The 55,051-nt window shown below is 57.6% G+C and carries 58 protein-coding genes and 1 pseudogene; 26 read left to right on the top strand and 33 right to left on the bottom strand.

Features of this window, described 5'->3' with window-relative positions; genetic code table 11:
• Positions 1-114: 114 nt before the first annotated feature.
• The 6 genes from AC1DCP_RS09410 to AC1DCP_RS09385 form a co-directional block, all read right to left on the bottom strand.
• Positions 115-942, bottom strand: coding sequence for a hypothetical protein (locus AC1DCP_RS09410; RefSeq protein ID WP_476774233.1), 828 nt, complete (start codon positions 940-942; stop codon positions 115-117).
• Positions 943-945: 3 nt separating this feature from the next.
• On the bottom strand, positions 946-1,464 hold the full coding sequence (locus tag AC1DCP_RS09405; protein WP_262514314.1) for a hypothetical protein: 519 nt from the start codon (positions 1,462-1,464) through the stop codon (positions 946-948).
• Positions 1,465-1,758: 294 nt separating this feature from the next.
• On the bottom strand, positions 1,759-2,049 hold the full coding sequence (locus AC1DCP_RS09400; RefSeq protein ID WP_262514315.1) for a hypothetical protein: 291 nt from the start codon (positions 2,047-2,049) through the stop codon (positions 1,759-1,761).
• Entirely contained in the window at positions 2,046-4,322 is a 2,277-nt protein-coding gene (locus tag AC1DCP_RS09395) for a tape measure protein (RefSeq protein WP_476774232.1), read from the bottom strand. Before AC1DCP_RS09395 ends, AC1DCP_RS09400 begins: the two co-directional genes overlap by 4 nt.
• On the bottom strand, positions 4,319-4,774 hold the full coding sequence (locus AC1DCP_RS09390; protein WP_112501984.1) for an HK97-gp10 family putative phage morphogenesis protein: 456 nt from the start codon (positions 4,772-4,774) through the stop codon (positions 4,319-4,321). The genes AC1DCP_RS09395 and AC1DCP_RS09390 overlap by 4 nt, the downstream gene beginning before the upstream one ends.
• Positions 4,767-5,144, bottom strand: coding sequence for a gene transfer agent family protein (locus AC1DCP_RS09385; RefSeq protein WP_476774231.1), 378 nt, complete (start codon positions 5,142-5,144; stop codon positions 4,767-4,769). Before AC1DCP_RS09385 ends, AC1DCP_RS09390 begins: the two co-directional genes overlap by 8 nt.
• A gap of 97 nt (positions 5,145-5,241) precedes the next feature.
• On the opposite strand from AC1DCP_RS09385, the pseudogene AC1DCP_RS09380 reads away from it, so the two are divergent.
• Both AC1DCP_RS09380 and AC1DCP_RS09375 read left to right on the top strand, forming a co-directional pair.
• Positions 5,242-5,478: pseudogene (locus AC1DCP_RS09380) on the top strand (hypothetical protein); the annotation flags it as partial.
• Positions 5,479-6,590: 1,112 nt separating this feature from the next.
• Complete coding sequence (locus AC1DCP_RS09375) at positions 6,591-6,920, top strand: hypothetical protein (RefSeq protein WP_476774230.1); 330 nt, start codon at positions 6,591-6,593, stop codon at positions 6,918-6,920.
• Between the two features lie 81 nt (positions 6,921-7,001).
• Here AC1DCP_RS09375 and AC1DCP_RS09370 read toward each other — a convergent pair whose 3' ends face one another.
• From AC1DCP_RS09370 to AC1DCP_RS09355, 4 genes are all read right to left on the bottom strand, one after another.
• Positions 7,002-8,090, bottom strand: coding sequence for a phage major capsid protein (locus AC1DCP_RS09370; protein WP_476774229.1), 1,089 nt, complete (start codon positions 8,088-8,090; stop codon positions 7,002-7,004).
• Positions 8,083-8,388 (bottom strand): hypothetical protein, encoded by a 306-nt coding sequence (locus AC1DCP_RS09365; RefSeq protein ID WP_476774228.1) that lies wholly within the window; start codon positions 8,386-8,388, stop codon positions 8,083-8,085. Before AC1DCP_RS09365 ends, AC1DCP_RS09370 begins: the two co-directional genes overlap by 8 nt.
• Positions 8,388-8,903, bottom strand: a complete 516-nt coding sequence (locus tag AC1DCP_RS09360) for a hypothetical protein (RefSeq protein WP_476774227.1) — start codon at positions 8,901-8,903, stop codon at positions 8,388-8,390. The genes AC1DCP_RS09365 and AC1DCP_RS09360 overlap by 1 nt, the downstream gene beginning before the upstream one ends.
• 282 nt (positions 8,904-9,185) lie before the next feature.
• Complete coding sequence (locus AC1DCP_RS09355) at positions 9,186-9,968, bottom strand: hypothetical protein (RefSeq protein WP_476774226.1); 783 nt, start codon at positions 9,966-9,968, stop codon at positions 9,186-9,188.
• A 286-nt stretch (positions 9,969-10,254) separates the two neighbouring features.
• Between AC1DCP_RS09355 and AC1DCP_RS09350 the strand changes: the two genes are divergently transcribed.
• Positions 10,255-10,533 (top strand): DUF3892 domain-containing protein, encoded by a 279-nt coding sequence (locus AC1DCP_RS09350; protein WP_173614645.1) that lies wholly within the window; start codon positions 10,255-10,257, stop codon positions 10,531-10,533.
• A gap of 183 nt (positions 10,534-10,716) precedes the next feature.
• Positions 10,717-11,178 carry a hypothetical protein gene (locus tag AC1DCP_RS09345; protein WP_234904869.1) on the top strand — a complete coding sequence of 154 codons (462 nt, stop codon included), beginning with the start codon at positions 10,717-10,719 and terminating at the stop codon, positions 11,176-11,178.
• A gap of 136 nt (positions 11,179-11,314) precedes the next feature.
• Here the strand turns inward: AC1DCP_RS09345 and AC1DCP_RS09340 are convergent, their stop codons facing one another.
• From AC1DCP_RS09340 to AC1DCP_RS09320, 5 genes are all read right to left on the bottom strand, one after another.
• Positions 11,315-11,725 (bottom strand): hypothetical protein, encoded by a 411-nt coding sequence (locus AC1DCP_RS09340; RefSeq protein WP_476774225.1) that lies wholly within the window; start codon positions 11,723-11,725, stop codon positions 11,315-11,317.
• On the bottom strand, positions 11,722-12,645 hold the full coding sequence (locus tag AC1DCP_RS09335) for a hypothetical protein (protein WP_476774224.1): 924 nt from the start codon (positions 12,643-12,645) through the stop codon (positions 11,722-11,724). The genes AC1DCP_RS09340 and AC1DCP_RS09335 overlap by 4 nt, the downstream gene beginning before the upstream one ends.
• Positions 12,645-12,968 carry a hypothetical protein gene (locus AC1DCP_RS09330; RefSeq protein ID WP_476774223.1) on the bottom strand — a complete coding sequence of 108 codons (324 nt, stop codon included), beginning with the start codon at positions 12,966-12,968 and terminating at the stop codon, positions 12,645-12,647. The genes AC1DCP_RS09335 and AC1DCP_RS09330 overlap by 1 nt, the downstream gene beginning before the upstream one ends.
• Positions 12,969-13,050: 82 nt before the next feature.
• Positions 13,051-13,263, bottom strand: coding sequence for a helix-turn-helix transcriptional regulator (locus tag AC1DCP_RS09325; RefSeq protein ID WP_476764090.1), 213 nt, complete (start codon positions 13,261-13,263; stop codon positions 13,051-13,053).
• Between the two features lie 214 nt (positions 13,264-13,477).
• Positions 13,478-14,650 carry a tyrosine-type recombinase/integrase gene (locus AC1DCP_RS09320; RefSeq protein ID WP_476764089.1) on the bottom strand — a complete coding sequence of 391 codons (1,173 nt, stop codon included), beginning with the start codon at positions 14,648-14,650 and terminating at the stop codon, positions 13,478-13,480.
• 892 nt (positions 14,651-15,542) lie between these two features.
• On the opposite strand from AC1DCP_RS09320, the gene AC1DCP_RS09315 reads away from it, so the two are divergent.
• The 3 genes from AC1DCP_RS09315 (at position 15,543) to AC1DCP_RS09305 (ending at position 18,246) form a co-directional block, all read left to right on the top strand.
• Positions 15,543-16,607, top strand: coding sequence for a porin (locus AC1DCP_RS09315; RefSeq protein ID WP_065688162.1), 1,065 nt, complete (start codon positions 15,543-15,545; stop codon positions 16,605-16,607).
• 37 nt (positions 16,608-16,644) lie between these two features.
• Entirely contained in the window at positions 16,645-16,935 is a 291-nt protein-coding gene (locus AC1DCP_RS09310; RefSeq protein ID WP_476774222.1) for a hypothetical protein, read from the top strand.
• Positions 16,936-17,199: 264 nt separating this feature from the next.
• Positions 17,200-18,246, top strand: a complete 1,047-nt coding sequence (locus tag AC1DCP_RS09305; protein WP_013635791.1) for a porin — start codon at positions 17,200-17,202, stop codon at positions 18,244-18,246.
• Positions 18,247-18,391: 145 nt separating this feature from the next.
• On the opposite strand, the gene AC1DCP_RS09300 is transcribed toward AC1DCP_RS09305, so the two are convergent.
• Entirely contained in the window at positions 18,392-20,464 is a 2,073-nt protein-coding gene (locus tag AC1DCP_RS09300) for a lytic transglycosylase domain-containing protein (RefSeq protein WP_162696049.1), read from the bottom strand.
• A gap of 387 nt (positions 20,465-20,851) precedes the next feature.
• Here AC1DCP_RS09300 and dapA point away from each other — a divergent pair, with 387 nt between their 5' ends.
• Together dapA and smpB are read left to right on the top strand one after the other, a co-directional pair.
• Entirely contained in the window at positions 20,852-21,736 is an 885-nt protein-coding gene (dapA, locus tag AC1DCP_RS09295) for a 4-hydroxy-tetrahydrodipicolinate synthase (protein WP_065658095.1), read from the top strand.
• Between the two features lie 162 nt (positions 21,737-21,898).
• The gene (gene smpB / locus AC1DCP_RS09290) at positions 21,899-22,381 is read left to right on the top strand and encodes an SsrA-binding protein SmpB (RefSeq protein ID WP_003512228.1); all 483 of its coding nucleotides are present in this window, start codon (positions 21,899-21,901) and stop codon (positions 22,379-22,381) included.
• A gap of 159 nt (positions 22,382-22,540) precedes the next feature.
• On the opposite strand, the gene AC1DCP_RS09285 is transcribed toward smpB, so the two are convergent.
• On the bottom strand, positions 22,541-24,040 hold the full coding sequence (locus AC1DCP_RS09285; RefSeq protein WP_065688164.1) for a globin-coupled sensor protein: 1,500 nt from the start codon (positions 24,038-24,040) through the stop codon (positions 22,541-22,543).
• Between the two features lie 224 nt (positions 24,041-24,264).
• On the bottom strand, positions 24,265-24,834 hold the full coding sequence (locus AC1DCP_RS09280) for a LabA-like NYN domain-containing protein (protein WP_013635795.1): 570 nt from the start codon (positions 24,832-24,834) through the stop codon (positions 24,265-24,267).
• Positions 24,835-25,225: 391 nt separating this feature from the next.
• Here AC1DCP_RS09280 and rpoZ point away from each other — a divergent pair, with 391 nt between their 5' ends.
• The 11 genes from rpoZ (at position 25,226) to recO (ending at position 34,727) form a co-directional block, all read left to right on the top strand.
• On the top strand, positions 25,226-25,618 hold the full coding sequence (rpoZ, locus tag AC1DCP_RS09275) for a DNA-directed RNA polymerase subunit omega (protein WP_003512234.1): 393 nt from the start codon (positions 25,226-25,228) through the stop codon (positions 25,616-25,618).
• A 132-nt stretch (positions 25,619-25,750) separates the two neighbouring features.
• A complete protein-coding gene (locus AC1DCP_RS09270; protein ID WP_003512236.1) occupies positions 25,751-27,985 on the top strand; it encodes a RelA/SpoT family protein in 2,235 nt (744 codons plus the stop codon).
• A 197-nt stretch (positions 27,986-28,182) separates the two neighbouring features.
• Entirely contained in the window at positions 28,183-28,329 is a 147-nt protein-coding gene (locus tag AC1DCP_RS09265; protein ID WP_003496944.1) for a hypothetical protein, read from the top strand.
• Between the two features lie 446 nt (positions 28,330-28,775).
• Positions 28,776-29,354 carry a DUF2062 domain-containing protein gene (locus AC1DCP_RS09260; RefSeq protein ID WP_003512239.1) on the top strand — a complete coding sequence of 193 codons (579 nt, stop codon included), beginning with the start codon at positions 28,776-28,778 and terminating at the stop codon, positions 29,352-29,354.
• Positions 29,351-29,755, top strand: coding sequence for a holo-ACP synthase (gene acpS / locus AC1DCP_RS09255; protein WP_003512241.1), 405 nt, complete (start codon positions 29,351-29,353; stop codon positions 29,753-29,755). The genes AC1DCP_RS09260 and acpS overlap by 4 nt, the downstream gene beginning before the upstream one ends.
• A gap of 211 nt (positions 29,756-29,966) precedes the next feature.
• A complete protein-coding gene (gene lepB / locus AC1DCP_RS09250) occupies positions 29,967-30,713 on the top strand; it encodes a signal peptidase I (protein ID WP_003512243.1) in 747 nt (248 codons plus the stop codon).
• The gene (gene rnc / locus AC1DCP_RS09245) at positions 30,710-31,423 is read left to right on the top strand and encodes a ribonuclease III (RefSeq protein WP_003512245.1); all 714 of its coding nucleotides are present in this window, start codon (positions 30,710-30,712) and stop codon (positions 31,421-31,423) included. The genes lepB and rnc overlap by 4 nt, the downstream gene beginning before the upstream one ends.
• A gap of 83 nt (positions 31,424-31,506) precedes the next feature.
• Positions 31,507-32,457: a GTPase Era gene (era, locus tag AC1DCP_RS09240; protein WP_013635798.1), complete on the top strand. Its 951-nt coding sequence runs from the start codon at positions 31,507-31,509 to the stop codon at positions 32,455-32,457.
• A gap of 182 nt (positions 32,458-32,639) precedes the next feature.
• Entirely contained in the window at positions 32,640-33,392 is a 753-nt protein-coding gene (locus AC1DCP_RS09235) for a Crp/Fnr family transcriptional regulator (protein ID WP_003512249.1), read from the top strand.
• A 136-nt stretch (positions 33,393-33,528) separates the two neighbouring features.
• On the top strand, positions 33,529-33,906 hold the full coding sequence (locus AC1DCP_RS09230) for a response regulator (protein WP_025592901.1): 378 nt from the start codon (positions 33,529-33,531) through the stop codon (positions 33,904-33,906).
• A 56-nt stretch (positions 33,907-33,962) separates the two neighbouring features.
• Positions 33,963-34,727: a DNA repair protein RecO gene (gene recO / locus AC1DCP_RS09225; protein ID WP_025592903.1), complete on the top strand. Its 765-nt coding sequence runs from the start codon at positions 33,963-33,965 to the stop codon at positions 34,725-34,727.
• Positions 34,728-34,729: 2 nt separating this feature from the next.
• Here the strand turns inward: recO and AC1DCP_RS09220 are convergent, their stop codons facing one another.
• Positions 34,730-35,944 carry an MFS transporter gene (locus AC1DCP_RS09220; RefSeq protein WP_065661183.1) on the bottom strand — a complete coding sequence of 405 codons (1,215 nt, stop codon included), beginning with the start codon at positions 35,942-35,944 and terminating at the stop codon, positions 34,730-34,732.
• Positions 35,945-36,120: 176 nt separating this feature from the next.
• On the opposite strand from AC1DCP_RS09220, the gene AC1DCP_RS09215 reads away from it, so the two are divergent.
• The gene (locus tag AC1DCP_RS09215) at positions 36,121-36,855 is read left to right on the top strand and encodes a class I SAM-dependent methyltransferase (RefSeq protein WP_065688165.1); all 735 of its coding nucleotides are present in this window, start codon (positions 36,121-36,123) and stop codon (positions 36,853-36,855) included.
• A gap of 31 nt (positions 36,856-36,886) precedes the next feature.
• Here the strand turns inward: AC1DCP_RS09215 and AC1DCP_RS09210 are convergent, their stop codons facing one another.
• The 4 genes from AC1DCP_RS09210 to AC1DCP_RS09195 form a co-directional block, all read right to left on the bottom strand.
• On the bottom strand, positions 36,887-37,729 hold the full coding sequence (locus AC1DCP_RS09210) for an MOSC domain-containing protein (protein WP_038490464.1): 843 nt from the start codon (positions 37,727-37,729) through the stop codon (positions 36,887-36,889).
• A gap of 10 nt (positions 37,730-37,739) precedes the next feature.
• On the bottom strand, positions 37,740-38,384 hold the full coding sequence (locus AC1DCP_RS09205) for an HD domain-containing protein (RefSeq protein WP_019565360.1): 645 nt from the start codon (positions 38,382-38,384) through the stop codon (positions 37,740-37,742).
• Entirely contained in the window at positions 38,381-41,152 is a 2,772-nt protein-coding gene (locus AC1DCP_RS09200; protein ID WP_065688166.1) for a DUF2339 domain-containing protein, read from the bottom strand. Before AC1DCP_RS09200 ends, AC1DCP_RS09205 begins: the two co-directional genes overlap by 4 nt.
• A 241-nt stretch (positions 41,153-41,393) precedes the next feature.
• The gene (locus tag AC1DCP_RS09195; protein ID WP_476774221.1) at positions 41,394-42,947 is read right to left on the bottom strand and encodes a VOC family protein; all 1,554 of its coding nucleotides are present in this window, start codon (positions 42,945-42,947) and stop codon (positions 41,394-41,396) included.
• A gap of 292 nt (positions 42,948-43,239) precedes the next feature.
• On the opposite strand from AC1DCP_RS09195, the gene AC1DCP_RS09190 reads away from it, so the two are divergent.
• The 3 genes from AC1DCP_RS09190 (at position 43,240) to AC1DCP_RS09180 (ending at position 45,975) form a co-directional block, all read left to right on the top strand.
• Positions 43,240-44,283: an ABC transporter substrate-binding protein gene (locus AC1DCP_RS09190; protein ID WP_065688168.1), complete on the top strand. Its 1,044-nt coding sequence runs from the start codon at positions 43,240-43,242 to the stop codon at positions 44,281-44,283.
• Positions 44,284-44,371: 88 nt separating this feature from the next.
• Positions 44,372-45,160: an ABC transporter ATP-binding protein gene (locus AC1DCP_RS09185; RefSeq protein WP_003512279.1), complete on the top strand. Its 789-nt coding sequence runs from the start codon at positions 44,372-44,374 to the stop codon at positions 45,158-45,160.
• Positions 45,157-45,975 carry an ABC transporter permease gene (locus tag AC1DCP_RS09180; RefSeq protein ID WP_003512280.1) on the top strand — a complete coding sequence of 273 codons (819 nt, stop codon included), beginning with the start codon at positions 45,157-45,159 and terminating at the stop codon, positions 45,973-45,975. Before AC1DCP_RS09185 ends, AC1DCP_RS09180 begins: the two co-directional genes overlap by 4 nt.
• A 117-nt stretch (positions 45,976-46,092) precedes the next feature.
• On the opposite strand, the gene AC1DCP_RS09175 is transcribed toward AC1DCP_RS09180, so the two are convergent.
• The 9 genes from AC1DCP_RS09175 to AC1DCP_RS09135 form a co-directional block, all read right to left on the bottom strand.
• Positions 46,093-46,776 carry a metal-binding protein ZinT gene (locus AC1DCP_RS09175; protein WP_003512283.1) on the bottom strand — a complete coding sequence of 228 codons (684 nt, stop codon included), beginning with the start codon at positions 46,774-46,776 and terminating at the stop codon, positions 46,093-46,095.
• A gap of 200 nt (positions 46,777-46,976) precedes the next feature.
• Complete coding sequence (locus AC1DCP_RS09170; protein ID WP_112152840.1) at positions 46,977-47,798, bottom strand: mechanosensitive ion channel family protein; 822 nt, start codon at positions 47,796-47,798, stop codon at positions 46,977-46,979.
• A 79-nt stretch (positions 47,799-47,877) separates the two neighbouring features.
• Positions 47,878-48,396 carry a tyrosine phosphatase family protein gene (locus AC1DCP_RS09165; RefSeq protein ID WP_003512287.1) on the bottom strand — a complete coding sequence of 173 codons (519 nt, stop codon included), beginning with the start codon at positions 48,394-48,396 and terminating at the stop codon, positions 47,878-47,880.
• Positions 48,393-49,028: an HD domain-containing protein gene (locus AC1DCP_RS09160; protein WP_003512289.1), complete on the bottom strand. Its 636-nt coding sequence runs from the start codon at positions 49,026-49,028 to the stop codon at positions 48,393-48,395. The genes AC1DCP_RS09165 and AC1DCP_RS09160 overlap by 4 nt, the downstream gene beginning before the upstream one ends.
• 2 nt (positions 49,029-49,030) lie before the next feature.
• Positions 49,031-49,879 carry a CAF17-like 4Fe-4S cluster assembly/insertion protein YgfZ gene (ygfZ, locus tag AC1DCP_RS09155; protein ID WP_035251747.1) on the bottom strand — a complete coding sequence of 283 codons (849 nt, stop codon included), beginning with the start codon at positions 49,877-49,879 and terminating at the stop codon, positions 49,031-49,033.
• A 190-nt stretch (positions 49,880-50,069) separates the two neighbouring features.
• Positions 50,070-50,837, bottom strand: coding sequence for a hypothetical protein (locus AC1DCP_RS09150; protein ID WP_026330794.1), 768 nt, complete (start codon positions 50,835-50,837; stop codon positions 50,070-50,072).
• 14 nt (positions 50,838-50,851) lie between these two features.
• Entirely contained in the window at positions 50,852-51,109 is a 258-nt protein-coding gene (locus tag AC1DCP_RS09145) for a hypothetical protein (RefSeq protein WP_003496894.1), read from the bottom strand.
• Positions 51,110-51,214: 105 nt separating this feature from the next.
• The gene (locus AC1DCP_RS09140; RefSeq protein ID WP_003512294.1) at positions 51,215-51,655 is read right to left on the bottom strand and encodes a TIGR02301 family protein; all 441 of its coding nucleotides are present in this window, start codon (positions 51,653-51,655) and stop codon (positions 51,215-51,217) included.
• Positions 51,656-51,833: 178 nt separating this feature from the next.
• Positions 51,834-52,250 carry an NUDIX hydrolase gene (locus AC1DCP_RS09135; RefSeq protein WP_003512297.1) on the bottom strand — a complete coding sequence of 139 codons (417 nt, stop codon included), beginning with the start codon at positions 52,248-52,250 and terminating at the stop codon, positions 51,834-51,836.
• A 106-nt stretch (positions 52,251-52,356) separates the two neighbouring features.
• On the opposite strand from AC1DCP_RS09135, the gene AC1DCP_RS09130 reads away from it, so the two are divergent.
• Positions 52,357-52,680 (top strand): YnfA family protein, encoded by a 324-nt coding sequence (locus AC1DCP_RS09130; RefSeq protein ID WP_026330795.1) that lies wholly within the window; start codon positions 52,357-52,359, stop codon positions 52,678-52,680.
• Between the two features lie 10 nt (positions 52,681-52,690).
• Entirely contained in the window at positions 52,691-53,452 is a 762-nt protein-coding gene (locus tag AC1DCP_RS09125; protein WP_111783192.1) for an SOS response-associated peptidase, read from the top strand.
• A gap of 75 nt (positions 53,453-53,527) precedes the next feature.
• Here the strand turns inward: AC1DCP_RS09125 and AC1DCP_RS09120 are convergent, their stop codons facing one another.
• A complete protein-coding gene (locus AC1DCP_RS09120; RefSeq protein ID WP_013635817.1) occupies positions 53,528-54,820 on the bottom strand; it encodes a GGDEF domain-containing response regulator in 1,293 nt (430 codons plus the stop codon).
• Positions 54,821-55,051: the final 231 nt, after the last annotated feature.

The raw sequence follows: 55,051 nt of genomic DNA, 5'->3' as shown, positions 1-55,051 counted from the left end.
CTCAAAACGTTCCGGAACGGCCTCGATCATATGAAAGTTTCTAGTTCCAGAGATAGGCGCAGACATAGAAGCTCACAGCTGGTGAATAGTCATTACTCAATAGCTGAGCCCGCGCTACTGACGCCAGATGGGGTCAGCTTGCCGCTTACAATGCATTAGACGCTTCACGGAAGCTCTGTCTTGCGGGAATACGATTCTAGAGTCGTGAACCTGAAGATCAAAGCCTTGGGCGACTGCGGCAGCTAGGATGACATCAACGGAATAGGTTCCAAGTACATTCTTTGCTGAAACAGCATTCACCAGCTTCCTAATTGTCTGATCGGCCACGGTTTGTAACGCCATGACGTCGTGTATCGCTACAGAAGAGTGCGATGCGAATAGCTGGATTTTTTGATTAGAGGCTTCCTGATAGAGGTTCGCCAAATCGAAAATCATCTTAATGTTGCTAAAGCTTTTGAACTTGATGCTGGTACTATTTACAATCCCGGCTATCGACGTTCCTAATGTGAACGAAGGGGCGGTCAGACGGGTAAATGTCTCACCGTCCCAAATAAGTGAGATACTTCTGTCGAGAACCTGTCTCGCAGTAAAATTTTGAAGTAGTAACCGTTTGTCGGCATCGTCTCCGACGACAACACCTAATGCCTTGATACCCTGGCCGGCAAAGTTCGTCGGGTTGATTTCCTCCAGCGACATCACATTGCCGCAGGCGGCATTGAACATGGCAGATGTGCCGATATCGGGGCTCGCAACTAGTAGTTCATTTTTGTCCGGCTTCCATCCACCATCGAATGGTATCTCATCATCGACGCCGTCCCAGAACTCGGCTTCCTGCGTGCTAAAGATGCCCTCAATCAGGGACTGAACGTTAGAAGTAATCTTAACACGTTTCACTATGAGGGAGTTGGTTACTCGGCATATGGCAAGTAGATTCACAGGCAAAAATCACTCCGATAGGTCGATCAACATGTAGCCTGTAAGCTGACCTACGTTCTTAATCGAGTCAACGTTCTTGATCTTTTTTCTTGTTAGTAAGACGTAACTTACGCCCTCGGGAGTTCCAACTTTAAAGAAGTGCCAACCCATGAGGCTGAGAAGTGGATTGAAATGGTAAGTGTAGCTGGTCGCAAGCAGAAAAGCATATAGTCCGAGAGTGGGCACAAGGATATTCAGATTAACGGACGATACTTTGTCAAGGAAAAGTGGAGAAAGATAAAGTAGGAGAAACGAAATGTTCTCTTGGTCGACTGGCTCGACAGAGCTGAATCTCAGCTCGAATTTTTCCAAGTTATTGGTCAGCTTGGTTAGTACAAACCAACACGCCACTCCGAGGAACGCGGATGCTATTAGGAGCCAGAAGGGCACCCATGCGTAGCCCTCATTTATGGCGACCCAAGCGTAGACAAGGCATATCGGTGTTAGCGAAGTAAGTATCAGCAAGGTCTTGATAAAAGCACTGAACATTGCTGTCTCCTCTAATTACCACATATAATGAGAACAAATAATGAACAAGTGGTAAAAGAATCCTACATAGGTCTCGTGGCTTTAAGAGTGTACTCGGACCTGCAATGCTGCCGTGCGCGATTTTCTCTTACGTTTCTAACACACGACCCGACATCACGGCGATAAGAACCCCGCTCGCAGCTTGGGCCTGTCAGCAACAGACCGTACATTAGGGGAGGACGAGCGCACGACGCGCAATCTTCTTGTTTCTCTTTCGCGTCAACCTCAAGCCGGCCTCCCCGCTGGCCCAAAGCCTCAATCCTTGCTCTTCCCGCCATCGATCACGGCGAACGGCGGCGCCATGCCGGTATCACCTTTAAGCCCACGCGTTGCCTCGATCGCCGCCTCTAGATAAACGGTTGTTCTCTCATCTGCCGGGAACTCGTTCCGGTAGGAACTGATCGCCTTTTCCAGAAACTCATCGAGTATCGCGCCTTGCTCTGGCAACGTTTCGCGTAAGATCGATGCGATGAAATGTGTAGCGCTCCTGAGCGCAGACATCTCACCCTCAACTGTCAAAAGCCGCCTATTATATTCTTCGATCATAGTTTCACGTTCCTTTTTCTCGCGTCTCTAACTGCTGCTTCAACTCTAACAGGTATTTCTGCTTTGTCCTTCGCGATCTGCGCGCGAAGCTGTGCGATCTCAGGGCCACTACCCTGTACGTTATAGACCGGCGAAAAGTTGACATTAACGGCACTACCTCCATCAACACCCGTGATGGACTTCATGTCCGGAATGCTTGGAGCCGAAAGCGCAGCGGCAAGTCTGTGATTTGGTATAACCTGCTCACCGCCTTTGAACCGGACGAGCTCTGGACCTTTTTCACCGACCAATGCGACGCCAGACTGAGCCGAACTTGTGCCCTTAGCGTACATGGGCAGCGGCGCAGCCGGAAAGAAGCTCTTGCCGCCGCCGCCACCGAACAGGCCGCCGAAAACGTCGAACAATCCTCCACCGCTGCCACCGGCGTTGTTGATTTTGAAGATGTTGTTCAGCACGTCATTGATCAGCGAGTTACCAATCTTCTTGAGGCTGTCGGCCAGAATGTCGGCCGCGCTGGCGCCTTCAATGAAGCCATCTATGATACCCCGCGTGACGTCCTTTACGGTTTCCATCGCCTCTTCGGCGCGCTGGCGTATCTCGTCTTGCTTTTCGGAAAGCCGCTCGGACTCGACGACCGCGTTTGCATAGCCTGCGGCAAGATCCTCTATGCTCGCCGTAAGTTCAGGCGTGATCTTCACGCCAGCTTCTTGTGCCGCGGTAAGCAATTCCTGCTTGGTACGGGCGAACTCGATGGAATGCCCGTAGTCGTTCAGGAGCGGATTCATGCCGGCCTGTGCGGCCGTCTCAGCTTGCAGCGCGGCAGTACGCTTTGTGATCTGCTCAACCTCACGGGCATACTCATCGGCCCGCGTCCTACTGGATTTGCCGTCCTTGCCGGGAGTGACCTGGTACTGCTTGTCCGTGATGTCGATCGGGGTGAATTTCTTGCCGTTGACGGCTTTGGTGTCGCCGCTGCCGCCAATAATAGTGGGTGCACTGGTGGGGTACTTGAGCGGCTTGTCGTTCAGAGTGTCCTGAATGATGCTGGATGCGGTTTTGGTCTGTGCCTCTTGCAAGGCTTTGATTTGCCCCTCAAGCTGCCTGATTTCTGCCTGGCCGAGAACATTGGCCGGATTGGCCTTAATCTCCGCAATCTGTTTTTCGAGGTCGAGCCTCTTCTGGGTGTTGTCGACGAGCTTCTGGCTGCCCTTGATTGTGGATTCAACCCCCAGAGCACCACCGAACGCAGACAGCTTACCGTCGCCATCACTGTCTAGTGCACCGATGACACCTTGCCCGATTTTGTTTAGGCCCAGTGCCTCTCCAAAACGTCTCGCAAAGTTCTGAGCAGCATCAGCACCCGTGTTGAGCTTGTCGATGACGTACTGAATGTCAGACGCAAGACCATCCATATCGACGCTATTGACGAAGTTCGCCATGTTGTCGATCGCGCCGCCGAACGTGTTCGCAGCCTGCGTGGATTCGTTGAACCTGCGGACGGAGTTTGTCAGCGCCGTGCGAAGGTTCTCGAGACGCTGGTCGACCGTTAGTACCGCGCCAGCAACCTTCTGCTCAAGGACCGGTGCGCCGGCATTGATGCCGTCGAAGAATGCCTTTGAGGAAAGCTTGCCTTCCAGCATGATCGCCCGGAGCTTCGCGACCGATCCTTCGGCCTGCTTAATGCCGGCGGCGGCGGCCTGCAGGATGGTAGGCGCGCCTTCAAGGATCGAATTAAATTCCTCAGCGCGAACTACGCCGGCGCCAAGAGCCTGTGACAACTGTAAGAGCGCGCCGGACGCCTCTTGGCTCGACTGGCCAGATGCGCGCAGCGCAAGGGCAACGTTGGTGGAAAGGCTGATGATCTGGTCAGATGAAACGCCAAGCTCTTTTTGAACCAGTGACACGCGGCCATAGAGCTGAACGAGAGTTTCCAACGGCGCCGCGTTCTTCTGGGCAGCCGCAAACAGCTTCTGATACACGCCTTCAAGTTCTTCGCCGGCGAGGCCAGCGACCTTCAAGGAGTTGGTGATGCGCGTTCCGCTATCAGATAGCTGGCGAAAGCCCTGGGCACCGCCGATAAGGGCAAAGGCTTTCGCCGCACTAGCAGCGATCCCCGAATAAGTCGAATTCAGCCGGGCCTGCATTCTGGCGGAAGTGGTTTCGACACGCTTGAAATTGCGTTCGGCATTACGCGTGGCATTGGCGATCTTCTTTTCGAAGTCGCCAACCCGCGCTTCAAGCAACACGGCAAGCCGTTCGTACTCTACACTCATTTTTTCTTGCTCCTGACGGCTTTGGACATCGCGCGTTTGATTTTTGCGGCGGCCTTTTTTTGCATCAGCCGGAACCCCGAGAAGAAGTATGGTTGCGCCCTGCTGCCGGGGTTTTTGGATCCAGCAAACTGACCGCCGTTGATGTGAGCGCGTGTCCCAAATTCAACGAGGTGGGCGTACCTCACCTTGCTATTGCCGGCCGTGATCATTGCGGCATTCTCGGGAACGGTGCTTGCTCCACCTGGTTGACTGTGGGGCGGGGTTCTTTGCCCGCCTGCGGTGACTACAATGCTGTCCTTGAGATCGCCGTCGTCGACGGGTGCCAGAGCCTTCATAACGTCCGCCACATCTTGGGCAGCAGACGTTATGGCTGGCTGGGTTTGCTCGCGCACCGCTTTGGGTATCTTCTCAAGCCGGCGCTTTAGACGGTCCCAGCCTTGGACTTTAGCCATCGATGGCGCCGTCTCTTTCGACGGCCTTTTCTTCCTCCAGATCGGGCACACCCTTGCCGTGGAAAACAGCATCCATCACCCGAACCACCAGCGGGAAACTCTCAGCGGCAGGCCTGTTCTCCACATAGGTCCTAACCAGGCGCAGCGCGTCTGTCGGTGCTAGGCCACCGCCGATGAGGCTGAGGCGCATAATTTCGCGTGCGTCAATGAGGTTTACGATGCCGGTGCGGGCAGTGTGAAGCAACGTCGCGTACATAGAGCGATCTGTTGTTTTTTCCCATTCACTGACCAAATCCCAGGTTAGTGCGAATTTGTAGGTGCCGTCAGCAAAGTCTTCTTCGACGATTGCAAAGGGTTGTGCTGTGGTCATTTCAGTATCCTTTTTGGCTGTTGACGATATGTCGTGACGCTTGAATTAATGAGCGTCATGCAACTACAGTGTGCTGTGGGGTGGGGGCCGTGGGTTTATGGCGGATTTTGAAGCAGTCATTCGCAAGGCCGTGGATGGCTTGATAAACAACTCTCCCGAAAATCGGGCGAAGGTGTACGACAAGGCTCGAAGTGCCGTCATTAGGCAGCTTGAGAACATGAAGCCACGCCCGCCCGAAGAACTGCTTCGCCGTCAGTTGGCGAAGCTAGACGCGGCCATTGCTTCTGCGGAAGAAACCTATCCAGGAAATTTGGTTGAAGCAGAAAGCTTACCCCATCCGTCGCCAGAAATTGTGCCTCCACACATACCCCGACAGCAACCGGGATTGTCGTTTGGTCTAAATCCTCAACTGGGTCTCGTCACAGTTCAGCCGTCCGGTAGGGCGAGCGGTGAAGATCTGGGGGAGATTGGGGATCTACATAAGGTGCTTGTTGAGGCTACTGATGATTTGATCCTGTTAACGAACGGGTCGAACGCATACGGCCAGGTGGATAGGATCGCAAAACGTTATCGTAGATCGCTGCAGAACGACGAAGGCGATATCGAAATCGGATCGCTATACGCTTATGGAATTCGTCTGGAGAATTCCGCTCGGGGCCTTCGTAAGCAGATAGACACTGGCGACTTCCCTTCTTTGTCTCACGATCTCGCTGAAGCTATAGAATCGGTAATAGCGATACACGGTCCGCTTATCCTTTCTACGGCACTTGGTCGGGAGCTCTTGAATAAGAACCGGGCATACGCAGCCACAGAAATCGATGATGAGAGATATCGCGAAACCGCGATATCCCTTTGGCGCGATGCCAAAAGTTCGCAGCGGATTGTTTTCCCTGACGATATGGAACAGGTCATCCAGATTATTGCGGACATGAACGAAAGTGACCATCGGTCAAGAACAAACGACTTGGCGCGAACGACAAACAGTAATTTGTTGGCGACTTTAGCTAAACTAATAATACCTGTGACTACTGTCACCTCCACGATCGTCATCAGCAAGGGTTTTGAAAACTCAACGATCGGCATGGATGCAAGCCAAGGTGTCACTACGCTGATTAATAACGGCACCAATTTCTTCTTTGCCAACAAGGAGAGTCTTAGGTTGCTGGCGGGACTTGCCGGTTCAGAACTATCTTGGATAGACCCATTTTTGCGCTGGCTTTACAAAAAATCGGTGGAAAAAACGTAATGATTTCTCGCGCGCGCGTTTGCGCACGCGCGAGGCAAAAAACTGTGTTTGCGTTAAAAGTGCATTCCCGCGCCGGTCCTGCGGTGGGTCGATCGTCGACTTTGCGACGACCCCCGGTGGATCAACCGACCTTGCAAAAAATTGCAGCTTCGCGAAGGTTAAGTCATTGTCGTCACGCAGCTTCAAGTGGAGGAGAGACTTTGAATCAGAACAGCTATCAACGGGTCGCAGATGCCGATGAAATAGACGATGCGATCGTGGTGCGAATTTGGAATATGGACGGAAAGCTTGTTGGTGAAGCAGACCATCCCACTGTAGAGCAGGCAAGTACCGGCCGCGTTGCAATGGCCGCTTTAGGCAACCCTGTACCCGTTCCTGTAGCTTTGGCTAACGCTCAGCGTCTCAAAGAAAAGATGCCTTTCTTCAAACAGGTTTACGTTGAAATTGCGGACGACAAGCTTTGGGACAGCGCATGGGGTGAGTTGTTGGCAATCAAGCCGTCGGCCCTCACGTCCAAACCGTTCCGATAAAAAGGGGTGGCCAGCCGCAGGGGGCTAATACGGCTGGCCTTTGATAGCGGGGCGGAATCACACCCCACTATCTGGATGGCGTTAGGCTGCGAACGTACCTGTGATCAGGCTCTCAGGACGGTAGACCGCCAAGGCCAGACGTTCTTCAACGCGCGCAGTCGCCATGTTCTTCTCGAAGTCATCAGCGTTTTCGGTGCTGATTTCGAAAGTAACCTGCTGTCGGTCGAAGACCTGCGCGGCAGTAGCGAGAGCACCGACAAGGAACTGGCCGGCGGGCATGGCGGTGGTGTCGACAATCGGCAGGCGCCAGACGCGGTCAAGGCCGCCGTCAATTGGATTGCCGATGATGTAGTTTCCGCCTGCGTCCTTGGTCAGCTCCAAAGCCTCAAGGTCGTCAGGGTGGAGCACAATGCCAGTTGCGCGATACTCGGCGCGCCGCACCTGAAGGATGGCGTGCCTCAGCGTGTCGATGCGCGTGTCGCCTGTCTTACGAAGCGCATTGTCGAACGCCGTAGCCTGTGGAACCAGACCAGCGATATTCTGACCTGTGCCAGAGCCAAAGAGGAGCTGGTTTTCTTCCTTGATCTTGAGGCCGGTTGTGCCGCGCAGATCGAGGTAGGAAATCAGGCCAGGGCCATCAGCGAGCATCTGGATGCTGATCTTGAACAGGTGCGCGATTGTACGAACCGGCGCAGTCTTCATGTCGAACGTCAGATCCGAATACGGCTTGGCGGTTGTCTCGGCCACGGGCGCAGCGTTGTTCGTGTAGCCGGTTTCCTGAACGAATTCGATTGAACCAGCCGTAGTGGTGCCAGGGGCGATGAGATCGCGCACGGTCAGAACACGGTCAGGCTTGGCGATGATGCCAGGGCGGCGGTCAGCAGGTACAAGCGAAGTTGCCGCAGAACGGCCTGTGCCGACCGTGGTGTTGCCTGAGGTGATGGCCGCCATCTCTACCGACGCACTGCCACGCACGCGGCCTTCATTCAGATCCTTGAAGGCTGGGCTGTTCACCAATGAAGCCGCAAGGGAGTTGGTAGCATCGTAGTTGTCGTTGTCTTTTTCGCGGGCGGCTCGTTTTTCGAGCCCAGAAATTCGCTCAGACAGGTCGGCTGCCGAGGCGTCAAATTTGTCGCCAACTTCACGGATAAGTGTTGCCAGATCAGTCATATTTTAGTCCTTGAAAATTGAGGGGGTTTTCTGCGCGAACTCGATCGCGTCGGGCGTTGTCGTCGGCCAATTCTTCGGCCAACGCCTTTTCCGTTGCTGCGACGGCGGCGCGGAATTCTGTGGTGCTTGCGGCCAGCTTTTCGGCTAGTCGCTCTCGTTCGGGGGTGCTGGCGTAGTGCCGCTCCCAAACATGGGCGCGGGCAGCGGCACCATGTTTCACAAGGGCCACCACGTCGGATGCAGGTGATTGCCGGCTGGCCACGTCTGCGGCTGCCATGATGAGGTCTTTGATGGACATCAGTTCTTTCCAATGTTGATGATTGCGGCCAGCGCGTCGGCCTGAGCTGGTGACTGACCTTGGAGTTCAGCAGCTATGGCCGCGAGTGCTTCACCCGGAACTATGCGAGCTGGCGAGGCGCTATCGCGGGATGGCGGGTCGCCGAAAAGCAAGTGCTGGTTATCGACCGTGACGGATACGCCAGCGGGTGACTGGCGAACCATGAGGTGGCGCACCTGCCGTGGTGGCCCGAAGAGGAGTTCGCTTAGGAGCGTATCGAAGCGCTGGCCGTCTGTGGTGGTCAGGGCGCCGAAGGTCTTTGATGCCAGCGGGCCTGTTCCGATTCCCGATTCCCCGAGAAGCGCCAACAGAAGCGTGACGACCTCGGGCTCTGAAATATCAATTGGAAAACGGCGGCTTCCTTCGGTCTTTTGAAGCTTGCAGTCGTCTTGCAGCTTTCCGGCGATAGCCTGGACCCTGCCGACTTTCATGCCGAGCCGGCGCGCGAAAAGGTGCACGCATTCGTACAGGCGCATAGTGCACCTCCTATTTCTTGAGAATTGGGATTACTCGAGCAAAAAATCAGGCCAAGCTCGCACACCCGCCGGGGCGGGGTGCGTTGGCCGGATCACCGCGATACCACTCGAGGGATTTCAAGGTGGCAGTACATCCGTGCGCACCGTGATTGGAAACTGGGGTGAGCTACCGCGCGCGGCAACCCACCATCACGGCAGTGACGGCTGCCGGAAATGATAAAGGCCCGCATCGCTGCGAGCCTCTCTCTCTTATAACCTGTGGCGCGGGGAAATGGGGTACCCCTATGCGGCGAGCCTGTCTTGAGCACGCCAATGGCGATCCACAATCCCGAGGCCGTCGAATATCCTGGCGCGCGCCTCACCTTTGGCTCCTTTGCTCCCTGCGCCGAGCCGCTTGCCGATTTCGTCGAGCGTCATGCCGTCGACGACCGACCACTCGAAAGCTTCAAGGATGGCCGGGACATAAGCCAGCTTGGCGCGAAGGATCGCTAGTTCTCGCTTTGCATCGATCGCCGCCAGGATTGGCCAGTCGCCGTTCCACTTCTTAGGCACCGGTGCCGCAAGCTTGCGGGTGGTTTTCATGGCAGACGTCTTCCTGGTTGGCGCGGTGTCGGCGTTCGCTTTTTTGCCTGTTACGACCTTGGCGCCTTTCGAACGGCCTTCTGCGTCTTGGTTTTCGACGAAGAAGAGGTTTTCGCATTCCTTGCCGATCAACTGCGTCGGCCGCGACGCGGTGTCGTGCAGGTCTCGGTACCGACCCGCAAGCGACAGGAAGTAGTCCTTGCCTTCCGTGCGCAGAAGTTTTTGCAACGGCCAATCCGCGTTGTCGTTGGCCGCTTGGCCGCCGTACCATTGTGAGGAATACCAGGCGCGTCCATTAGCCAGCCACTGGTCAATCTCATCTTTCGCGCTGCTTGCTGTGACACGCGGAGGCGGATCACCTGGCAGCCTCACCTTGATGCCTGGTGCTTTCATGCGCACGCGTCTTGGCGACCATTCGCCAGCATCTAGGTCAATTGCAGTCGGCGTGTCGCGCCGGTCGAAGACCGGGATTTCTGTTTCCATTAGGCCGTCACCTTATGAAAGAGGGGTGTTTAGGGCTGCATACCGACGAGGCGCCGGATGCATATACTTTCCGAGAACGGTCCGAAAACGGGTAGTCGATTTTGAAATTTTTTTTGATGTCTACCGCAGGTGTATAAATTGAAATATATCCAGTAAAATTATACATCATAACGAATTATATAATAAGTTATATTATTATCTGTGAGTAAATACCTCGAGATCTGAATTTTCGTTGCTTTGCAAAAATCTTAAGAAGATAATTCACTTGGTATAAGGGAGATTCGACATGGCAGATGTGCTTGTTACATGTATCAATAAAAAAGATCGGAACAGCAGCCACGAGGGTATTACTCATCTCGGCAATCCGAACGCTGATGGTGGTGGTTGGAAGTGGACGAGGGCTGACGTCATTGCTTCAATCGAAGCAAAGACAAATACGTTCTACACGTATGTAAACGGAAACCGCGGCAACATTGGTGTCGTTAACGGTCCAAACGGGAAGTATGTAAGGACTTATGCGGACGGACAATGGAATGACAACCTGCTGTCTCTTTCCGAATGCTGAGCAAGCCACGTTTGAAAGATAGAGATGACAGAAAAAAAGGTAGTTAAGTCGACTGGGTCCAGGCGTACCGCTGATGGCAAAACGCTCAACGACGGCAGTAAAAATATTAAGGTTCAGAAGTCTTTCACGACGACGCACATACCAAATAAGCTCGGGAAACCGAAGCCAAAGTAGGGTGACGCATTGTCTCTGATAGATTTCGAATGGTGGGCACAATTAATAGCCAACCTAATCACAATTTTCGGTCTGCCGCTCGCTTTGGCGAGTATATGGTTTGTTGTCCGGCAAATGAGGAACGACAAGCTAGCTGTGTCTGCGGGGGCAGTCGGTGCTATGCGCATCGGCATAATGGATCGCATTGACCGGGTTCATAACGCTGGCTCAGGCGGTGACACTGAAGCTTGGGGTGAGCAGGTCAGGGAACTCTTTAACGATCTAGAGCTTGCGTGCGCGATTTTCCTTGATGGGCAGCTGTCCGGCCGAACCGGTGTTCTTGCTGAGTCCTTGTTACGCGACCTCCTACTAATCATACAGAACGATGATGATCTAAAGATTGAATTGGAAAAAGCTGTTCATGCCCCCCACACGTTCGTTAACATCAAGGACTTCGTAAAAAGGAAAAGTGACAGTGCACCGGACAAGTAACCTATCAGTGAAGCAAACTGCAGACCTGGTGAGTGGCGAACTCGTACGCATAAGTTTTGGCGCGTCAGCATCGATTGCTGTTTTCATGAAGCACCTAGATCGTGGTCGGTCTCTTATCGGCGTTCTAAAATCTGAATCATTTACCAATCCAATGACTTGGTACGCGGGAGACCTGCAGGATCACGTTCTGTCTTACGGCGTGGAATGGGTAGTCGATGAGATCCATGGGCCGGAGACGGCTTGGCGAGGTCGTTATGGACAACAGTCTGCTACATTTTATGTGACCAAAGATGGGCCCGTCATGAGCTTTCGAGCTCCTGAACATACGGGCCGGTACCAGTTTGTCCACTTCCGCTTGAGCGATAATGTGGAGGTGGATTTCGATGCGGGAAGCGCTCCTGTAGATAATTGGCGCATATGGGAAAGCTTGGATCATGTGAACGCTGGCGGAGAGCCGATATTGGAGATGATCAAAACTGACAGCTAGGCTCGACGCGAGACGCGCCATCAGGTCTGCCAGCGCGTGAAGGTCGTCGGCGATGGTCATGCGGCATTCCTCTCACCATCATCTGCGGGCAGATACTGCAAAGCTTCGCAACCGGGCGCTGGGCAGATCCGAGCCGTCAGTTTTCGCCCTAGAAGCTCATCAGCGTCTTTGATTTCATCCATTCCGATCGCCCGCATCAATGAAGCCAGTTGCTGCTGGCCTTCCTCCTGCTTTTTCTGATCGTCGCTCTGCGTGAATATGCAGTCGTCCTGTTCAAACTCGCCATCGTCAGTGACCATTGAGATATAGATGAAATCAGAACCGTCATCTTCTGACTTGTCGACTGACACGTAATCGATAGTGAATTCCGCAATATCAAAATCAGCCCGGACCGGCGCCTGCCGCAAGGCAGAGGCGCCCGGTTCCGGCGCTGATTTATTACCTACGTAGTCACCCCCCGTAGGGGTGACGTAGGTTTGGGGGGCGGAATCCTGCCCGACTAAACCATCTAGTGGGGCGGTCGGCTGCCCCACTAGTTCCCGCAGTGGGGCAGAATTCCGCCCCACTAGATTTGGGGCGCTAGTAGGGCGGTTTTCCGCCCCACTACGGCGACGTTTCTTTTTTGCTTCAGCACGGTCTTTTACTTCGGCCTTGATCGCTGACGCGACACGGTGGGCCCATTCAAAGTTAGGCAGGTACTCTGTACCGCGCGTCCCCGATCCAATTTTGGCAACCGAAATGTACTGCCATTCGACTAGGCGACGCAGGCTCTCCTTGACCGAACCGTTGGAGCGTCCCGTTTCTCGCTCAAGGTGCGTCTTGCCAGTAGGGCGCGTAACGCCATCATCTTTTAGGAAACGGTCGACAATTTCGAAAAGGCACGCCAAATCGCAGGCTGATAAGCGCTTGTCCTTCGAGGCGTACAAGGCGATCTGAAACTGGTTTAGCGAACCTATGCGTATTGCGGGTTCATTTGTCATCAACGCACCTCGCGCGCAGCACGGTATTCTTCTCCCCGCTCAAGGCAAGGAACGTACATCGCCTTGCCGTCTTCGGTGCGACCAACTTCCTTGATAAACCCAGCTTTGACGGCGCTCTGAATGGTCTTCCACATCGTCTTTCGCCCAACGCCGTAGTACCGCGCAAGCGTGTTTGTGCGCAGTACTGCGAAACCCTGCTTGTGCCATTGATCGAGAACGAGGGCGGGAATTCGAAAGCCGTGGCGGCCGCGGATCTGGCGATTGCCAGCCATCATGTAGTCGGTATAGAGGCGGTACGTTTCCTCGGTCAGTTCTTCTGACATCTCGATCCTTTCGTGGAGAGAAGGCGCACGAATGCGCGCCTGCCGGCAGGCGTCGGCAGGTTGTTGGTGATTGTGAACGTGCTTAGGCGGTCACCCGCGCACCAATCGCACCTTCAATCCAGTCCTCAACTTCGGACCGGACGTAAGCGATACGCTTCAAGCCTATCTGCACGGGCTGGGGGAATCGGTTTTCTTTAGACATGCGGGCAAGCAGCACGCGCGACATGGTTGTTGCGGCGGCCGCTTCTTTCGGCGTCATCAGACGCGGCTTGTTGTCATTCGCTGGAATGGTCATGGTGTCTCCTCGAAGCCAAGACAGAGTCATGGCGTGAAATGGAACGAAGATTTTTGAGAAGGTTCTGTTGTCGGCTGATACCGGTGAAGGCTAGGGGCGCTGGGCGCCAATGAGCCGGTTTTCCCGGCGCTGCTTTTTGGCGGGCACCACCCCGCCGATTGCCGCAACCACCACAATTGCGACGCTCATTTAATAGACCGATTTTACAAATTTGTCAAGATTTGGAAACTGTTGAAACCTTGCTTTCGCAGTATTCGGTCCAGTCCTCCATCATGGCGCGCCGCTTCGCAAGCGCGTCACTCCGGCGATATGCTTGCTCAACGACATCACCCACGGCGTGGGCAAGGGCAGCTTCCGCAACCTCGCGGGGGTGGCCGGTGGTATCGCCTGCCCAGTCGCGGAAGGATGAGCGCAGACCGTGCAGCGTAATGGACTTGTCCTCTGACGCGGCCCGCAGACTTTTCACCATGGCCGTGTCTGAAATCGCTGTGCCTTCCTTGCCGCCTTCAAATACCAAGTCACCGGTTGCCACCTGCTTACGCGCCTCAAGGATAGCCAGCATTCGGCCGGTGAGGGGAACGCGGTGCTCGCGGCCAGCCTTCATACGCTCGGCCGGCACAATCCAGACTGCCTCGGCGAAATCAATCTCAGACCAGACGGCGCCGCGGACTTCGCCAGAACGTGAAGCGGTGAGGGCGGTAAATTCAACGGCTCGAGCAGAAACGGCGCCGCTGGCCCTCAGCTTCGCCATGATTGCAGGCATGTCTTTGTATGCCGCCGCTGCATGGTGGCCGCGCGTCAGTTTGCTGCGTGCGGGCAGGAGCTCTTTCAGGCCACCGCGCCAACTGGCCGGGTTATCACCGGTGAATAGCCCGCGTGCCCGCGCGTGATCCATTACCGCCGCGATTCGCATTCTGGTTCGATCTGCGGTCTCAGGAATGGTAGTCCAGATAGGTTTCAGGGCTTCAACCACGTCGTCGCGGGTGATGTCGCCGACCGCCTTCTTGTGAAGCGGCTTTGCGTACTCATCGAGCGTCATGCGCCACTGCGCCTTATGCTTCTCATTTTTGAAGCTGGCTTCCTTTACCGCAATGACGTCTTCCATGACGTCGGCGAATGTCTTGCGCGTAGACAGATTCTCGCCGCGCGCCAGCCGTGCGCGAACCTCATCCGCCTTTTCGCGAGCCAAGGCCAGCGGCACCGGTGCGGTGCCCTGACCATACCCGCCAAGCCCTATCTCGACGCGCTTGCCTGCGCGTTTGTATATAAAGACCCATTGGCGGCTGCCTCCGGCGCGCACGCGAAGGAAAAGGCCGTCGCCGTCGCCGTAAATGCCCGGCTTTGTGAGCGTCTTTATCTTGGTCTCTGAAAGCTTATTGCGCGCCATGCTTCGCCCGTTGTCATAACTTTATGCATGAAATTATGGCAAATACGGCCATTGTCAACGAAATCGTATCAATAATTTCAATAGCTTACGAAGCGCGGCGGACATCCTCTCCGCCATTTCGGCACGAAGCCTGAAATTATAAATCTCCCTAAAAAGCTACTTCTTCCAAGCAGACACCCAAAGCATGCGTTTCCGCATGCCAGTTCGTTCTCCAGCGCGTTTCGCGAAACTCCGGCCCCTGCGATAAACCGCAGGATAGTGGAGAGAGCTAATGGGCCGACTCGATTCTGCCCCTCGTTTCTTGCAGGCAGTTATAAAGCACTCTGCACCCAAGTGACACACACTCGTATCCCGCGCCGTTTTCGCGACTCGTCCCATAACGCTTGCGGACGCAATCGGCCAAACAATTGAGGTGCCGGAGCCTGCGAGCCGAATCGTTGATGGGGAATCGGTGGCGAACCGCTCGGGTTTTACTGTTGTTTCTATGTGCGCACCGGGGAGCCATACTAAGTGTGGCGCCGGAGCGGGGCAAAAGTTTCCGTCGCCCTTCCCCTGCGGGGCAAGGGATCTCCGAAAAGGCCTATAGTTTAGAAAGACCTTGTTAACCGCGCTAACTAACGGATTTTCAAGTCATTTCTTAACGCATGGTAAAGCCACCTATGGGCCGTGTGCCCACTGTGTGCTGTTTCCGCAACAAACCGAAATGAAGCATGTACGTAAATGCGCTTTATCGGATGTTGGCGATTGCAAGCGGCGAAACCTTTTGTATTTTCACGACCAGAAGCGAGGCGGTGGATCGTTTGGCTTCTAAGAACACGGGAATGGGGCAGGGAATGCTGTCCTTCGGCAAAAGTACCCAGACCCACTTAAAAACTTTGACTGGAGGTCAATCATGAACATCAAGAGCCTTCTCATCGGCTCCGCTGCGGCTCTCGCAGCAGTATCCGGCGCTCACGCTGCCGACGCTATCGTCGCTGCTGAGCCTGAGCCCCTGGAATACGTTCGCGTTTGCGACGCTTTCGGCACCGGCTTCTTCTACATCCCCGGCACCGAAACCTGCCTGAAGTTCGATGGTTACATCCGTTTCCAGACCGACTTCGGCCGTAACCTGTCCGGTTCGTCTGACTGGAACTCGTTCACCCGCGCCCAGTTCAACATCGACACCCGCACCGACACCGAACTCGGCGCTCTGCGTGGTTACATCGGTCTTCGTGGCCAGGCTAACAACGACTCCGCACGTGGCGTTGTTGTTGACCAGGCTTTCATCGAACTCGGCGGCCTGAAGGTCGGTTACTACTACAACTGGTGGGATGATGGTCTCTCCGGCGAAGTCGATACCCTTTCTTCGAACGCTACGCGTCTGAACGCTATCCGTTACACCTACGACGCTGGCTCGTTCTACGTAGGCGTTGCAGTTGAAGAGCTGGAAGCTGCTCGCGGCGGTTCCAACATCTCTGCAGCTCTGACCAAGGGCGGTTCGTTCGAATCTGCGAACAACGTTGGCGTAAGCGGCATCATCGGTGCTAACTTCGGCGCCGTTAAGGCTAACCTGCTCGGCGGCTACGACACCGACCAGGAAAATGGTGCAATCCGTGCAATCGTCACGGCTGACATCGGTCCGGGCACCTTCGGTATCTCTGGTATTTGGGCTTCTGGCGCAAACAACTACTACGAAGAGTCCGAGTGGACTGTTGCTGCTGAATACGCAATCAAGGCAACTGACAAGCTGACCATCACCCCCGGCGCTCAGTACTTCAGCAAGATCGACATCGGCGCTGACAACGATTTCGTTGGCGATCGCGATGCATGGCGCGCTGGTGTAGCTGTTGGCTACAAAATCACCCAGGGCCTCTCCACGCTCGTTTCGGTTAACTACCAGGACGTAGACGGCACCGAAGGTGTAAACGGCGGCGGCGACAGCTGGGTTGGTTTCGTTCGCCTTCAGCGCACGTTCTAATCTGATCTGACATCGTCAGTGATGGAAAGCCCGGCTCTTGAGCCGGGCTTTTTCGTTTGATGCACATTGGCGAGGGGCAGGCAAAGCGTCGATTGGCCGGCGTTTCGATATCCCGGCGACTTTCCGTTACGGCTTAAGTCGGTTTGTATCGTTGCCGATTCGTCTGCCACTCAACTGTTTTGGGCCTGTCGAACTGGGAACTGATTCTCTCCTGCTGCGGATGGAAGCGTTGCTGCCGACAGCCCGATTTTCCACCAATGGCACCGCGTTTCAGACGATTTCCCATGGCGCAGCGATGTCAGAATTCTGGCGGTGGGATGAGGAATGACTTATCTCATTTATCGGCATTTCGCTTAAGTCGCTGAAAAGCATGAATTATTAACGTTTTGTTAGGAAGTGCTGCCCGTCGGTTAGAATTGTAGCTATTTCGCAACAATGCAAAACTAAGGTCCCCTTACTGTCTTCCTTTTGTCATCATTGGGATTGCCTCCCCGGCCGGTTTTGGCTCTAATCATCTCCATAAGCGGCACGCATTTAGTTGTGTTTCCCCACCCGCTGCTTAGAAAATTAAGCGTTTGACTGGAGGTCAACCATGAACATCAAGAGCCTTTTGATCGGCTCCGCTGCGGCTCTCGCAGCAGTATCCGGCGCTCACGCTGCCGACGCTATCGTCGCTGCTGAGCCTGAGCCCCTGGAATACGTTCGCGTTTGCGACGCTTTCGGCACGGGCTTCTTCTACATCCCCGGCACCGAAACCTGCCTGAAGTTCGACGGTTACATCCGTTTCCAGACGGACTTCGGTCGTAACCAGTCCGGTACGTCTGACTGGAACTCGTTCACGCGCGCCCAGTTCAACATCGACACCCGCACCGACACCGAACTCGGCGCTCTGCGTGGTTACATCGGTCTTCGTGGCCAGGCCAACAACGACAGCGACCGTGGCGTCAACGTCGACCAGGCTTTCATCGAACTCGGCGGCCTGAAGGTCGGTTACATGTACACCTGGTGGGATGACGATCTCTCCGGCGAAACCGATATCCTTTCTTCGAACTCCACCCGTAGCAACGCTCTGCGTTACACCTACGATGCTGGTTCGTTCTATGCTGGTATCAGCGTTGAAGAACTCGACTCGGTACGTGACGGCAACTCCAACCTCGGCGTTGCCAAGGGTGGCGTCTTTGAAGGCCCGAACAACGTCGGCGTCAGCGGCATCATCGGCGCGAAGTTCGGCGCAGTTTCTGCCAACCTGCTCGGCTCCTATGACACCGACCAGGAAAATGGTGCAATCCGCGCTATCCTGACGGCTGACATCGGTCCCGGCACCTTCGGTCTCTCTGGCGTTTGGGCTTCTGGCGCAAACTACTACTACGAAGAGTCCGAGTGGGCAGTTGCTGCTGAATACGCAATCAAGGCAACTGACAAGCTGACCATCACCCCCGGCGCTCAGTACCTCGGTACGATCGATATCGCTCCTGATGGTGACTTCACCGGCGACAACGATGCATGGCGCGCTGGCCTGACGGTTGATTACAAGATCACCCAGGGTCTCGATGCCAAGATCGCTGCAAACTACCAGGACGTCGATGGTCCGACCGGCGACAGCTGGACCGGCTTCGTTCGCCTTCAGCGCACGTTCTAATCTGATCTGACATTGTCAGTGATGGAAAGCCCGGCTCTTGAGCCGGGCTTTTTCGTTTGAGTGCGGTAAATCCTGAAAACAAAAAAAGCACCGGGCCTGCCGGTGCTTTGATATTTTGACAGTAGTCAACTGATGAACCGGTCTTCTATCCCGCCCGGCCATGACGCAGGTCATCAACAATATCGGCCTGTTGCCCCAGCCTCGTCTTGTAGACCTGATAATTCTCCATCACCCGCTGCACGTAATTGCGGGTTTCGGGGAAGGGGATGCGCTCGATCCAGTCCACGACATCGTCGATAGGCTTGCCGCGCGGGTCGCCATAGCGGGCGATCCATTCCGGTACACGTTTCGGGCCGGCATTATAGGCGATGAAGGTGAGGATGTAGGAGCCGCCGAAACTGTCGATCTGTTCGCCGAGATAATGTGCGCCGAGCGTGGCGTTATATCCGGCGTCGCTGGTCAGCATCGCCTGAGTGTAGGGCAGGCCGTGGCGTCCGGCCACGCCCTTGGCGGTTCCCGGCAGCAATTGCAGCAGACCGCGAGCATTCGCAGCGGAGACGGCGGCCGGGTTGAAGGCGCTTTCCTGCCGGGCGATGGCATAGGCAAGCGCCTTGCCGGAGCCGGCAATATTGGCACTGGCGGGAATGACACCGAGCGGATAGGCAAGGGCGGCCGCGTCGATGCCGCGGCTGAAGGCCGTCTTGCCGATTTGCAGTGATACCTGATGGTTGCCGTTGCCCTCTGCCCTTGCTGCCAGAATGGCAAGCTCGCCCGGGCTGTCGAGCTGATCTGCCAATGACCTGTAGAGGCTGTCGGCCCGCCAGCCGTAGCCTGCGACTTCCAGCCTGTCGATGGCCCGCACGGCTTCGCGGCCGGCAAATCGTTCACGGTCGGCAGCGCTCGGAGCAGGGTATGTGACGTTCAGCGTCTTTGCATCGATTCGTGCGGCAGCAAGCTGGCCGTAAAAGGTGCCGGAATGGGCAGCCGCCTTGGTGAAGAAATCGCGGGCATTGCCCGGCCCGCCCACTTCCGCCGCCCGCCCCAGCCAATAATAGGCCCGCGAGGCGGAAAGTGGCCGGTTCGAGGTCTGCAAAAGGGTGTTGAAGTGGCGTGAGGCCGTGGCGGGATCGCGCAGTGCCCGCAACGCGTACCAGCCGGCATGGAATTCCGCATCGGCAACATCGACGGCTGATGTGGCCGAATGATTGGCGACGATGCGATAGGCTTCGGCAAAATCGCCGAGATCGGCGACGCCGCGCGCGATGATTCGCCGCTCGTTCCACCACTCGCCGGGATTGACGAGTTTTGCCGTGTCCTTCGGCGCCTGCTTTAAAAGTGCTGCGGCTTCCGGATATTTCTGCTGGTTGCGCAGATTTTCGATGCGCGCGAAGAGAAAAGCAGGGTCGCTGCGCAAGTTGGCGTCAACCTTGCCCAGCAGCGCCACGGCATTGCCTGAGCGCTGCAGCACGGCGGCCCAGGCATTGTAGAGCGATTGCGCCTTGCCGAGATCACCGAAACGTTTCGCCTGGCCGATTCGGCTGCGATACATCAGATAATCCATGCGCGCCTTGTGGTCGGCGGGCGTCAGATAAGTGGGGAACTCGGCAAGAACACGGTCTTCCATGTCCTTGTCCATGCCTTCGCTCACCCAGAGCTGGCGAATGAGGCGTTGTGCTTCCAAAGCCTTGCCGGAAGAGGTGAGGGCCTTGGCCAGCACAACGGTGCCCTCGGCTGTTTCCGGCCGGCCGCTGCCAAAAGCGGCAAGCACCTGGGGTGCCGGTGGATTTTCGCGGTAAAGCGCCTTTTCGGAATTGGCGCGCAGCGTCGCCGCACCCGGCCACCCCGCCAGTTCGCTCTGGGCTGTAGTGATTTCGGCGGAAGGCACGTCCTTCTGCCCGGAAATGGCAATCGCCCAGGTAAGAATATGCCGGTCGAGACTGCCTGTCTGCATGGCGTTACGAACCGCGATGGCGCGTGTCGTGTCGCGGCTGGAAAGCGCATCCAGTCCGGCTTTAAGCTGGCTCGCATCGTCAGGCCGGTTAAGGCGTGGTATGGCGCCGGTAATTTCGGGCGAGGCCGGCATGAAGGCGGGAACAGCAGGCGCATTCGGCTTCACATAGGGAAGCGGCACGGCAGCTTCCGGCACGGGGCCGGCCAGCGCGTTCCAAACGGTCGCGGCAAGACCTGCCGCCATCAATCCCCAAACTGTCTTTTTCATACCGCTCTTCATCACTGGACGGAAACAATCGACCTTCTTGTATTGTCGTTTCATTGCAGCGGGATTGCGAAATGCGCCAGTGCGTTGCACCTATGAGTTTCGCCTCAGATCCCGCTCTGGAATCTACGGAGACTGTGCTTAACGAAACCTTACTTTCCGCTCGGCACTCCAATCAACTTTTATTCACCGGTCTGCGAGCGGCGTAAAATTCCACCGCCTCGTTTTTTGCCTGCCGCGTGAGCTTCCGCGACTGTCACACTTCCGACAATTTCGGACAAAATAGGCTGCCTTTGCGCTTGTCGGCGCCAAGGGCTGGCACTAATGTGTGCCGGTTTTAACCATCGAATGCGGCCGAAGCATGAACCGGCTCGGCGCCAGGAGCTTTGTATGTTCAAGGGATCAATTCCCGCCCTCATTACCCCGTTTACGGACAATGGTGCCGTGGACGAACAGGCATTTGCCGCCCATGTGGAATGGCAGATTGCCGAAGGCAGCAACGGACTTGTGCCTGTGGGCACGACGGGGGAATCTCCAACCCTGTCCCATGACGAGCACAAACGTGTGGTCGAGCTGTGCATCGAGGTAGCGGCGAAACGGGTTCCGGTCATCGCGGGCGCTGGCTCCAACAATACCGATGAAGCGATCGAACTTGCCCTGCACGCGCAGGATGCCGGCGCGGATGCGCTGCTGGTGGTCACCCCCTATTACAACAAGCCGACGCAGAAGGGGCTTTTCGCCCATTTTTCCGCAGTTGCGGAAGCGGTGAAACTGCCGATCGTCATCTATAACATCCCGCCGCGCTCGGTGGTGGATATGTCGCCGGAAACCATGGGTGCGCTTGTAAAGGCGCACAAGAACATCGTCGGCGTCAAGGATGCGACGGGCAAGCTCGACCGCGTCTCCGAACAGCGGATTTTCTGCGGCAAGGATTTCATCCAGCTGTCCGGCGAAGATGGCACGGCGCTTGGCTTCAACGCCCATGGCGGCGTCGGCTGCATTTCGGTCAGCGCCAATGTTGCGCCACGCCTCTGTTCCGAATTCCAGGCGGCCATGCTTGCAGGCGACTACGCCAAGGCGCTGGAGTATCAGGACCGCCTGATGCCGCTGCACCGGGCCATCTTCATGGAACCTGGTGTCTGCGGCACAAAATATGCGCTTTCAAAGACCCGTGGCGGTAACCGCAAGGTCCGCTCGCCGTTGATGAGCACGCTGGAACCGGCAACGGAAGCGGCAATCGACGCGGCACTGAAGCATGCCGGCCTGATGAACTGACGGACACCTGAAACCCGAAAGGCGCGCAATGGGACTGCTTCGCGACAGAAGCCGTTTCGCGCGCCTTTTCTTTTCGTAACGACGATACTAAATAGAAACGTGAAAACCGCTCGTGGCGGACAAGCCGCAGGCGCAATAAGAAAAACAAGGGATTGAAATATCATGGCCCCCAAAGGCAGCCAGCGCGTGGTGAACAAGATCGTTGCGGAAAACCGCAAGGCTCGTTTCAACTACGAAATCATCGACACCTATGAGGCGGGTTTGGTGCTGACCGGCACCGAGGTCAAGGCGCTGCGCGAAGGCAAGGCTAATATCGCCGAGTCCTACGCATCGGACGAGGGCGATGAAATCTGGCTCATCAATTCCCACCTGCCGGAATATCTGCAGGCCAACCGCTTCAACCACGAGCCGCGCCGCCGTCGCAAGTTGCTGCTGAACAAGCGCGAGATTAACCGTCTGCGCGCCGGCATCAACCGTGAAGGCATGACGCTGGTGCCGCTGAAGGTCTATTTCAACGAAAAGGGCCGTGCGAAGCTGGAACTGGCACTGGCCAAGGGCAAGAAGCTGCACGACAAGCGCGAGACGGAGAAGGAACGCGACTGGAACCGGCAGAAGTCGCGGCTGCTGAAGGGCAACAACGCCTAGAGCTCATCCCTCATTCCTGCACTTGTCGCAGGAATCAAGCCGCCGCGCGTCTGCGCGGCGAGAGAGTTCTTTTCAGCCCAAGGATTTGGGCTGGCTAGATTGCTGTGACAAGCACAGGAATGAGAGCGGGGATGCTTTCGCCTCTTGAATAGACAGCTCTCACGCCGCCCTATAAGTCCGCTCCACATAGGACGTGGACGCCGAAACGCTGAACCGGCTGACAAGTGCCGCCAGATTGGCGCTCACATCGCTCAGATTGTGCGTGGCCGCGTTGGTTTCTTCCACCATGGCCGCATTCTTCTGGGTCAGATTGTCCATGCTGTTGATGGCGGCGCTGATTTCCTGAATGCCGACGGACTGCTCCTGGGCCGCCTTGGTCAGCGAGGTGATATGTTCCTGAATATGATCCACCTTGTTGCCGATCGTATTCAGCGATTGCCCGGTTTTATTGACCAGCGATACGCCCTGCATCACATCCTCCGAGGATTTGGTGATGAGGGTCTTGATCTCCTTGGCGGCGTTGGCTGAACGCTGTGCCAGCTCGCGCACTTCCTGGGCGACGACGGCAAAACCCTTGCCAGCCTCACCGGCACGCGCGGCTTCCACACCGGCATTCAGCGCCAGAAGGTTCGTCTGGAACGAAATCTCGTCGATGACGGAAATGATCTGGGTGATCTTCTGCGACGATTCCTCGATGGCGCCCATCGCTTTTACCGCTTCCGTCACCACATCCCGTGACCGCGCCGCTTCGGCGGCCGAGCTTTCGACGATGGCCTTGGCTTCTTCGGAGCGCTGCGCCGAAAGCTTGGAAATGGTGGTGATTTCCTCCACGGCGGCGGCGGTTTCCTCAAGGGCTGCTGCCTGCTGCTCCGTTCTGCGGGCCATGTCGTCGGTCGCCGATGTCAGTTCGCGCGTATTGCCTGATATCTTGTTGGCTTCCTCGACGATCTGCGAGAATGCACCCGCGAGATTGCCGACCGCAGCGTTGAAATTGGCAATCAGACCCTCGAATTGCGGTGCAGTCTTTTCGTTGATGCTGGAGGTGAGGTCGCCATTCGCCAGCTTGTTCAGGGCGTTGTTGAGCAGTTCGAGAACGTGCTCCTGCTCCTTCTTCATCTGCGCCTGTCGTTCCTCGACCTTCAGCCGCTCGGCGGCAAGCACGTCGAGGTAGACGGAGATCGAATAGTCCATGTCGAGAAGGGCGGCCTTGATCGTTACCGTCAGGGCGTCGTTCAGCTTCTTGGCCTTCTTTTCCTGGAAAAGGCCCTTCAGTTCCGAATTGATAACGGCTTTGACGATGCCATCAAGCATCAGCGCGTAACCGCCAATATACCATCTCGGCTCCAGCCCCAGCCTTGCATGGGTACGGCCGATGGCCGTCACGGCATCGGTATAGTCCGAGTTGAAGGCGCCGGAGGCAATTCTTGCCCAGTGTTTCATTTGCATGCCTTTGGCATGCTGGACATGCGCGTCGCTTGCAAAGAATTTCGCCGTTTCCGGCACGGAGCGCGCCTTCGCATAAAAACGGTCGAGAGAGGCGTCGAGCGAGCCTGTAATGACGCCCTTCATGTCCGAAAGGTTTTGCCGTTGCTCCTGGCCAAGCCCCAGAAAATTAAGTCTTTCGTCGAGTTGTTGATTGGTTTTTACTTGGCCATGCATGTCTGAACATCCTGATTTGACACCGAAATCATGTCGTTGGTGCCGTTGGGTGATTTAGACACGTCTAAAATTAACCAAGATATAATTTTGACTGGCCGAATTTGATGTTTGTTAATTTTAAGAGGAATTTTCCGCCAGGAATACACGGTTGTGGCGCCAAACAAAAACGCGCCCGCCTTGCAGACGGACGCGTTCTCATTAGGTCGGCGGCTTAAAAACCGGGATCAGATCGTTTCGGGGCTTTCGACGTGCCGGGCAGGGCGCTCGTTCGGGTCACGCCCGATTTCGGCCTTCAAGGTCATGAGATCAATGAAGTGATCTGCCTGCCTGCGCAGATCGTCGGCGATCATTGCGGGCTGCGTTGCCATGGTGGACACCACGGAAACCTTGCGGCCCTTGCGCTGAAGCGCGTCTACCAGCTTGGTGAAATCGCCGTCACCGGAAAACAGAACCAGATGATCGACGGTCTCTGACTGTTCCATGGCATCGACAGCAAGTTCGATATCCATGTTGCCTTTGATCTTGCGGCGACCGAGCGCGTCGGTGAATTCCTTCGCCGGCTTCGTCACGACCTTGTAGCCGTTATAATCCAGCCAGTCGATCAGAGGGCGGATCGAGGAATATTCCTGATCCTCGATCAATGCGGTGTAATAGTAGGCGCGCAGCAGGTATCCGCGCTTCTGAAACGCCTTAAGAAGCTTGCGATAGTCGATATCGAACCCCAGGCTTTTAGATGCTGCATAAAGATTGGCTCCATCTATAAAGAGCGCAATTTTCTCCCGTGGATCGAACATTCCATCCCATTCCTTTTTTGGAAAGGCCATTATCTGGCTTTTATTTCCGGTCGCAAATGCGAAAAATCATGTCGTATCAACGAATTTTGCGTAGCGCCGTTGCGTTTTAAGTAAGGTAACTTCACCCGTATTCCAAGACAATTCTTCTAGACATTTTGTTCATCAGACGCCAAACAAGGGCAATAAGGTGCCAAAAGACGCCAAAGACAGGAAAAACTTGAATTCCGCGGCCAATGGCTGTATCGGAAGCTGGAAGGCTTCGTCGCGAGGAATCCAAAGCGTTTTTCGCAAGGCACGAAGCGCAGATTCAATAGGTTAGAGCATCCCTTGTGCATCCTCAAGAAAGCACGGCGCTCTGATCCACGACATTACGACTCGCAAAGGACAGGCAATGGCCCGCGTCACAGTTGAAGATTGCATTGATAAAGTAGACAACCGTTTCGAGCTGGTCCTTCTCGCCAGCCACCGTGCGCGCCAGATTTCCCAGGGCTCGTCCATCACGGTTGACCGCGATAACGACAAGAACCCGGTCGTCGCTCTGCGCGAAATCGCCGACGAGATGCTCTCGCCCGACGACCTCAAGGAAGATCTCATCCATTCGCTGCAGAAGCATGTGGAAGTGGACGAGCCCGAGCCCGATCCGGTTACGCTGGCAGCCTCCGCTACTGCCGATGGCGAAGAGGACGACCAGCCGGAAACCGTTACTTTCGACCAGATGTCGGAAGAAGAACTGCTGGCCGGTATCGAAGGCCTTGTGCCGCCGGAAAAAAATGACGACTATTGATCTGACTTTATGACGCCATTGGCAGGCGGTGGTTACCGTCTGTCAATATTTGCCGTCATAATCTGATCCCTATTGATGCAGCATTGTGCGCCGACCCCAAGGTTGGCGCGCTTTCTTTTTGTGGAATATCGCATGATGCGGCAATACGAACTCGTTGAGCGGGTTCAAAAATATAAACCGGATGCGAATGAGGCCCTGCTGAACAAGGCCTATGTTTATGCAATGCAGAAACATGGCCAGCAAAAGCGGGCCAATGGCGACCCCTATATCTCGCATCCGCTGGAAGTTGCCGCCATCCTGACGGAAATGCATCTCGACGAATCGACCATCGCTGTGGCGCTGCTGCACGATACGATCGAGGACACCACCGCTACCCGCGCTGAAATCGACGAGCTGTTCGGCGAGGATATCGGCAGACTGGTGGAGGGGCTGACCAAGCTCAAGAAACTCGATCTCGTCACGCGCAAGGCCAAGCAGGCCGAAAACCTGCGCAAGCTGCTGCTTGCCATTTCCGACGACGTGCGCGTTCTTCTGGTGAAGCTGGCCGACCGCCTGCACAACATGCGCACCATGGAATATATGCCGGCGGACAAACGCAGCCGCATTTCCGAAGAAACCATGGAAATCTATGCGCCGCTCGCGGGCCGCATGGGCATGCAGGACATGCGCGACGAGCTGGAGGACCTGTCCTTCCGTTACCTCAATCCGGAAGCCTATGAGACGGTGACCAACCGCCTTCAGGAACTGGAAACGCGCAACGAAGGGCTCATCAAGAAGATCGAGGACGAATTGCGCGAGCTACTCGTGGCGAATGGCCTTCTCGGCGCCAGCGTCAAGGGGCGTCAGAAGAAGCCCTATTCGGTGTTCCGAAAGATGCAGTCGAAATCGCTCTCTTTCGAGCAACTGTCCGACGTCTACGGCTTCCGCATTCTGGTGGACGATATTCCTTCCTGCTACCGGGCGCTCGGCATTGTCCACACCCGCTGGCGCGTGGTACCCGGCCGCTTCAAGGACTATATCTCCACGCCGAAGCAGAACGACTATCGTTCCATCCACACCACGATCGTTGGCCCTTCGCGCCAGCGTATTGAGTTGCAGCTGCGCACCAAGCGCATGCACGAAATCGCCGAATTCGGCATTGCCGCCCATGCGCTTTATAAGGACGGCGAAAACGGGGAGGGCGATCTGCTCTCGCCGGAGAGCAACGCCTATTCCTGGCTGCGCCACACCATCGAATCGCTGGCAGAAGGCGACAGCCCGGAAGAATTCCTCGAACATACCAAGCTGGAACTGTTCCAGGACCAGGTGTTCTGCTTCACACCCAAGGGCAAGCTGATTGCGCTGCCGCGTGGCGCGACGCCCATCGATTTCGCCTATGCGGTGCACACCAATATCGGCGACACCACAGTTGGCGCCAAGATCAACGGCCGGATCATGCCGCTTGTGACCCGGCTCAACAACGGCGACGAGGTGGAGATCATCCGCTCCGGCGTGCAGGTTCCGCCCGCTGCATGGGAAGAGGTGGTGGTGACGGGCAAGGCCCGCTCGGCCATCCGCCGCGCCACGCGCATGGCCATTCGCAAGCAATATTCGGGTCTCGGTTACCGTATTCTGGAGCGCACCTTCGAGCGGGCCGGCAAGGCCTTCTCGCGTGACGCGCTAAAACCCGTGCTGCATCGTCTGGCGCAGAAGGATGTGGAAGACGCTATCGCCGCTGTCGGGCGCGGCGAGGTCTCCTCGCTCGACGTGCTGCGTGCAGTCTATCCGGATTATCAGGACGAGCGCGTGACGGTGAAGATGACCGGCGACGACGGCTGGTTCAACATGCGCAGCGCTTCCGGTATGGTCTTCAAGATCCCCGGAAAGTCGCGCTCCGTTCTGGAAGACGATGGCGCAGCCGAAATGCTCGATGGACCGGACCCGCTGCCCATCCGTGGCCTTTCCGGCAATGTCGATGTGCATTTTGGTGCCGCCGGCGCCGTTCCGGGTGATCGCATCGTCGGCATCATGGAAAAAGGCAAGGGCATCACCATCTATCCCATTCAGGCGCCGGCGCTGCAGCGTTTCGACGATGAGCCGGAGCGCTGGATTGATGTCCGCTGGGATCTTGATGAGGCGAACAAGTCGCGCTTCATGGCGCGAGTGATGATCAACGCGCTGAACGAACCCGGCACGCTCGCCTCCGTGGCGCAATCGATCGCGACGCTGGATGTCAACATACGCGCCCTGAATATGGTCCGCATCGGCACGGATTTCTCCGAACTGGCGCTGGATGTCGAAGTCTGGGATTTACGGCAACTCAACCAGCTGCTCTCGCAGCTGAAAGACCTCGATTGCGTATCCACGGTCAAACGTGCCTTCGATTGAGGCATTTTTGATCATTCGCACATTCCAAAAGGCCGCTGTTATGCATTGGATGCATGGCAGCGGCCTTTTACTGTCTCTGGTCGCGCATGTGGTTTGCGACTATCTTCCTTTTAGAAATTGAAAAACGGAAAACGCGGCGTGCCGGTGGTCCTACCCCGATGAGAAACGCCATTTCCAAACTGAAAGGACATGAAATCATGTTTACTCCGCTTCGCAAGATCGCCCGTGCAGTTCGTGGCAAGACGACCCAGGAACGCGAATTCGAATATCTCAGCGGCTCCGTGTCGAATGTCGACCTCGAGTTCCGCCAGCGCGAAATCGACCGCGGCCTGTTCCGCCGGTAATGCACTCAGCGCATGGCAGCCGTTCGCCATGCGTATGGGACTTGGAAGGTGGGTGGCCGTTATCGGTCAGCTCCTTCTCGTGTCTCTTAAGGCTGTGTGAATGCGCGCTACGAACGGGCGTTCACCGCTGTCCGGTCTAAATGATAGGACACGCTGCTTTTAAAACGAATTTGATGGCGAGAGGTGCTTGTTTCCTCGACGTCATCCTTGGCTCGTCGCAGAGATATGATAACCTTGCATTCAATCAGTCGTTTGCAAATCTTCGGGACAAGCCTGGGGATGACGTCAGAGTGTTCGGCAAGGTTCGTATTCTCTGGTGATGCCACGGGATGTGGGCGGAATTCCAGCTAAAGGCCGGAATAACGGGAAAATGTGCCTGCAAAAGAAATCCCCGTGTCGTATACGATGCTCTTGGCTCAGCCGGAGCGATGAAATAGACTGCCCTTATGCCGTTTCGCCGCCGTGAACCCGTTGGTTTTTCAGAGAAGATTCGTGACCTCTTTTGGCCGCGCACGGGATTTACCCGTTCGCTGCGCTATATGAAGCTGCGTCTCCTGCGGTTGTCTGCGTCTCCGCATTCGATTGCCGCCGGTGTCGCGCTCGGTATCGGCGTGGCGTGGACACCGTTTCTCGGCGTGCATATCATTATCGCCATGGCGCTCGGTTTCCTCATGCGCGTCAATCTCGTTGCGGCAGCACTCGGCACCACCTTCGCCAATCCCCTGACATTTCCGTTCATCTGGGCGTCCACCTGGGAACTCGGGCATTTCCTGCTCGGACGACAGAAGGAGGCGGGGGTTGCGCATGTGGATTTCGTTGCGCTGTTCAGCCACCTCGAATTCCGGCAGATATGGAGGCCGGTGCTGGAACCCATGACCGTCGGTGCGCTTCTGCCCGCGGCCGTGAGCGCGGTGATCGCCTATATCACCGTCTACAGCCTCATCAGCGGTTTCCAGCGCCGCAAGATGGAAAATCTCGCGCATCGCGCCGCCAATAAAAACGCGTCTCTGGAGATGTTGAAATGATCCTTGGATTGGGCAGCGACCTGATCGATATCCGCCGCGTCGAACATTCGCTCACCCGTTTCGGTGAACGTTTCACGCACCGCTGTTTCACCGATATCGAGCGCGCCAAGTCCGATGGCCGCAAGAACCGCGCGGCATCCTACGCCAAGCGTTTCGCCGCCAAGGAAGCCTGCTCCAAGGCGCTCGGAACCGGCCTTGCGAACGGCGTTTTCTGGAAGGACATGGGGGTCGTCAATCTGCCGGGCGGCAAGCCAACCATGGCGCTCACCAACGGTGCCGCAGAAAGGCTGGCGGCCATGCTGCCCGCCGGTCACCGCGCCAATATCCATCTGACCATCACGGACGATTACCCTTACGCTCAGGCATTTGTGATTATCGAGGCGCTTCCCGTGAGCGACTGAGACCGGCGGCTGCCGCATTGGCGGCCTATTTGCAGGCGTATGACAGAAGCGCTTCCCTTCCGGCTGGAAAGGTTCTAGAGAAGTCGCAGAAATATGAAAGCGTCGCTGGCTGCGTGAAAAATTGCTTCACCCCGCCGCAGTCGCGAGCAACAACGGCCCGGACGCCTCCGTCAAATCGCAGGAACCGGTAAACAATCAGGCAGGTCTTTAAGTGTCCGAAAAAGCTGAAAAGAAGCAGAACGCCCTCTGGGAAAACGTCAAGGTCATCATTCAGGCGCTGCTGCTGGCCATGGTCATCCGCACCGTGCTGTTTCAGCCCTTCACGATCCCTTCAGGTTCGATGATGCCGACGCTGCTGGTAGGCGACTATCTTTTCGTCAACAAGTTCTCCTACGGCTATTCGAAATATTCGCTGCCCTTTTCGCCGAACCTGTTTTCCGGCCGTATCCTCGAATTCAGCAAGCCCAAGCGTGGCGATGTCGTGGTCTTCCGCCTGCCGCCCAATCCTGAAGTCGATTACATCAAGCGTCTCGTCGGCTTGCCCGGTGACCGCATCCAGGTGACGAACGGCGTGCTGTTCATCAACGGCCAGCCGGTTCCGAAGCAGCCTGATGGCACCTTCACCTCCGATTACCGTGCCGATCCGGGCGCCAATGTACCGGTGTTCCGCGAAACGCTCGATAATGGCGTCACCTTCGACACGCTCGACCAGTCGCCCGATTCGCGCGGCGACAACACTCGCGAATTCCTGGTGCCGGAAGGCCATTATTTCATGATGGGCGATAATCGCGACAACTCGCTCGACAGCCGTTTCGATGTCGGTTTCGTGCCGGAAGAAAACCTGATCGGCCGCGCCAGCGTCATCTTCTTCTCGCTGGGCAATGACACGCCGTTCAGCCGCATTTGGGACTGGCCGTCCAACATGCGCTGGGACCGTCTCTTCAAGGTTGTGGGATGAGCAAGACCAAGCCGCTGTCGATTGCGGAGATTTCCCGTCTCGAAGCGTTGATCGGATATGAATTCAAGGAAAAGGCCCGGCTCGACCGGGCCTTGACCCATGCGAGTGCCCGTTCCGCTGCGGCGGGCAATTACGAGCGGCTGGAGTTTTTGGGCGACCGCGTTCTCGGCCTTTGTGTTGCCGAACTGTTGTTCTCCACCTTCCGCAACGCCAGCGAAGGTGAGCTTTCTGTTCGCCTCAACCAGCTTGTCAGCGCCGAATCCTGCGCCGCTATCGGCGACGAAATGGGCCTGCATAATTTCATTCGCACCGGATCGGATGTGAAGAAGCTGACCGGCAAGGCGATGCTGAACGTGCGCGCCGATGTGGTCGAAAGCCTGATCGCCACTCTCTATCTGGATGGTGGTCTGGAGGCATCCCGCAAGTTCATTCTGAAATACTGGCAGGGCCGCGCAACGCGCGTGGATGCCGGACGGCGCGATGCCAAGACTGAATTGCAGGAATGGGCGCATGCCAGATTTGCGGTTACGCCCGCTTATCGGGTTGACGATCGCTCCGGACCGGATCACGATCCCAGCTTCACCGTGACGGTGGAAATTCCCGGCGTGAAGCCGGAAACCGGCGTCGAGCGTTCCAAGCGCGCAGCCGAACAGGTGGCAGCAACCAGATTGCTGGAACGCGAAGGCGTCTGGCAGAAAAGCTCCACCTAGAACTGAGCGCCCGAAAGATAGTGGCGCTAAAATCGAGCGCATGGCGAGCCTTGTGGCCGCATGTTGAATACCTCAGACCTTGAATGGATATCATGACCGATCACGAAAACCCCGCCGTTGCCGGCGAAGACATCGCCCTTCCGACCCGCTCCGGCTTCGTGGCCCTCATCGGCCCGACCAATGCCGGCAAGTCGACGCTGGTCAACAGGTTGGTGGGTGCAAAAGTTTCGATCGTCAGCCACAAGGTACAGACGACGCGCGCGGTGATGCGCGGCATCGCCATTCACAAAAATGCGCAGATTGTTTTCATGGACACGCCCGGCATCTTCAAGCCGCGCCGCAGGCTCGACCGCGCCATGGTCACCTCGGCCTGGGGCGGAGCGAAGGATGCGGATCTCATCCTGCTGCTGATCGACAGCGAACGCGGCCTGAAGGGTGACGCGGAAGCGATTCTCGAGGGGCTGAAGGATGTTCCGCAGAAGAAAATCCTCTGCCTTAACAAGATCGACCAGGTGAAGCGCGAAGATCTGCTGAAGCTTGCTGCCGCCGCCAATGAGCACGTGACCTTCGACCGGACCTTCATGATTTCGGCCACCAACGGTTCGGGCTGCGAAGACCTGATGGATTATCTGGTCGATACCCTGCCGGAAGGTCCGTGGTATTATCCGGAAGACCAGATTTCCGATCTGCCGATGCGCCAGCTTGCCGCCGAAATCACCCGCGAAAAGCTGTTCCTGCGTCTGCATCAGGAGCTTCCCTACGCCTCGCATGTCGAGACGGAGAAGTGGGAAGAACGCAAGGACGGCTCCGTGCGCATCGAGCAGGTGATCTACGTCGAGCGCGACAGCCAGAAGAAGATCGCTCTCGGCAAGAACGGCGACGCGATCAAGGCGATCTCCACCGCCTCGCGCAAGGAACTGTCTGAAATCCTCGAACAGCCGGTCCACCTCTTCCTGTTCGTCAAGGTTCGCGAAAACTGGGGCGACGACCCCGAACGTTTCCGCGAAATGGGCCTGGAATTTCCGCGGGGATAAGGCACATGCGGTTCCTCCCACATTCCTGTGACAGGCACAGGAATGTGGATGTGCCGGCCGGAAACGGAACGGCACACAACGAACATTCTGAATATCTTCAACCTTTTATCGGGAACCGAATGCATTCGGGTGGGTTGTTCCAAAACGATTGGGCGCAACCTTTTTTTCGATGATGGATATTCATGTCGCCAAAAAAACCGAACGGAATTTCCACCACCCCGTGTCAGCACTGTCCCTTGCGCGACCTGCCGCATTTCAGGGACTTTTCCTCTTCCGAACTGGATTTCGTCTCCCGTTTCAAGACAGGGGAACTGGCGGTCGAAAGCGGTTCCGTCATTTTGATGGAAGGGTCGCACAGCGCCCATCTCTACACTGTCCTTCAAGGCTGGGCTTTCCGTTATAAAACACTGGAAGACGGGAGGCGGCAGATCCTCAATTATGTCATGCCAGGCGATCTCGTCGGCCTGCAGGGCACGGTCATGGGGGAAATGCAGCATTCGGTGGAGGCGCTGTCGCCGGTGACGCTGTGTGTCTTCGAACGCTCGCGACTCAACAACCTCTTCACCGATCATCCGACCCTTGCCTATGACCTGACGTGGATTGCAGCAAGCGAGGAGCGCATGCTCGACAACCACTTGCTCAGCATCGGCCGGCGCACCGCGATCGAGCGTGCCGCGTATCTCATCGCGTTCCTTTACAGCAAGGCAAAGGCGGTTAATCTCGTGCAGGGCGAAACGCCGATCCCGGTGACCCAGCAGCACGTTGCCGATACGCTTGGCCTCTCCATCGTCCACACCAACAAGACCTTGAGAAAGCTTGTCGATCGCGGTCTGATTCGCTGGACGGACAAGGGCTGTCTGGTGCTGGACGATGCCGGACTGAGCCATGTTGCCGGTTGGCAAAACGATGAAAAGCGGCCAAGACCCTTCATCTGATCTTTTTTCGACATGTCTTTTTTAAATGACGTTGGGTCCGTAATTTGCGAACTCTGTCGACATGGCGCTTGAAAATCACATTGGCGACAGCGGCGCAAATCCGTCTGGTTCCCTTCACGTTGAAAGAAGAAGAAACATGGTGCCACAACGCTGCATCATCGTTGAAGATGAATATCTGGTGGCGCTTGACGTCGAGGCGGTTCTCCAGTCCATCGGCGTTGAAACCATCACGATTGCGACGACACTTGCGCAGGCACAGGACGCATTAGGGCGGGATGGCGCCGATTGCGTGCTTCTCGACGTCAGCCTTTCCGACGGCAAGAGTTACGATTTTGCCCGCCACCTGCGCGATCACGGAATTCCCTTCGGTTTCGTCAGCGGTTATGGCGACACGAGTGGTTTTCCCGAAGATCTCGTGCATGCGCCCCTGCTGGGCAAGCCTTTCGGTGAAAACGAAATCGCCGATTTCGTGACGACGCTCGTTGCTGCGGCGCGCGACACCGTAAAAGAATAACGTTTCGCCGTCAGATCGGTTATGATCGGGCTTGAATCGGAATTCGGACAGATTTCATGCAGTGGCAGGACGAGGCAATCATTCTCGGCGTAAAGCGTCATGGCGAGACCAGCGTCATCGCCGAGGTGATGACCCGTTTGCGCGGCCGCCATCTGGGGATGGTGCGCGGCGGGCGCTCCCGCAGCATGCAGCCGGTGCTGCAGGCGGGAAACCGGGTGGATGTGATCTGGCGGGCGCGGCTTGACGACCATCTCGGCGAATTCCGCATTGAGCCTTTGCAGTTGCGGGCAGCGCAATTGATGGAAACGGCAACCGCCGTTTATGGCGTGCAGGCCATGGGCGCGTTGCTGCGCCTTTTGCCGGAGCGTGACCCGCATCCGCATCTCTATCAGGCGCTCGACGTCATTCTCGACAATCTCCATGATCCGGTCGATGCAGGCGAATTGTTCGTACGGTTCGAGCTGGCGGTGCTGAACGATCTTGGTTTCGGTCTCGATCTCACGGAATGCGCGGCAACGGGCCTGCGCACCGATCTCATCTATGTATCGCCCAAAACGGGCAGGGCGGTCTGTAGTACGGCGGGGGCGCCCTATGCGGCGCGTATGCTTTCGCTTCCCGCTTTCCTGAGCGAAGGTCAGTCGAAGGCCGCCGATCGCGACAGCCTCGCGGCCGCCTTCCGTCTCACCGCCCATTTCCTCAACCGCCATGTCTATGATCCACGCGGCCTCAATGAAAACGCCGCCCGCGACGGTTTCGTGCAGGCGGCGTTGAAGGCACTGGAGCGCAAGGCGGTGCTGCCTGCGCTCGATAAGGCGGTATAGCCTCAGGCCATTGCTGGCCGAGGTGCGGGTCGTTCCTGAATAGGCCAATGCACGATGGCCGCAAAAATACCCATGCCGACGCCGAGCCACCAGACGAGATCGTAGGAGCCGAGCTTGTCGTAAAGGAAGCCGCCGAGCCAGACGCCGAGGAACGAGCCAATCTGATGCGACAGGAATACGACGCCACCCAGCATGCCGAGATGGCGCGTGCCGAACATGATCGCCACCAGCGCATTGGTCGGCGGCACGGTGGAAAGCCACAGGATGCCCATCACGGACGCGAAGATGATGACTGAAAGCGGTGACTGCGGCAGAAGCAGGAAGGCGGTGACGGCGATTGAGCGGGCGATATAGATATAGGCAAGCAGATAGGGTTTCGAATAACGCTGGGCAATGACGCCGGCGGCCAGCGATCCGATGATGTTAAAGAAGCCGATCAGCGCCATGGCGATGACCGCATAGCGGGGTTCGATGCCGATATCGCCGAGATAGGCCGGAAAATGCGCGGTGATGAAGGCCACCTGAAAACCGCAGACGAAAAAGCCGGTGGTCAAAAGCAGATAGCTCTTGTGGCCGAGCGCTTCTCTTAGCGCCTCGCCTGCCGTCTGCTTGAATTGCGTCTGCGACTGGCTGCCGGACGAGGAATTGCCGCGCATCGGGTAGGCCAGCAGTGGCACCAGCATCATCATTACGGCAAGCCAGACGAGACTGTCCGACCAGCCATAGGTGGAAATCAGGCCCTGGCTGATTGGCGCAAACAGGAACATGCCCGCCGATCCCGCCGCGGTGCCGATGCCGAAGGCAAGCGAGCGTTGCTGCGGCGTAACATGCCGCGCGAAGGCCGAAAGAATGACGCTGAACGAACCAGCTGCAATGCCAAGCCCGACAAGCACGCCACCACCGAAATGCAGCCAGAAGGGCGAAGTGCCGAAGGACATGCAGATGAGGCCAGCCGCATAGAGAATGCCGGAAAGCACGAGCACACGGCCGGTGCCGAATTTATCGGCGATGGCGCCGAAGAATGGCTGGCCTAGACCCCAGAACAGGTTCTGCAACGCCATGGCAAGCCCGAAGGTGGAGCGGTCCCAGCCGGTATCGGCCAGCATGGGTAGCTGGAAAAAGCCCATCGCCGAGCGTGGCCCGAAGGTCATGACCGCGATCAGCGACCCGGCGACGATGATCGCCCAGGGCATGGTTTGGCGTGTGGCTTGCGACATGAAACTCTCCCGATGCAGCACCTCGCCCCGTGGGACGCTGTGCCGCAAAATTCCCCTTTGATGAGAGGAATATTATCTTTTGCAAGGCTGCCCCGCTAGCAACTTTTCTTGACGGCACTATTCGTGCGATTGATGAGACACTCAGGTGAAATGCCATCGGGCAAGGTGAGGCAACGATGAAGCAGAATATTTACGACGACCCGCAGTTTTTCGAGCGCTACAGCGCCATGCCACGCTCTCTGGAGGGGCTGCGTCAGGCGGGCGAATGGCATGAGCTGCGCGCCATGTTGCCAACGCTGAAAGACAAGACCGTTCTTGATCTCGGTTGCGGTTTTGGCTGGCATTGCCGCCACGCCGTAGAGCAGGGCGCGGCGCATGTCGTCGGGGTCGATCTGTCGGAAAATATGCTGCGCCGCGCCGCCGAGATAAACGGCGGCCCCGGCATCGAATATCGCCGCGCCGCGATCGAGGACATCGATTTTGCGCCTGAAAGCTTCGATCTGGTACTGAGCTCACTCGCTCTGCACTACGTCCGCGACCTCGATACGGTATTCGCGAGAGTTTTCTCCGTGTTGAAATCCGGCGGCGACTTTGTCTTTTCCATCGAGCATCCCGTGTTCACGGCGCTGGACAAACAGGACTGGTTCTACGGCGACGATGGCGAAATACTGCACTGGCCGCTCGATAACTATCAGAACGAGGGCGTGCGCCATTCCAACTGGATGGCGGATGATGTCGTCAAATATCACCGCACGGTGTCAGGCATTCTCAACGCCCTGCTGACTTCAGGCTTTGCGATCACGCGGCTCGCGGAACCGAGGCCCGATCCCGCCCTGCTGGCGGAGCGGCCGGAGATGAAACACGAAGACCGCCGTCCGATTTTCCTGATCGTCGGTGCGAAGAAGCCTTGATACGAGATCGTGAGATGCATCGCCCGGCAGCTTAACGCCTCTTGATCGCCCAGCCGTCCGGCCGTTCCTCGACTACCTTTGCCACATCGCCAACAGCTAGCCTGCCTTTGCCGCGCGGTGTGACATTCCAGCCGAAGAGCGGGCCGGGCACGCGCCGGTCGCCGGACATGCGGATGCGGCCCATGGCCTTCATGGGGGAAGGTACATCGCGCGAGCCGGTGATCTGGTCCTGTGTCGTCATGATGCAGCGGGCGCAGGGCTTGACGAGGTCGAAACGGATGCCGCCGATCTCGATCGCCGCCCAGCGATCCTCCGCCCACGGCTCGTCCGTTTCCAGCACGATATTGGGCCGGAACCGCTCCATGCCAACGGCGTCCTCGCCATTTGCACGCATATTGTCGTTTAGGGCTGCAAGTGAAGCGGTGGTGGTGACGAGGATCTGGTAACCGTCCGCAAAGGTGACGGGCGTTTCGTTGCCGGTCCATTCAAGGCTCGCGATGCGTTTTGCGATGTCATCGAAGAACACCAGCTTCACCTCGCGCCCAAGCCACTCAGACAATGTGTCGTTGGTTTCGCTATCGGCGATATTGGCGCTGACGATCGATTTCCACACAGCCACATCCATGCGCTGCCCGGAAGGCCTGGCGAAAATCTCGCCACCTGCTTCCCGCGAAAGCACCATGCCGCCATCCGCGTGCTGTGCCAGAACCGTGGCAATATCAGGCAGTTCGCGCTGGGTGATGAAGTGGCCCGAAGGGTCGGTCAGCATGGCGCGCCGGTCGCCCGGCAGGCCTTCCGCCGAAACATCGCTTTTCGAGAGGACAATGCCGCGCGCGCTTTTCAGCGGGTAGATGTTGAGTTCGGTCACACGCATTCAGGTCTCCTCAGATTTCGTCGAGAAACAGGTCCAGCACCTGTTTCAGCCGCTCATGGCGGGCCTTTGCCAGTTCTCGCCCGGTTTCGGTGCGGAAACCATCCGCAAGCTTGAACAGCTTGGTTTCGAAATGGTCGATGGCAAAGGCGCGATCATCAAGCGGACGGTCCTTTGCCAGCGGATCGGCCGGGTCGTAGAGCGCCGAACCCATGCGCCCGGCAATATAAAAGCAACGCGCAGCACCCACCATGCCGATGGCGTCCAGCCGGTCGGCATCCTGTAGGATCTTTGCCTCCAGCGTCTGCGGCTCGATATTGGCGGAAAAACTATGTGTGGTGATGGCATGCGCGGCGGCGTCAATATCGGCCTGACGCCAGCCAAGCCCGGCCAGAATGCCGGAGGCTTTTTCCGCCGCAAGGCGTGAGGCCTGCGCGCGAAGCGGCGAGTTCTTCTCCACCGCCACGCAATCGTGCAAAAGCACGCTGGCCGCAAGCACCGTGCCATCGCCGCCTTCGCCCGCATGGATGCGCATGGCGTTGCGGAAGACGCGGTGGATATGGGCAAGATCGTGCGAGCCGTCGCCCGCATCGGCGGCATGCGGGATAAGGTCCTGCGCAAGCGCCTCATAGGGCGCAAAAGCCTCAGCCGGGATCATGTCTTCGGCTGCCGGGTGAGGATTTTCTGATAGAACAGACCGATACCGATCAGCACGACGCCAAGCCCGATGAAGGACAGCGCCCGCAGCACGCCCTCAAGATTGCTCATGTCGATCAGGAATGCCTTGGCGACGGAGATCAGCACGAAGGCGGCGGATGCCAGACGCAGGCTGCGGGCATTGAAGCGCGAACCGACGATGAGCAGCAATACGCCGATCAACAGCCAGACCACCGAGTAGCTGTAGGTCTCGCCCTGCAGGAAGCCTTTCCAGTTGGCAATGTTTTCACCCTGCCAGAAACGGCGGACCGAAAGTGTGGCCCAGGCAAAGCCGAGTGCGGCACCCGCCACGGCCAGCAGGCTGACATAGGCTGCAGGCCGCTTGCCGCGTGCGTAATAGGCAAGGCCGCCATAGGCAAGCGCCGGCAGCAGGTAACCGATCAGCAGCAGGTTGAGGAACGGGATGCGGCCGGTATTTTCGCCGGTGAAATAGGGGTTCAGCGTGAAGAAATGCATCACCAGCACGTTGATGACGGCGATAACGCCTGCAATCATCGAGCCGTAACGGAAGACGGGGCTGGGGCTCTTCAAATCGAGCGTCATCAGTACGCCTGAAAAACCGATGGTCAGCAGCGTATAGATCGACTGTTCGCCAAGCGTCGGCACGCTTTCGTCCAGTGTGCCGCCATTCATCGCATGGCGGATGAGGATTGCGACCGCCAGCAGGCCCATCAGGCTGGCGATGGCCTGCAGGAAGTTCTTTGCCCGGAAGCCCGGCCAGTCGCGCAGCATCCAGGCGGAGACGATAGCGAGCAGCGCCGGAATGCCGTAACCCGGCAGAAGCGCGTTGAAGACCGGCGTGAGCCCAAGATTTTGCGGCCCGACGATGGTCGGCTCCCAGGCGATGCGGCCGAGAACGGCGACGCTTGCAATCGCCATGACCCAGGGCAGCACATCCCAGTTGCGCTGGCGGGTTGCCAGCACATAACCGAAACCGATGACGGAAAGCAGTATGGTTGTCGTAAGCCCCTCAGTCAGCGTGTGCAGGCTTAGCGCGAATGCGGCAAAGGAGCCGAGCACGAGGATGTTGAGCGGCTTGCGATAAGCCTCGTTGTTTTGTCGGTGCAGCCATTCTGCAGCGGCGATCAGCAGGAAACCGAGGCCGAGGCCATAGGCTGCATGCAGCCAGTCACGACCGAGATTTCCATATTCGACGAAGCTCGCGGTTCCGAGCCAGACCGGGAAGAGAGCTGCAATCCCCGCCCAGAGCTGGGCGAAATCCGGATCGTCGGCGCCCTTGCGTTTCAGGAAGGAAAAACCGCAGAGCAAAAGAATGGCGCCAAGACCAAGCGCCATGGCGATTTCAGCCATGTAGCCGGTTCGCACCGGCGGCAGCGCAATCGAGGTATCGTTGATGATGCCGATGAAATCGAGCCCGGAGCGAGACATCACCGAGACCGCAGCCTGCGCGCCAAGTGCTGCGATAATGGCGGGCCAGACCGCGTTGCGGCGGGAAGCACCAAGGGCAGCCAGCCCTGCGATGAGCGCTGAGACAATCACGGCCGGATGAAGGTCGATGCCGGCGCCGATGACGAGAAAGCTGAATGCCGGCAGGATCACGGCCATTGAGACGGTGAGATTGATGGCAAGCGACGGGCGCAGCAAAAGCCGCATGGCGCGAACGGCGCGCCGCCTGGAAGTTACGGTTTCTCCCGTTTCGGCAGGTGCTGTGTCGAAATAGCGTCCGGGCCAGAGGAAGATCGTACCCGCAAGCATGACGAGAAGCGCAAGGACCGGAGGTGCAGCACTGATCGTGTCGGCGATGGCGATATAGCCGAGTGCCCAGAGGCCGAGACCGGCATTGGCAAGCGAGGGAGCCACGGTCCAGCGCTGCCTGCGCGCAGCAGCTGCTGTCGCGAGCCAGGATATGGTGAGGAAGACGAAGAGCGCCCAGATATTCGGGGTTTCAGTGGAAATCAGCGCAGGCGTCAGCATCGAACCCAAAAGGCCAAGACCGGCGAGCGCCTGCCCGTGCAGAAGTGAAAGGCCAATAGTGGCGAAGGCGACAAGCCCGAGCAGGATGAAAGCGGTGGTGGGGCTTATGTAGTCGTAAATGCCGTAGGCGGCATAGATAACGCCGAACAGCGTCAGTGCACCTGCTGCCGTCAGCACGCCCGGTATCATGGCGTTGGAATAGGTGGTGGCGATACCAGGTACGGCCCTGCGGCGGATCGCCTCGCCGGCAAGACCGAGACCGAGGCCGAAAATGGCGGCGAGCGAAAGCCGCACGGCCGGGCTCAGGAGCCCAGACTCGATCGAATATTTGATCAGGAAAATGCCGCCGAGCGCCAGCGCCAGCCCACCTGCCCACACTGCCCAGCGTGCGCCCAGCAGACTTTCGAAGCTTTCCTTCGGGGCTGACGCGGATGCGGCCTCAGTGGAAAGCGCACTTGTCTCTTCCGCGCTGGCAAGGTTCTCCGCCGGCGCCATGGCCGCGGCCATTTCGGTTTCGGACGGATATTCCGTTTCGACGAACTCTTCTTCCGGCAAAGCCCGATCTTCTTCTTCCGCCCTGAAATCCGGGTTTTCCGCGGCTGCATCCGCCTCCGCCTGTGCGGCAAGAGGAGAGGCCGCCCCGGTGGCCATCAGCCGCTTCAGGCCGTTAAGCTCACGCTCCAGCGACTTGATGCGGCTTGAATTGCGGATGCTTGCGACCAGCGTATAGATGAAGGCTGCGATGACGGCGAGGATGAGAAACGGGATTTCCAAACAGACTCTCCAATTACTAAGCTGTTTTTAAAGCCGTTTTGGCGAATTTATGCAAGGCTTGGTTGAGGGATGCGGGAGGTTGCCGTTTGTTTCTTCTGCCCGCCGGGGAGACGGTGTCCCGAAGGGTCGGATGAGGGGAAAACGTTGCCCAATCTCACGGCCTTTGCCCCTTATACCGCTGCCGTGGCTTTCTGTCCGGCGGGGGAGAACAAACCACGAGGCAACGCAGTATCGTCAGATGTCACGTCGCAAGCCAGTGCCGTGCCGCTTCGATATCGGCAAACCCAAGATCGTGACCGTCATCGATCATTTGCACTTCTGCCCGCGCGCCGCCGGCCACAAGCCTGCCTTGCACATCTGCCGCTCTGTCGCGATATTTGTCGCGTTCTCCGGCTACGAGCAGGAAGTTGCGTCCGGTAAGATCACTTTCCGGCCATCTATCGAGTATCGGCAACGGGCGATAAAGCAGCGCATCCCCGGCAAGCTCCGGGTAGAGTGCCGCAAAGGCCGCATAGAAATTTGCGCCGTTGGAATGGCCGATGAAGCGCAGCTTAGAGCGATCCAGACCATAGGACCGAATGGCGCCGTCAATGAAGGCGGCAAAGGCTTCCGCTTCCGAGACGATATCCTTCTGGTCGAAGCTGAGATCGGGCAGACGCCGGAACCAGCGCGCGATGTCTTCCTCCGTGCTGCGGCCACGAACGCCAAGAAGCGTGGCGCCCGGAGCAGCCCGGTGCGCCAGCGGCATCAGGCTGGTTTCACTGCCGCCGGAACCGTGCAGCAGGATGATGGTGCTGCCATCCGGCTTTTCGGGCGTATAGAAGCGGTGCACGAAGGGCAGGTCGCGATAGACGATACGTTCTTCGCCCGGCATCGAAAATTGCGGCAGCGCAACGCGCACATCCGCTTCGTCCTTCATGAAGAGTGGCGGGATGAACAAATTTTCGCCGAGTGCCTCCAGCGGTTCGTCCACGGTCATGCCGGGAGCGTCGGTCGCCATTTCAATCAGCACGCCGCCCGGTTCGCGGACATAAAGCGAGTGGAAATATTTTCGGTCGTGGGCATTCGTCGTGCTGGAGTTCAGCGATTTCAGCTCGGCCAGAACCGCGTTCAACTCGTCCAGATCCTTCGCGCGGAAAGCGATGTGGTCAACAGTGCCGGTGCCCGGGGCGCTGGACCAGAAGCCGGTCGCGTCGCGCACGTCGATGATGTCGCCGCTTTGCGATATGAGCCGGCGGATCGCGCCTGTCTGGCTTTCCTGCCGGTAGCCGAAATATCTTGTAAGGAACGCCACGGTTTCTTCCGGCACCTCGCTCAGCATCGTCGCGCCATAAATCCGGCGAATGGCGTCTTCTGCCGGGATGTCGTTTGTCACATGCGGCGTGGCATCGGCGAAGGCGTTCGTGCCGACCAGCTTGACGATCAGGCCGTCAGGGTCTTTCAACCGGATGACAGGGGTTCCGAATTCGTCGGATGGGCCCTCGGCGCGGATGCCGAATTTCAGCGCGCGCGTCAGCCAGAAACCAATGCTGGCAGGGTCGATCGCCAGTGAAACTTCCAGCGTCTGGCCATAACCCACGCGGCCCTGCCCACCGTCTTCCCAGACGAGGAAGGTCAAAAGCGAGCCGGGCGAGGCGTTTCCGTCGCCGTAAAGCAGGTGAAGCTGCATGGCATCTTCAAAACCGGCAGTGCGTTTGACGAGCCTTAAGCCCAGAAAACCGGCGTAAAAATCGACATTCGCCTGCACCTTCCGGGTGATCATCGTGATGTGGTGTATGCCCAGTGCAGAATTCATCTTGCCGTCCCCGCCGTTTTGCCTGCTGTTTGTGGCCCTATTTGTCCCACGCTGCGCCTGATCCGCAACCCCGGCAAGTGAGAACGCTGTGTTCGCTGCGTGAACGATATTGCAGTCGCTTCGTTGCATGCGGGATGGGCAAAAATCAGGCTTTTTGCCTGCCGGTTGACCATGAATGCCTTTAAAATAAGCATACAAAATAACGGCTATTTTGTATGCAATTTTATCTTGCCTTGATGGCTGGAATTGGGTCTTATGCAACCAATCCAACCATAACCATCAGGGGGAACACATGATATTAACGCGTAGGTTGTTGTCGAGAGCTCTGGCCATTGCTGCAGTCGGTGCCGCTGCCGGGCTGTCGCTGCCGGTAACGAGCGCCCATGCCGAAACGCCGGTAAAATTCACGCTCGACTGGAAATTCGAGGGACCTGCAGCAGGTTTCCTGCTGGCGTTGGACAAGGGATACTTCAAGGCCGAAGGCCTCGACGTGACGATCGACAGCGGTAACGGCTCGGTGGAGGCCATTCCGCGCGTGGCAACCGGCGCTTACCAGATGGGTTTCGGCGACATCAATTCGGTGATCAAGTTCCTCGATGAGGATCCGAGCCAGAAGGTCAAGGCCGTTTACATGGTCTATGAACGCCCGACATTTGCCGTCGTCGGCCGCAAGTCGCTTGGTGTCACTGGCGACCCGAAGTCGCTGGAAGGCAAGAAGCTCGGCGCGCCGCCGCCGGATGGCGCTTTTGCGCAATGGCCAGCCTTCAAGCAGGTCGCGGGGCTGGACGACAGCAAGATCAAGATCGAATCGATCGGCTTTCCGGTGCGTGAGCCGATGCTCGCCAAGGGCGATGTCGACGGCGTCTTCGGTTTTGCCTTTTCGGTGATCCTCAACCTGAAAAAACAGGGCATTGCCGATGACGATATCTCGACCATCCTGATGGCCGAGCATGGCTTGAATCTTTATGGCAATGCCGTGCTGGTAAACACTGATTTTGCTGAGAAAAACCCTGATGCCGTCAAGGGTTTCCTCAAGGCGCTGGCCAAGGGCTTCGCCGATTCCGTCAAGACCCCTGAAGAGGGCGTGGCGGCCGTGCTCAAGCGTAACGAGACGCTCGACAGCGCGATTGAGCTGGAACGCCTCAACATGGCCAACAGCATGAACATCAAGACGCCCTATGTGGTGGAAAATGGCATGGGCGGCGTCAATCCGGCCCGGCTTGCTGCCTCCCTCGAGACCCTGAAAGTTTCCATGGGTCTGAAAGGCAACGTCAAGGCAGAGCAGGTCTTCGACGCGGCTTACCTGCCGCCCAAGGAAGAGCGCATGCTTCCCTGATTGATGTCACGGCGACCGCCCGGATCGCTTGCCGGTCCGGGCGGTTTGCAATTTTTAAATAGCATGGGGGGCTGAAAAGGGGACTGCGATGTCACATCTCGTGGAAATAGACAATGTCGACATGCGTTACGGCGGGGCAGCCGGAACGCTGGCTGTATCCGGCCTCAACCTGACGGTCGACAAGGGGGAATTCGCTGCTGTCGTCGGCCCGTCGGGCTGCGGTAAGTCGACCCTGATGAAGCTGGTAACGGGGCTGCACATTCCGCAAAAGGGCAATGTCATCGTGGCCGGGCGGCAGGTCACGGAACCGGTGTCCATTGTCGGCATGGCGTTTCAGAACCCGACGATGCTGCCCTGGCGCACGACGCTCGAAAATATCCTGCTGCCGCTGGAGATCGTCGAGAAACACCGCCGGCGTCTGCGCGCGCATAAGGCCGAATATGTCGCCAAAGCCGAACGCCTGCTGGAAATCGTCGGCCTCAAAGGCTTCGGCTCGAAATTCCCCTGGCAGCTTTCCGGCGGCATGCAGCAGCGCGCCAATCTCTGCCGCGCATTGATCCACGAGCCGGACCTTCTCATGCTCGACGAGCCCTTCGGCGCTCTCGACGCCTTTACCCGTGAGGAACTGTGGTGCGTCATTCGTGATCTGCATACGGCGCAGCGGGTTACCATCATTCTGGTGACACACGATCTGCGCGAAGCGACCTTTCTCGCCGACAAGATTTTCGTGATGAGTGCAAGGCCGGGCCGCGTGCTGGCGGAACACCGCGTGCCTTTTGCGCGACCGCGCCAGCTGGATATCATGTATGACAAGGGTTTCAACGACATGGTGCAGGAACTGCATGGCGAGATAGCGCAGGCGAGGGTGGCGGCATGAGTGCGTTTGTGGAAAGCAGCATGGCAACCGCGCCGTCGAAACCGCTGATCGCCCGGGTCAACTGGGTGAAGGCCGCCCCCTGGCTCTATACGCTGGCGCTGTTTGCAATGTGGGAATTGCTGGTTTACGCGCTGAAAATGCCGCCAACCATTCTGCCGTCGCCCGTGCGTGTGGGGCAGGCCATCGTGCAATATTGGTCGCCGATCTGGAAGAACTCACTGCAGACGCTCTATACCACCACGCTCGGTTTTGCGATCGCCGTCGCGGCGGGTCTCGCCATCGGCCTCTTTATCGGCTGGTCGAAAACCATCTATGCCGGGCTTTATCCGCTGATGATCGGTTTTAATGCCATCCCCAAAGTGGCGCTGGTGCCGATCCTCGTCATCTGGTTCGGCATCGGCACTGTTCCTGCGGTTCTGACTGCGTTCCTGATTTCCTTCTTCCCCATCGTCGTCAACGTCGCGACCGGTCTGGCCACCATCGAGCCGGAAACGGAGGACGTGCTGCGCGCACTTGGCGCCAGGAAGATGGATATCATGCTGAAGGTCGGCATTCCGCGCTCCATGCCTTACTTCTTCGGCTCGCTGAAAATCGCCATCACGCTCGCCTTCGTCGGCTCGGTCGTATCGGAAACCGTCGCCTCCAATTATGGCCTCGGTAATATGATGAGTTCGGCGCAAAGCCAGTTCAACGTCCCACTGGTCTTTGCCGGTCTGTTGATGCTCGCCGTGGAAGGTATCGTCATGTATGCGATCATGGCCTGGCTCGAAAAGCGCATGACCGGCTGGGCGCATCGCTCGACCATGGGGCAGTGAGCGGGGAAAGAGCCGTATCAACTCGCATTGGTTGCCTTCTCCCCACTGGGGGGAAGGCGAAATCGTGACAATTCAAGGTTTGACCACAGGCTGCGGAAAACCAGGAAGAGTGCGGCCTTAATGCGCCGCCATTTCCTCGACGATCTCAGGGCCATCCATCTGGAACGGGTAATAGGTTGGCCAATTGGTCACCTCGTCCAAAAGTGCCTTGCGGTCATTGCCCCAGTAGAGGTGGTAATGGCCGGCTTTTTTAGGCGCGATGGTGTGATCGCTGAACTGAATGAATTGCGGTGCGTCCGCATCGCCGCCGGTCTTTTTGAAGATGTACCGCACGCCGCGATTACCCTTCTTGTAGGTCAGGATTTCCTGGCCGTCGCTGACATAAGTGCCTTGCGTTGGTTTGCCTTCCTTATAAAACGCCACGTTGTCGCCCTTGATGGTGATGCGATTGACATCCGTTTTGTAGCCAATTTCGTAATAGGCACGATATTCGGCTGCTGTCTTGTCGCCGTGGGCTGCCTTCTCCGCCATGATCCCATCGAGAGAACCGTTCAGCAGATAGGGATAGACTGACTGCCAGTCACCTTCCCAGTCTGAAAGCATTCGCGGCTTCACCTGCGCATCCTCGAAGTAACCCTTGTAGATCTGGTTCTCGGCTTCGGTCTGGCCATGGCTGTGGTCGTGGCTGTGACTATGCGCGGTGGACGTCTTGTCTTTTCCGGCCGCCAGTGCCGGGGCTGTCATCAGCAGCATGGAACCGATTGCAAGCGCGCCGGTGACGCGGGTGATGGTTTTTTGCATTCTTCTGGCCCTTATGTGGTTATAAATCGAAGGGTAAGTTATGTAATAACATTACGAATAGGTCGTATAAACACGTCCTTTGCCAGACGCAAGAGCGCCCGCCGCCACCCTTGCGCGAAAAATGGTGAAAGCCGGCTCAGGGCCGGCTTTCATATGGGAAAAAGTTGCATGGAGAAGGGAGCGGCTGGGACGCTCCCAATTCACGCGGTTTGTGCGGTTAATTCCGCCTTGCGCTCATCGAAAGCGAGCTTCATTGCCTTCGTCACGTCACGCGTGGTTGCGAAGTAATTGTCGCTACGCGCCCAGTATCGCAATTTCACGGTGGCGCTGTCGGCGCTGACCGAATCGACGAAGGTAACGGGGGCGGGGTCCAGCAGTACCCGGCTTTCCGAGCGCACCACACGTATCAGCATGTCCTGCGCCGCAGCCAGATCCTCGTCGCTCTTAACCGTCAGGCTCAATTCGTGTCGGCGTGAGGGAAAGCGGCTGTAATTGGTGATTGGCACGTTCCACAGGGTGGAATTTGGCGCAAGGCGGTAAAGCCCATCGCTGGTTTTAAGCTCGGTCGCAAACAGGCCGATTTCGATCACCGTGCCGCTCACGGCGCCAGTCTCGATATATTCGCCAACCCGGAAGGGACGCAGCACCAGAAGCATGATGCCGGCGGCGATGTTCTGCAATGTGCCCTGAAGCGCCAGACCGATGGCGAGGCCGGCAGCGCCGAGTGCCGCAAGAATGGAGGCCGTCTGTACGCCAAACTGGCCAAGCACCATGACCAGCACCAGAATAAGCACCACGTAACGGATGGCACCTGCGAAGAAACCGGCAAGCGTCGCATCGAAGCCGCGGATGCGGGACAGGCCCTGAAAAGCCCAGCGCTGCAGGAAAGTCGCGGCCAGCCAGCCGATGATCAGAAGCAGCAGCGCACCGATGATCGAAAAGGAATATTGCACCGCCAGCGTGCTCGCCTGCCGTACCGCTGCCTGCGATGCGACGATGATATCCGTTGCCTGTTGTTCCATGAATTATCCCGTGATTCTTATTGCTGTTCTACTTTGGTAACGACTGGATGCCGCAGGGGTTCCGCCAAAAACGGAGCCGTCAGTTGGAGAGAGGCAGCACGAAGGGTACGTTGCCGTCCGTATCCGCGCCCCTGCCGATCGTCTTGATTGCCGCCACCAGCTTGCCATCCCGCCCAAGCAACCGGTCCCCGATTGCGATGATGCGGGCATTGGGGGTGGCATAGGGTGATGCGGTGCGCAGGCTGAGCGCAAGCGCCATCTCGTCCTGATCCGGATAAAGGCTGAGTGCTGCAATGACGGCTGCGGCAGGAGAGCGCGACACGCCCATCCAGCAATGGATGAGAAGCGGTGCGGACTGGTCCCATTCGCGGGCGAAATCGATCAGCCGCAGCACATGCGCATCGTCAGGCGCGATGAGATCGCCGGTGCCCTTGAAGCTGATGTCATTCATCGCAAGGGTCAGGTGCCTTTGGGCTGAGATCACCGCCGGGCGGTGAAAGGTCTGCTCCTTTGCGATCAGCGTCACCATTTCACGGGCTTTGTGCTTCACGGCCATTTCCGCGATCCGCGACAACGGCGATACGACGATGGAAGTCATTTAACCCCTCCAGCCGCGTTGCCGGTTTTGACCACGCGCATCGCCTCGATCGCCTCGAAGCGTTCAACGAACCGCTTCTGCGCCTCGGTCGAGGGAAGCGGGATAATGTCGAACATATCGCGGGTGATGCCGCGCGGCAGGCCGAAGAATTTCTGTGCCTCGGCAATGGAAAAACCGGCAAGCTCCGTCGCCTCGAAAAAGGCGGCAACCGTATCGGCTTTCTTGATGCGGTCTTTCAGTTCGCGCGAGGCATGCGGCGGCAGGCCAAAGCGCAGATGCACGGCCGCTTCCAGCCTTTTCTCCACGGTTTTATAACCGCCGCCGACCACTGATTTGAACGGCGATATCATGTCGCCGATGACATATTCCGGGGCGTCGTGCAAAAGCGCCATCTGCATATCGTCGGGCGTCGCATTCGCACATATGCGGCAGAAAATGTTTTCGACGATGAGGCTATGCTGGGCGACGGAGAAGGCATGATCGCCGCGCGTCTGGCCATTCCAGCGGGCGACGCGGGCAAGACCATGGGCGATATCGGCGATTTCTACGTCGAGCGGTGAGGGGTCGAGCAGGTCGAGCCGCCGTCCAGAAAGCATGCGCTGCCAGGCGCGCGGACTTTTAGCGGGCGCCACGCCTATTCCTCCGCCTGTACCGCAGGATCGACGACGGGGAAGGAGATGCCGCTCCAGGCCGGCAAGGCCACAGTCACGGGAACATTCTCGGCAATGAGCGGCGTGGCGGAGGCGAGCGCATCGGCAACGCGGTCTGTCCGCACGATGGCAAGTCCCGTGTTGCCGCAAACGGTTCCAAGCGCCCCGACCGGTTTTCCATTGGCGGTGATTTCTGTTCCGGTTGCGGGAAGCGCGCTTTCAGCCGAAACGGTGACGACCCGCCGTCTTGCCGTGCCGCGATGTTTCATGCGCGAGACGACTTCCTGACCGACGAAGCAACCCTTCTTGAACGAGACGCCGTCATTCACATCCATCAGCACATCATGCGGAAAAGCATCCTGCAACGCGTAATCCCGGCCGGATTCGGCAATTCCGTACTCAATGCGCAGGGCATCATATGCCGTTATGTCGCCCGAGGCCGAAGCACCCGGCACGCGGAACAGATTGATGCCGGCCTTGGCGAAACGGCCGTCCTTCGCGTCCGCCTCCGGCACACTTTCGCTCCAGAAAACGCTTACGCCTTCTATCGGTTCGGCCTTGAGATCAACGGGCGCGCGCAGCTTGTACATGGTCAGGCGGCGCAGCAGCGCATCCTGTTCGGCAGCGCCCGATTCGATCAGATAATCCGGCCCATCGCGCGTGATCAGGAAATCGAACAGGATCTTGCCCTGCGGCGTCAGAAGTGCCGAGGCGCGCGCCTCGCCTTGCGGCAGGTTTTCAACATCGGCCGTGATCAGATTGTTCAGAAACTCTTCGGCACCCGTGCCGGAAACTCTGATCAGGCGGCGGTCGGCAAGAAAGGCGGAAGGCATGGCATCACCGTTCGGTTCATCGAAAGCATTTCCGGCTAGGGTCGCTGAGGGCTGCCCGAGGCAATCTGCAGAAATGCTCTCTTTTTGTTTTCGCGCAGTTCCACTTGCAGAACCGCGACGCGCTTCTGCTGAATTGCTCATGCCGCACAGTTAGGATTTTTGCAAAAGAACGGCAAGCACCGCCGCGCGATCAATCGCCGGCGGTGAAGAACTTCCACTTGCCATCGGGCGAAATGCCGATGCGGTAAAAGCTGTAATTACCGTATTCCTGCATATCAGCCAGATCGCCCGCCGTGATGATGCGCAGCAGCTCGACCTTTTCCGGCGCGGTCAGCGTATTGAGCGGCTTTCCGGAGAAATAGGGGAAAACATAGGCTTCATCCGGGGTGCCGGCGTCGACATGGGCATAACCCGTGGAAAGCAGATCGATGATGATCGCCAGCACTTCCAGACCGTCGGGGTCGCCGGAATAGCTTTTCAGCGCTGCGATCGGGTCGTCGCTGTCATTGCCGTCGATACGGAACTGCTTGTCGCTGGCGGCGATGAAAGGCCGCAGTTTTTCGATATCGCCCGAAGAAGCGGCGTCGATGATCTGCTGGCGAAGCTTGCGCACAGCTTCCGGCGCCTTTGAAATATCATGCTCGATAACGACCGACATTTCCGGCGTGTTGCCCGGCTTGGCGGGTTGCTGGGTCGATTGACCGGCGGAACGGTCGACCAGAGGGTCGGGCAGTGGAATGCCGTCCGAATCACCTTCGATCTCGTCGGGCTCAGGAGCCTGGGGCCGTTGCGGCTGTTCGCCACTTTGGGCTTGCGGCTCGCCTTCGGTATTTTGTGCGGGTTTCAGCTCGGAAAGCGCAAAGGCGCGGCTGGGCAAACCAATGGACCCGGCGGTCAAGGCAGCCAAGATGGACAGCATGGCGGAAGAGCGCAAAAGCCCCTTGCTCAGGCAAGACATGACAGACCCCGACTTTACTGTATCACGCGCTGCGGGGAAAATTCGCCTTCAAGCATGCGCTGGCGCAGCGATTCCAGCATTGCTTCGGCACCGGCTTCGCCGTGCATACGGATGGTTTCGCGCATGGCCAGAGCGATTGCGGCATCGGCGATGATCTCCGGCTCGATGCCGTCGGCCATGCCGTCAGCCCATGCCTCGTTCTGGTGTTCCAGAGCGACCTGCATCTTTTCATGCACGATCATGTCGTCGATTTCGTTACGGCTCGTCTGCATTTTTCATCCTCGACAGGGCGGGCAAGTCCTTACCACCCTGTTAACAACACTAGCAGCCTTTTATCAAAACGGCACGGGCTGCGGCGAAAAGAGGTTAACAATCCGCTAATTTCCGAACCTGGACGCAATTTCCTGGGCGAGTGTTGCCCCTTCGTTACGGTAGCCCTCTTCTGCCATGACGGCGGCGCGTGTGCAACTGCTGTGGATGGCCGCAAAGGAACGATATCCACGGTTGAATGCAGCCGTCATGCGCTGGCGCCTTTCAGGTTCGTTGGCCGTATCGGCCGCCAGAAGATCGCTCATCGATTTGCGCCAGTCCTCCGGACCGGAGGAAGGGCACAGGGTTCTCAGATATTGCACCGCCCCCAATATCTCCGACAGCCGTGCCAGCCTGTCGTCATAGGGAGCGGGTTTGGGCGGTTGTGCTTCCGGCGGGCGAACCTCACTGGAAGCAGCCTTCGAAGGCTGCGCATGAGCGACGCCGTCTTGCCCGGCGGGTACAAGCATGGTCAGGAAAAAAGACAGGAAAATGGTTGGCCGTATCAAAATTTTATTCTGCCCCACACATACTCGTGAACACCCGGCGGGCGGATTGGTCCTAAAGCCATCGCGGTCTTTCAGACCGCCCCGTCAGCTTTAGGTCTATATCATGTCGTTATCGCAAAACTGCTGCACAGTGTTGCGCGACATCCTCTAGATAATAGCGATTCTGCCTGGCTGGCAATCATGCAAGCAGCCGCTCGGCGCATTCGACGACGCTTTCCGGTGCCGGCAACCGGCGGATTTCCGACAATGTGAACCAGCCTGCATCCGCCGCGTCGTCGGCCGCCGTCACCGCCGGGTCCGCGTCCGTTTCCACGGTAAAGACGGAGAGGAAATAGTGGCTCGTCAGCGCACCTTCGGGGTCGCGCGACGGCAGGTCATAGGTCGCAAACAGCTGCGGTTTACGCGCGACGATACCGGTTTCCTCCTGAAGTTCGCGCAGCGCCGTCTCTGCTGGCGTTTCACCCTCTTCGCCGCGCCCGCCCGGAAATGCGAACATGTCTTTCGACGGCGGATTTATACGGCGCACGAGCAGCAGCCGATCTCCATTCCGGACGATGGCGGAGGAGGCGGGGCGGGGCTTGATACGAAGGGTCATGAGTGGTTTCGCTTGTTTCAGCCGTCTTGGGCCTGTCTATATTGGTCCGGGAATACCGATGGTATATTCGGGAATCGGATCGATTGTGCACGCAGAAGACGGTGGAATGAAGGTCTATCTTATTTATGCCCTGGCGGCTGTTGCGGAAATCGCCGGTTGCTTTTCCTTCTGGGCGTGGCTGAAGCTTGGCAAGACAGGCTGGATATTGCTGCCAGGCATGCTGGCGCTCGCCGCTTTCGCCTGGGCTTTGACGCTTGTGCCGACCGAGACCGCGGGCAGGGCCTATGCTGCCTATGGCGGGATTTACATTGCCGCATCGCTTCTCTGGCTCTGGGGCGTTGAGGGGCAAGTACCGGATAGATGGGATATCGCCGGCGGTGCCGTCTGCCTCGCGGGCACGGCTATCATTTTATTCGGTCCCCGGGCCTGAGGAGCAGACAATGTGCGGACGTTTCGTGCTCAAAGCGACACCGGAAGAGATTGCCGATTATCTCGACCTGATCGGCCTTGAAGATTTTCCCGCCCGTTTCAACATCGCGCCCACACAGCCGATCCTGATCGTGCTGGAGGGTGAACGGCAGGAGCGCGGCAGTAACCTGCCCAACCGTCGGGCCATGCTGGTGCGCTGGGGTTTTCTGCCCGGCTGGGTCAAGGACCCGAAGGATTTCCCCCTGCTCATCAATGCGCGTTCGGAAACGGCCATCGGCAAGGCATCCTTTCGCGCCGCCATGCGCCATCGCCGCGTGCTGGTGCCTGCCACCGGCTTTTACGAATGGCGCCGCCCGCCGAAGGAGGAGGGCGGCAAGCCGCAGCCCTATTTCATCCGCCCGAAGAACGGCGGCATCGTCGCCTTTGCCGGCCTCATGGAGACGTGGTCTTCCGCTGACGGATCCGAGGTCGATACCGGCACCATCCTAACCACCGCTGCCAACGCCGCGATCGGCCGCATTCACGACCGTATGCCGGTGGTAATCGCGCCGGAGGATTTCAGCCGCTGGCTGGATTGCAAGACGCAGGAGCCGCGCGAGGTGGCCGACCTGATGCGCCCGGTTCAGGATGATTTTTTCGAGATGATCCCGGTATCGGACAAGGTCAACAAGGTCGCTAATGTCGGCGCTGACCTTATCGAGCCGGTGCCGGAAAGCGCGCCGCTCGCGAAAATGAGGCTACCTAAGGATGATGGCCAGATGTCATTGTTCTGATGTGCTTGCTGGCATTCGAGGCTGGTCATCGCGGATCGACCCGGTCACTCCACAGTTGCCCATCCTGCGTCCGTCTTACCCGTTTCGCCCGATTTTCTGCAGGCCTTCCTGGATCATGATATCGGAATAGACGCGGTTGCGGCCGTTCGCCTTGGCGAGGTAGAGCAGCTGGTCTGCGGCATTGAGCTGATTGTCGAAGGGTTCGCCCTTTTCGATTTCCACGACACCGAGCGAAATCGTCAGCGCCAGGCTGCTGCCGCTCAGCTGGCGGCCGTTCTTTTCGACGGCGCCGCGCAGCTCCTCGCAGAATTGATAGGCGGCATGCGCATTGAGCCCACGCAGGAACACGGCGAATTCCTCGCCGCCAAGGCGCGCGGGAATGTGGCGCTGCTCATGGCACATGTCGTGCAGCAGTTCGGCAAGCTTCTTCAGCGCCCTGTCGCCGGCATCATGCCCCAGTGTGTCGTTGATCTTCTTGAAATGGTCGATGTCGAGAATGGCGACTGCGCCGTTCTCGTCATTGTCGTTGATGACGTCCATCAGCGCCCGCGTACGCTCGAAGAAGGAGCGGCGGTTCGGCAATCCGGTAAGATGATCCCGCTCTGCCAGTTCACGCAGCCGTTTCAGCTGTTTCAGCGTTTCGATATTGTTGTCGATGCGGCACTGCAATTCTTCCGGCACGAAGGGACGGTAGACGAAATCCGATGCCCCGGCCTTGAGGAAGCTTGCCGAAAGCAGCCGGTCCGTGGAGGACGAGATGCCGATGACCCGCAGGTCTTCCGAGGAACGGCTGTCGCGGATGCGGCGCGTCAGCTCGTAGCCGTCCATGTCAGGCATATGGTAATCGGTGATGACAAGCTGAATCGATGGATCCTGCGACAGGATTTCCAGCGCCTGCTTGCCCGAATGGGCTTCGCTGACCCTGAAATTCTGCCGTTCGAGGATTTCCACGAGGCCGGAACGCGCCGTCCGCACGTCATCCACTACCAGCACGGAAAACAGTCTGTTGGTCAAAATCCGGTCGACCGTTTTCACCACGGCATCAACGGTGCGATGGCCATCCTTGACGATGTAGTCGATGATCTTCTTTTCGGCGTAGCGCTTGCGCGCCTCCTCATCCACCGTGGCGGTGAAGACGATCGCCGGCACCTTGTGGTCGGCAAGAAGTGCGAGAATTTCACCCTTCGGCGCATCGGGCAGATTGAGACCGGTGAGTGCCAGCGTGAAATCATGGGCGCGCAGCAGAATATCGGCCTGCGCCATGCTGTCACAATGGATCACTTCGGCTGGCGTTTCCTCCGAAAGCCGCGACTTCAGCAGCATGGAAAGAGCAACGGAATCTTCAATCAGAAGGATTTTATCCTGCATGCCGTATGAAGCCCCCCATGGCCCGTCTTCGTTGGTTTTCCCGCAACATCCGAATTGGTCCGATACCGCCTGTCAACGGCATCGAAAATCGGCCTTGTTCGCTGTAGCAGGAAGAATCGCTAAAGTAGAAATTTTTTTGATGCTCAGTAGTCGATGCGAGACTATCCGTACAGTCGTCCCGTGGAAGTCGAATACTTTACTTCGTTTTGGTTGCAGCTTCGTTACAGATCG

This window comes from Agrobacterium sp. 10T429, assembly GCF_056393925.1.
Note: the sequence above shows the minus strand (reverse complement) of the source record. Positions and strands in the feature narration are given on the sequence as shown.

What these genes read in the sequence shown, in the direction of transcription:
- AC1DCP_RS09145 (WP_003496894.1), bottom strand. Translation starts at nt 51,109, where the DNA reads ATGCAGACGAGCCGTAACGAAATCGACGACATGATCGTGCATGAAAAG.
- AC1DCP_RS09350 (WP_173614645.1), top strand. Translation starts at nt 10,255, where the DNA reads ATGGCAGATGTGCTTGTTACATGTATCAATAAAAAAGATCGGAACAGC.
- AC1DCP_RS09125 (WP_111783192.1), top strand. Translation starts at nt 52,691, where the DNA reads ATGTGCGGACGTTTCGTGCTCAAAGCGACACCGGAAGAGATTGCCGAT.
- acpS (WP_003512241.1), top strand. Translation starts at nt 29,351, where the DNA reads ATGATCCTTGGATTGGGCAGCGACCTGATCGATATCCGCCGCGTCGAA.
- AC1DCP_RS09280 (WP_013635795.1), bottom strand. Translation starts at nt 24,834, where the DNA reads ATGTTCGATCCACGGGAGAAAATTGCGCTCTTTATAGATGGAGCCAAT.
- AC1DCP_RS09285 (WP_065688164.1), bottom strand. Translation starts at nt 24,040, where the DNA reads ATGCATGGCCAAGTAAAAACCAATCAACAACTCGACGAAAGACTTAAT.
- AC1DCP_RS09370 (WP_476774229.1), bottom strand. Translation starts at nt 8,090, where the DNA reads ATGACTGATCTGGCAACACTTATCCGTGAAGTTGGCGACAAATTTGAC.
- dapA (WP_065658095.1), top strand. Translation starts at nt 20,852, where the DNA reads ATGTTCAAGGGATCAATTCCCGCCCTCATTACCCCGTTTACGGACAAT.
- AC1DCP_RS09235 (WP_003512249.1), top strand. Translation starts at nt 32,640, where the DNA reads ATGTCGCCAAAAAAACCGAACGGAATTTCCACCACCCCGTGTCAGCAC.
- AC1DCP_RS09195 (WP_476774221.1), bottom strand. Translation starts at nt 42,947, where the DNA reads ATGAATTCTGCACTGGGCATACACCACATCACGATGATCACCCGGAAG.
- AC1DCP_RS09385 (WP_476774231.1), bottom strand. Translation starts at nt 5,144, where the DNA reads ATGACCACAGCACAACCCTTTGCAATCGTCGAAGAAGACTTTGCTGAC.
- AC1DCP_RS09135 (WP_003512297.1), bottom strand. Translation starts at nt 52,250, where the DNA reads ATGACCCTTCGTATCAAGCCCCGCCCCGCCTCCTCCGCCATCGTCCGG.
- AC1DCP_RS09355 (WP_476774226.1), bottom strand. Translation starts at nt 9,968, where the DNA reads ATGGAAACAGAAATCCCGGTCTTCGACCGGCGCGACACGCCGACTGCA.
- AC1DCP_RS09120 (WP_013635817.1), bottom strand. Translation starts at nt 54,820, where the DNA reads ATGCAGGATAAAATCCTTCTGATTGAAGATTCCGTTGCTCTTTCCATG.
- AC1DCP_RS09340 (WP_476774225.1), bottom strand. Translation starts at nt 11,725, where the DNA reads ATGACCATCGCCGACGACCTTCACGCGCTGGCAGACCTGATGGCGCGT.
- AC1DCP_RS09180 (WP_003512280.1), top strand. Translation starts at nt 45,157, where the DNA reads ATGAGTGCGTTTGTGGAAAGCAGCATGGCAACCGCGCCGTCGAAACCG.
- AC1DCP_RS09190 (WP_065688168.1), top strand. Translation starts at nt 43,240, where the DNA reads ATGATATTAACGCGTAGGTTGTTGTCGAGAGCTCTGGCCATTGCTGCA.
- AC1DCP_RS09315 (WP_065688162.1), top strand. Translation starts at nt 15,543, where the DNA reads ATGAACATCAAGAGCCTTCTCATCGGCTCCGCTGCGGCTCTCGCAGCA.
- AC1DCP_RS09360 (WP_476774227.1), bottom strand. Translation starts at nt 8,903, where the DNA reads ATGCGCCTGTACGAATGCGTGCACCTTTTCGCGCGCCGGCTCGGCATG.
- AC1DCP_RS09325 (WP_476764090.1), bottom strand. Translation starts at nt 13,263, where the DNA reads ATGACCATTCCAGCGAATGACAACAAGCCGCGTCTGATGACGCCGAAA.
- AC1DCP_RS09170 (WP_112152840.1), bottom strand. Translation starts at nt 47,798, where the DNA reads ATGGAACAACAGGCAACGGATATCATCGTCGCATCGCAGGCAGCGGTA.
- smpB (WP_003512228.1), top strand. Translation starts at nt 21,899, where the DNA reads ATGGCCCCCAAAGGCAGCCAGCGCGTGGTGAACAAGATCGTTGCGGAA.
- AC1DCP_RS09205 (WP_019565360.1), bottom strand. Translation starts at nt 38,384, where the DNA reads ATGATCCCGGCTGAGGCTTTTGCGCCCTATGAGGCGCTTGCGCAGGAC.
- AC1DCP_RS09320 (WP_476764089.1), bottom strand. Translation starts at nt 14,650, where the DNA reads ATGGCGCGCAATAAGCTTTCAGAGACCAAGATAAAGACGCTCACAAAG.
- AC1DCP_RS09220 (WP_065661183.1), bottom strand. Translation starts at nt 35,944, where the DNA reads ATGTCGCAAGCCACACGCCAAACCATGCCCTGGGCGATCATCGTCGCC.
- AC1DCP_RS09405 (WP_262514314.1), bottom strand. Translation starts at nt 1,464, where the DNA reads ATGTTCAGTGCTTTTATCAAGACCTTGCTGATACTTACTTCGCTAACA.
- AC1DCP_RS09270 (WP_003512236.1), top strand. Translation starts at nt 25,751, where the DNA reads ATGATGCGGCAATACGAACTCGTTGAGCGGGTTCAAAAATATAAACCG.
- rpoZ (WP_003512234.1), top strand. Translation starts at nt 25,226, where the DNA reads ATGGCCCGCGTCACAGTTGAAGATTGCATTGATAAAGTAGACAACCGT.
- AC1DCP_RS09230 (WP_025592901.1), top strand. Translation starts at nt 33,529, where the DNA reads ATGGTGCCACAACGCTGCATCATCGTTGAAGATGAATATCTGGTGGCG.
- era (WP_013635798.1), top strand. Translation starts at nt 31,507, where the DNA reads ATGGATATCATGACCGATCACGAAAACCCCGCCGTTGCCGGCGAAGAC.
- AC1DCP_RS09210 (WP_038490464.1), bottom strand. Translation starts at nt 37,729, where the DNA reads ATGCGTGTGACCGAACTCAACATCTACCCGCTGAAAAGCGCGCGCGGC.
- AC1DCP_RS09165 (WP_003512287.1), bottom strand. Translation starts at nt 48,396, where the DNA reads ATGACTTCCATCGTCGTATCGCCGTTGTCGCGGATCGCGGAAATGGCC.
- rnc (WP_003512245.1), top strand. Translation starts at nt 30,710, where the DNA reads ATGAGCAAGACCAAGCCGCTGTCGATTGCGGAGATTTCCCGTCTCGAA.
- AC1DCP_RS09390 (WP_112501984.1), bottom strand. Translation starts at nt 4,774, where the DNA reads ATGGCTAAAGTCCAAGGCTGGGACCGTCTAAAGCGCCGGCTTGAGAAG.
- AC1DCP_RS09305 (WP_013635791.1), top strand. Translation starts at nt 17,200, where the DNA reads ATGAACATCAAGAGCCTTTTGATCGGCTCCGCTGCGGCTCTCGCAGCA.
- recO (WP_025592903.1), top strand. Translation starts at nt 33,963, where the DNA reads ATGCAGTGGCAGGACGAGGCAATCATTCTCGGCGTAAAGCGTCATGGC.
- AC1DCP_RS09395 (WP_476774232.1), bottom strand. Translation starts at nt 4,322, where the DNA reads ATGAGTGTAGAGTACGAACGGCTTGCCGTGTTGCTTGAAGCGCGGGTT.
- AC1DCP_RS09400 (WP_262514315.1), bottom strand. Translation starts at nt 2,049, where the DNA reads ATGATCGAAGAATATAATAGGCGGCTTTTGACAGTTGAGGGTGAGATG.
- AC1DCP_RS09260 (WP_003512239.1), top strand. Translation starts at nt 28,776, where the DNA reads ATGCCGTTTCGCCGCCGTGAACCCGTTGGTTTTTCAGAGAAGATTCGT.
- AC1DCP_RS09215 (WP_065688165.1), top strand. Translation starts at nt 36,121, where the DNA reads ATGAAGCAGAATATTTACGACGACCCGCAGTTTTTCGAGCGCTACAGC.
- AC1DCP_RS09365 (WP_476774228.1), bottom strand. Translation starts at nt 8,388, where the DNA reads ATGTCCATCAAAGACCTCATCATGGCAGCCGCAGACGTGGCCAGCCGG.
- AC1DCP_RS09185 (WP_003512279.1), top strand. Translation starts at nt 44,372, where the DNA reads ATGTCACATCTCGTGGAAATAGACAATGTCGACATGCGTTACGGCGGG.
- AC1DCP_RS09265 (WP_003496944.1), top strand. Translation starts at nt 28,183, where the DNA reads ATGTTTACTCCGCTTCGCAAGATCGCCCGTGCAGTTCGTGGCAAGACG.
- AC1DCP_RS09175 (WP_003512283.1), bottom strand. Translation starts at nt 46,776, where the DNA reads ATGCAAAAAACCATCACCCGCGTCACCGGCGCGCTTGCAATCGGTTCC.
- AC1DCP_RS09300 (WP_162696049.1), bottom strand. Translation starts at nt 20,464, where the DNA reads ATGAAAAAGACAGTTTGGGGATTGATGGCGGCAGGTCTTGCCGCGACC.
- AC1DCP_RS09330 (WP_476774223.1), bottom strand. Translation starts at nt 12,968, where the DNA reads ATGTCAGAAGAACTGACCGAGGAAACGTACCGCCTCTATACCGACTAC.
- AC1DCP_RS09150 (WP_026330794.1), bottom strand. Translation starts at nt 50,837, where the DNA reads ATGTCTTGCCTGAGCAAGGGGCTTTTGCGCTCTTCCGCCATGCTGTCC.
- AC1DCP_RS09335 (WP_476774224.1), bottom strand. Translation starts at nt 12,645, where the DNA reads ATGACAAATGAACCCGCAATACGCATAGGTTCGCTAAACCAGTTTCAG.
- ygfZ (WP_035251747.1), bottom strand. Translation starts at nt 49,879, where the DNA reads ATGCCTTCCGCCTTTCTTGCCGACCGCCGCCTGATCAGAGTTTCCGGC.
- AC1DCP_RS09130 (WP_026330795.1), top strand. Translation starts at nt 52,357, where the DNA reads ATGAAGGTCTATCTTATTTATGCCCTGGCGGCTGTTGCGGAAATCGCC.